The sequence below is a fragment of the Thermodesulfatator autotrophicus genome (genome assembly GCF_001642325.1).
GTDB lineage: Bacteria > Desulfobacterota > Thermodesulfobacteria > Thermodesulfobacteriales > Thermodesulfatatoraceae > Thermodesulfatator > Thermodesulfatator autotrophicus.
This window is the reverse complement of the sequence record NZ_LSFI01000019.1, coordinates 1-45,342: the sequence shown is the minus strand read 5'-3', so window position 1 is coordinate 45,342 and position 45,342 is coordinate 1. Positions and strand designations below refer to the sequence as shown.

43 protein-coding genes and 2 tRNA genes are annotated in these 45,342 nt (G+C 43.8%); 22 read left to right on the top strand and 23 right to left on the bottom strand.

Annotated elements, in window-relative coordinates:
- Positions 1 to 454 precede the first annotated feature (454 nt).
- Together TH606_RS05095 and TH606_RS05090 are read right to left on the bottom strand one after the other, a co-directional pair.
- Positions 455 to 1,078 (bottom strand): RNA methyltransferase, encoded by a 624-nt coding sequence (locus TH606_RS05095; protein ID WP_082863528.1) that lies wholly within the window; start codon positions 1,076 to 1,078, stop codon positions 455 to 457.
- A gap of 14 nt (positions 1,079 to 1,092) precedes the next feature.
- Positions 1,093 to 2,013 (bottom strand): ThiF family adenylyltransferase, encoded by a 921-nt coding sequence (locus TH606_RS05090; protein WP_068541842.1) that lies wholly within the window; start codon positions 2,011 to 2,013, stop codon positions 1,093 to 1,095.
- 67 nt (positions 2,014 to 2,080) lie between these two features.
- Here TH606_RS05090 and TH606_RS05085 point away from each other — a divergent pair, with 67 nt between their 5' ends.
- Complete coding sequence (locus TH606_RS05085) at positions 2,081 to 2,782, top strand: DUF429 domain-containing protein (RefSeq protein WP_082863527.1); 702 nt, start codon at positions 2,081 to 2,083, stop codon at positions 2,780 to 2,782.
- Here the strand turns inward: TH606_RS05085 and TH606_RS05080 are convergent.
- The 6 genes from TH606_RS05080 to plsY form a co-directional block, all read right to left on the bottom strand.
- Positions 2,779 to 3,657, bottom strand: a complete 879-nt coding sequence (locus TH606_RS05080) for a dicarboxylate/amino acid:cation symporter (protein ID WP_269451045.1) — start codon at positions 3,655 to 3,657, stop codon at positions 2,779 to 2,781. The two genes, TH606_RS05085 and TH606_RS05080, sit on opposite strands and share 4 nt — an antisense overlap.
- 10 nt (positions 3,658 to 3,667) lie before the next feature.
- Positions 3,668 to 3,973, bottom strand: a complete 306-nt coding sequence (locus TH606_RS11990) for a cation:dicarboxylate symporter family transporter (RefSeq protein ID WP_197460511.1) — start codon at positions 3,971 to 3,973, stop codon at positions 3,668 to 3,670.
- 60 nt (positions 3,974 to 4,033) lie between these two features.
- Positions 4,034 to 5,143 (bottom strand): hypothetical protein, encoded by a 1,110-nt coding sequence (locus TH606_RS05075; RefSeq protein WP_068541840.1) that lies wholly within the window; start codon positions 5,141 to 5,143, stop codon positions 4,034 to 4,036.
- Positions 5,144 to 5,259: 116 nt separating this feature from the next.
- On the bottom strand, positions 5,260 to 5,919 hold the full coding sequence (locus TH606_RS05070; RefSeq protein WP_068541839.1) for a nitrite/sulfite reductase domain-containing protein: 660 nt from the start codon (positions 5,917 to 5,919) through the stop codon (positions 5,260 to 5,262).
- Complete coding sequence (locus TH606_RS05065; protein WP_068541838.1) at positions 5,912 to 6,346, bottom strand: RrF2 family transcriptional regulator; 435 nt, start codon at positions 6,344 to 6,346, stop codon at positions 5,912 to 5,914. Before TH606_RS05065 ends, TH606_RS05070 begins: the two co-directional genes overlap by 8 nt.
- Positions 6,347 to 6,734: 388 nt before the next feature.
- The gene (gene plsY, locus TH606_RS05060; protein ID WP_068541837.1) at positions 6,735 to 7,340 is read right to left on the bottom strand and encodes a glycerol-3-phosphate 1-O-acyltransferase PlsY; all 606 of its coding nucleotides are present in this window, start codon (positions 7,338 to 7,340) and stop codon (positions 6,735 to 6,737) included.
- Between the two features lie 59 nt (positions 7,341 to 7,399).
- Here plsY and fusA point away from each other — a divergent pair, with 59 nt between their 5' ends.
- Positions 7,400 to 9,457, top strand: coding sequence for an elongation factor G (gene fusA / locus TH606_RS05055; RefSeq protein WP_068541847.1), 2,058 nt, complete (start codon positions 7,400 to 7,402; stop codon positions 9,455 to 9,457).
- A 70-nt stretch (positions 9,458 to 9,527) separates the two neighbouring features.
- Here fusA and TH606_RS05050 read toward each other — a convergent pair whose 3' ends face one another.
- The 4 genes from TH606_RS05050 to TH606_RS05035 form a co-directional block, all read right to left on the bottom strand.
- Complete coding sequence (locus TH606_RS05050) at positions 9,528 to 11,084, bottom strand: ASKHA domain-containing protein (protein WP_068541836.1); 1,557 nt, start codon at positions 11,082 to 11,084, stop codon at positions 9,528 to 9,530.
- Between the two features lie 71 nt (positions 11,085 to 11,155).
- Positions 11,156 to 11,575 carry an archease gene (locus TH606_RS05045; protein ID WP_068541835.1) on the bottom strand — a complete coding sequence of 140 codons (420 nt, stop codon included), beginning with the start codon at positions 11,573 to 11,575 and terminating at the stop codon, positions 11,156 to 11,158.
- The gene (locus TH606_RS05040; RefSeq protein WP_068541834.1) at positions 11,572 to 13,635 is read right to left on the bottom strand and encodes a DNA internalization-related competence protein ComEC/Rec2; all 2,064 of its coding nucleotides are present in this window, start codon (positions 13,633 to 13,635) and stop codon (positions 11,572 to 11,574) included. Before TH606_RS05040 ends, TH606_RS05045 begins: the two co-directional genes overlap by 4 nt.
- A gap of 152 nt (positions 13,636 to 13,787) precedes the next feature.
- Positions 13,788 to 14,090 (bottom strand): chaperone modulator CbpM, encoded by a 303-nt coding sequence (locus tag TH606_RS05035; RefSeq protein WP_068541833.1) that lies wholly within the window; start codon positions 14,088 to 14,090, stop codon positions 13,788 to 13,790.
- Positions 14,091 to 14,239: 149 nt separating this feature from the next.
- Between TH606_RS05035 and TH606_RS05030 the strand changes: the two genes are divergently transcribed.
- Positions 14,240 to 15,826 (top strand): hypothetical protein, encoded by a 1,587-nt coding sequence (locus TH606_RS05030; protein ID WP_068541832.1) that lies wholly within the window; start codon positions 14,240 to 14,242, stop codon positions 15,824 to 15,826.
- A gap of 169 nt (positions 15,827 to 15,995) precedes the next feature.
- On the opposite strand, the gene TH606_RS05025 is transcribed toward TH606_RS05030, so the two are convergent.
- Positions 15,996 to 16,442: a hypothetical protein gene (locus tag TH606_RS05025; RefSeq protein WP_068541831.1), complete on the bottom strand. Its 447-nt coding sequence runs from the start codon at positions 16,440 to 16,442 to the stop codon at positions 15,996 to 15,998.
- Between the two features lie 76 nt (positions 16,443 to 16,518).
- Between TH606_RS05025 and TH606_RS05020 the strand changes: the two genes are divergently transcribed.
- From TH606_RS05020 to TH606_RS04980, 9 genes are all read left to right on the top strand, one after another.
- Positions 16,519 to 17,658, top strand: a complete 1,140-nt coding sequence (locus tag TH606_RS05020) for an ABC transporter substrate-binding protein (protein ID WP_068541830.1) — start codon at positions 16,519 to 16,521, stop codon at positions 17,656 to 17,658.
- Positions 17,659 to 17,756: 98 nt separating this feature from the next.
- Complete coding sequence (locus TH606_RS05015) at positions 17,757 to 18,629, top strand: branched-chain amino acid ABC transporter permease (RefSeq protein WP_068541829.1); 873 nt, start codon at positions 17,757 to 17,759, stop codon at positions 18,627 to 18,629.
- A complete protein-coding gene (locus tag TH606_RS05010; RefSeq protein WP_068541828.1) occupies positions 18,626 to 19,573 on the top strand; it encodes a branched-chain amino acid ABC transporter permease in 948 nt (315 codons plus the stop codon). Before TH606_RS05015 ends, TH606_RS05010 begins: the two co-directional genes overlap by 4 nt.
- A gap of 39 nt (positions 19,574 to 19,612) precedes the next feature.
- Positions 19,613 to 20,116, top strand: a complete 504-nt coding sequence (def, locus tag TH606_RS05005; protein ID WP_068541827.1) for a peptide deformylase — start codon at positions 19,613 to 19,615, stop codon at positions 20,114 to 20,116.
- Positions 20,117 to 20,668: 552 nt separating this feature from the next.
- Complete coding sequence (locus TH606_RS05000; RefSeq protein ID WP_068541826.1) at positions 20,669 to 21,205, top strand: YceD family protein; 537 nt, start codon at positions 20,669 to 20,671, stop codon at positions 21,203 to 21,205.
- Positions 21,206 to 21,232: 27 nt separating this feature from the next.
- Positions 21,233 to 21,421: a 50S ribosomal protein L32 gene (gene rpmF / locus TH606_RS04995; RefSeq protein WP_068541825.1), complete on the top strand. Its 189-nt coding sequence runs from the start codon at positions 21,233 to 21,235 to the stop codon at positions 21,419 to 21,421.
- Positions 21,422 to 21,430: 9 nt separating this feature from the next.
- Positions 21,431 to 22,450: a phosphate acyltransferase PlsX gene (gene plsX / locus TH606_RS04990; protein ID WP_068541846.1), complete on the top strand. Its 1,020-nt coding sequence runs from the start codon at positions 21,431 to 21,433 to the stop codon at positions 22,448 to 22,450.
- Positions 22,451 to 22,461: 11 nt separating this feature from the next.
- Positions 22,462 to 23,430, top strand: coding sequence for a beta-ketoacyl-ACP synthase III (locus TH606_RS04985; RefSeq protein ID WP_269451044.1), 969 nt, complete (start codon positions 22,462 to 22,464; stop codon positions 23,428 to 23,430).
- Between the two features lie 2 nt (positions 23,431 to 23,432).
- Positions 23,433 to 24,197 (top strand): RNA methyltransferase, encoded by a 765-nt coding sequence (locus tag TH606_RS04980; protein ID WP_231887739.1) that lies wholly within the window; start codon positions 23,433 to 23,435, stop codon positions 24,195 to 24,197.
- On the opposite strand, the gene TH606_RS04975 is transcribed toward TH606_RS04980, so the two are convergent.
- Positions 24,194 to 24,883: a flagellar brake protein gene (locus tag TH606_RS04975; protein WP_068541823.1), complete on the bottom strand. Its 690-nt coding sequence runs from the start codon at positions 24,881 to 24,883 to the stop codon at positions 24,194 to 24,196. The two genes, TH606_RS04980 and TH606_RS04975, sit on opposite strands and share 4 nt — an antisense overlap.
- Positions 24,880 to 27,591, bottom strand: a complete 2,712-nt coding sequence (polA, locus tag TH606_RS04970) for a DNA polymerase I (protein WP_068541822.1) — start codon at positions 27,589 to 27,591, stop codon at positions 24,880 to 24,882. Before polA ends, TH606_RS04975 begins: the two co-directional genes overlap by 4 nt.
- Before the next feature lie 50 nt (positions 27,592 to 27,641).
- Between polA and TH606_RS04965 the strand changes: the two genes are divergently transcribed.
- The 5 genes from TH606_RS04965 to TH606_RS04945 all read left to right on the top strand — a co-directional run bounded on the left by TH606_RS04965 (position 27,642) and on the right by TH606_RS04945 (position 33,982).
- Positions 27,642 to 28,295 carry an HD domain-containing protein gene (locus TH606_RS04965; protein ID WP_068541821.1) on the top strand — a complete coding sequence of 218 codons (654 nt, stop codon included), beginning with the start codon at positions 27,642 to 27,644 and terminating at the stop codon, positions 28,293 to 28,295.
- A complete protein-coding gene (locus tag TH606_RS04960; protein ID WP_068541820.1) occupies positions 28,296 to 29,828 on the top strand; it encodes a hydantoinase B/oxoprolinase family protein in 1,533 nt (510 codons plus the stop codon).
- Positions 29,819 to 30,958, top strand: coding sequence for a radical SAM family heme chaperone HemW (hemW, locus tag TH606_RS04955; RefSeq protein ID WP_068541819.1), 1,140 nt, complete (start codon positions 29,819 to 29,821; stop codon positions 30,956 to 30,958). Before TH606_RS04960 ends, hemW begins: the two co-directional genes overlap by 10 nt.
- A 205-nt stretch (positions 30,959 to 31,163) precedes the next feature.
- Entirely contained in the window at positions 31,164 to 31,646 is a 483-nt protein-coding gene (locus tag TH606_RS04950; RefSeq protein ID WP_068541818.1) for a hypothetical protein, read from the top strand.
- Between the two features lie 14 nt (positions 31,647 to 31,660).
- Positions 31,661 to 33,982: an excinuclease ABC subunit UvrA gene (locus tag TH606_RS04945; RefSeq protein WP_068541817.1), complete on the top strand. Its 2,322-nt coding sequence runs from the start codon at positions 31,661 to 31,663 to the stop codon at positions 33,980 to 33,982.
- On the opposite strand, the gene TH606_RS04940 is transcribed toward TH606_RS04945, so the two are convergent.
- From TH606_RS04940 to TH606_RS04915, 6 genes are all read right to left on the bottom strand, one after another.
- On the bottom strand, positions 33,959 to 37,090 hold the full coding sequence (locus TH606_RS04940) for an efflux RND transporter permease subunit (RefSeq protein WP_068541816.1): 3,132 nt from the start codon (positions 37,088 to 37,090) through the stop codon (positions 33,959 to 33,961). The genes TH606_RS04945 and TH606_RS04940 overlap by 24 nt on opposite strands.
- On the bottom strand, positions 37,087 to 38,235 hold the full coding sequence (locus TH606_RS04935; protein ID WP_068541815.1) for an efflux RND transporter periplasmic adaptor subunit: 1,149 nt from the start codon (positions 38,233 to 38,235) through the stop codon (positions 37,087 to 37,089). The genes TH606_RS04940 and TH606_RS04935 overlap by 4 nt, the downstream gene beginning before the upstream one ends.
- 3 nt (positions 38,236 to 38,238) lie before the next feature.
- A complete protein-coding gene (locus tag TH606_RS04930) occupies positions 38,239 to 39,639 on the bottom strand; it encodes an efflux transporter outer membrane subunit (protein WP_082863524.1) in 1,401 nt (466 codons plus the stop codon).
- Positions 39,640 to 39,741: 102 nt separating this feature from the next.
- Positions 39,742 to 40,218 carry a cytochrome c3 family protein gene (locus TH606_RS04925; protein ID WP_068541813.1) on the bottom strand — a complete coding sequence of 159 codons (477 nt, stop codon included), beginning with the start codon at positions 40,216 to 40,218 and terminating at the stop codon, positions 39,742 to 39,744.
- Between the two features lie 297 nt (positions 40,219 to 40,515).
- Positions 40,516 to 40,608, bottom strand: a tRNA-Ser gene (locus tag TH606_RS04920).
- 81 nt (positions 40,609 to 40,689) lie between these two features.
- Positions 40,690 to 40,780, bottom strand: a tRNA-Ser gene (locus tag TH606_RS04915).
- A 60-nt stretch (positions 40,781 to 40,840) separates the two neighbouring features.
- Here TH606_RS04915 and TH606_RS04910 point away from each other — a divergent pair.
- Genes TH606_RS04910 through TH606_RS04890 form a run of 5 tightly spaced genes read left to right on the top strand, consistent with a single transcriptional unit; the run spans position 40,841 to position 43,945 of the window.
- Complete coding sequence (locus tag TH606_RS04910) at positions 40,841 to 41,284, top strand: tetratricopeptide repeat protein (RefSeq protein WP_068541812.1); 444 nt, start codon at positions 40,841 to 40,843, stop codon at positions 41,282 to 41,284.
- Positions 41,285 to 41,286: 2 nt separating this feature from the next.
- Positions 41,287 to 41,649, top strand: a complete 363-nt coding sequence (locus TH606_RS04905) for a DUF5658 family protein (RefSeq protein WP_068541811.1) — start codon at positions 41,287 to 41,289, stop codon at positions 41,647 to 41,649.
- A 32-nt stretch (positions 41,650 to 41,681) separates the two neighbouring features.
- On the top strand, positions 41,682 to 42,074 hold the full coding sequence (locus tag TH606_RS04900; protein WP_082863523.1) for a molybdenum cofactor biosynthesis protein MoaE: 393 nt from the start codon (positions 41,682 to 41,684) through the stop codon (positions 42,072 to 42,074).
- Complete coding sequence (locus TH606_RS04895; RefSeq protein ID WP_068541810.1) at positions 42,067 to 43,722, top strand: Rne/Rng family ribonuclease; 1,656 nt, start codon at positions 42,067 to 42,069, stop codon at positions 43,720 to 43,722. Before TH606_RS04900 ends, TH606_RS04895 begins: the two co-directional genes overlap by 8 nt.
- Positions 43,691 to 43,945, top strand: a complete 255-nt coding sequence (locus tag TH606_RS04890) for an EscU/YscU/HrcU family type III secretion system export apparatus switch protein (RefSeq protein ID WP_068541809.1) — start codon at positions 43,691 to 43,693, stop codon at positions 43,943 to 43,945. The genes TH606_RS04895 and TH606_RS04890 overlap by 32 nt, the downstream gene beginning before the upstream one ends.
- On the opposite strand, the gene TH606_RS04885 is transcribed toward TH606_RS04890, so the two are convergent.
- Both TH606_RS04885 and TH606_RS04880 read right to left on the bottom strand, forming a co-directional pair.
- On the bottom strand, positions 43,929 to 44,786 hold the full coding sequence (locus tag TH606_RS04885; RefSeq protein ID WP_082863522.1) for an HDOD domain-containing protein: 858 nt from the start codon (positions 44,784 to 44,786) through the stop codon (positions 43,929 to 43,931). The genes TH606_RS04890 and TH606_RS04885 overlap by 17 nt on opposite strands.
- Complete coding sequence (locus TH606_RS04880) at positions 44,780 to 45,256, bottom strand: chemotaxis protein CheD (RefSeq protein ID WP_068541808.1); 477 nt, start codon at positions 45,254 to 45,256, stop codon at positions 44,780 to 44,782. The genes TH606_RS04885 and TH606_RS04880 overlap by 7 nt, the downstream gene beginning before the upstream one ends.
- Positions 45,257 to 45,342 lie beyond the last annotated feature (86 nt).

The following is a 45,342-nucleotide window of genomic DNA, read 5'->3' as shown; positions in this document are numbered from 1 at the left end:
CTGCGGACACAGTTGACGAAACACTATGGTTTGAAATCAAGAAGCTAGGGAAACATCTGTAAAAATATCACCAGCAAAAATCTAGGTTTCAGGAATTTACACTTTAATAAAGAATTATAAAAGGCCTGGGCTACAGCAGTTAAGACATTGCCATTTGGGTATCTAAAAATACAGCATAAAAGCGGCTATTAATGGCTACTTGATGCATAATAACCTCCCTGACATATCCCCGAAATACTTATGAACAGAGCTAAAAACATAAAACATGGCTTTTTTGATCTTGGGTTCAGAGACGCTTTGCTGGGTGCATTGGTATAACAACCATAGGCTAATGGAGTCCACTGGTTATATACCGCCGTCAGAATACGAAGAAGGATGTTATAAGTATAGTAAATATGGGTCGTTTAAGTTATCGGGACTCACACATTAAAGTCTCTGGCAAATCCAGGGCGGTTCACTTTAGATTCCTGGCAGAAAGCCAGAGAGCTATCACTCCAAAAGCCACGCTTACATTAAGCGAACATTTGCCTCCCCTCATGGGAAGCCGTAGTACCAGGTTACACTCTTTAAGTAGCTCCGGGTCCACCCCGCAAAGTTCATTGCCCACCACCAGGGCTACCGGGCCTTTTGGTAACGACATATCAGGGTGCCAAAGGATGCTCCCTTCAGTTTCAAGGGCCAGGATAAAATAACCTGTATCTTTTAGCTCACGAATTACCTCCAGGGTGTTGGGGTTATAACTCCAGGAGACTTTCTTTTCTGCACCAAGGGCAGTTTTAGCCACTCCTTTGTGCTCAGGGGTGGGGGTAATACCGCCAAGGTAAAAATGAGAAAACCCCGCGGCTTCACCAGTGCGCAAAATAGAACCTACATTCCAGGCACTACGCACATTTTCAAGAACAGCCACGCACGGAGGCTCTATCCTTTTATAAGGAGAATCAAAATCGTCGGTTTCCAGGAGACGAATAGCTTTCAATGCCAGCTGACCACCACAGGCCGGGCAATATTTTAATTCCTCAAGTGACGGAAAACGCAACTGGCAAAGGTGGCACTGGTAAAAAAGGCCCTTGCTTCTCATTTGAATCCGCTTGATTAAAGACCTAATCTTCGTTTTAAGAAGAAGAACTTAAGCCTTTGAGTTGGACTGTTATTGCCTTTTTTGAGATAACCTTCGTGTAACTTGCGAAGATAAAGATCAACCTGAAGATAATAAGGCACTGGCTTTAAACCCGGCCTCCCCAGAATAATTCTTACCGCTTCCATAGCTGCCAGAGCACTACATAAATAACAGGCAATAACTGAAGCTGGCCCCTGACCAGCTTTCAGGTTTATACTTTTAAGGTCAAGATACCTGAGGAAAAAAGGCCTGGGAGCCAGGCCCAGCGCAAAAAGTAAGGCCTTCTCTGTAGGAGACATCTCTTGCTTTATGGCAAAATACTCATCAAAAGAAGGGCTTTTTTCCGGATCAAAAATCAATAAAGAGGCACTGAAACCAAGAGGTGCAGCGGTAATAAGAGGTATTTTTTTAGCCCTGGCGGTATCATATAATAGCTTACGGGCCTCTATGGCAAAAAACTCTACTCCATCTAAAATCACATCTACTCCGTCTAAAAAAGCATCTATATTTTCGGGGGTAATGCCTTCTTTGTAATATTCAATTTGAAGAAACGGGTTTATCCGAAAGGCCTCCTCAAGCATGACTTCGCCTTTTGGGCGCCCCAGGGTGTCTGCCCGGGCCCCATATTGACGACTAATATTCCTGGGTTCAAAGACATCAAATTCAGCCAGCTTGAACCGGCCTACCCCTGTGCGAACAAGAGATACAAGATGAGTGCCACCTACTCCTCCTAAACCTGGTATAGCCACGGTGGCCCTTTTCAACTTTTCCTGCTCCTTTTCTGAAATCAAACCACGTTGAGGCCTGAATACTTCTTCAAAAAAAGAATCCTCACTCCTTATGTTGTATCGCTCTAACTTGCGCCCCAAAAGACTTTTCTGTATCAAATGCCACATATTGCTAATCTCCTTTTAGCAAGCCATATTTTTTGATATTTTATCGGCCAAAATAAGCGAGGTATAAATCACGGAAAACAAAGTTATTCTGGCAGGTATTGATGGTTGCCGCAACGGCTGGTTGGTAATCAGGGGTGTTTTTCTTCCTGATTCTAAAGTTTTTATCAAAGAAGATGTTCTTATCCTGACCAACGTAAAAGAGGTATTTCCCCTTTCAGCTGATATTTACGCTTTTGATATGCCCATTGGCCTTCTAGAAAACTATGTCCCAGGAGGGCGAACCTGTGACAGAATGGCCCGTAAACTTTTAGGTCCAAGGAGAGCCAGTATTTTTAGTCCACCTCCCCGGAAGGCCTTCTTGGCTAACTCCTATCAAGAACTTAAAAAACTCGGGCTTAAACTCTCGCTTCAAAGTTTCAATTTGCTCCCCAAAATAAAAGAACTTGATGAATATTTGAGACTTTATAAACCCCTAAATGTTTATGAAACACATCCTGAACTGGTTTTCTGGAGCGAGGCTCAAAAGACTATTCCTTCCAAACACTCAACCGAAGGATTTGCTAAACGCAAAATGCTTCTGGAAAAGAGCCATTTATTCAGGAGCTTAAGTTTTAACCTATCCCAAATAAGAGCCAGCTTGCGTAAAGATTTACTTGACGCTTACGCCTGCCTTCTTGCCGCCAAAAAAATTTACCTGAAAGAAGCCAGAGTTATTCCTGAAGAGGCAGAAAAAGATACTTTCGGGTTAAAAATGCAAATCTGGTTTTAATTTTTATTTAACAGGTGAGAGATTATTTTACAGCCCACTAAGTCTCCCCACACGTTGACTGAAGTGCGCAGCATATCAAGAAACCTATCTACCGCCAGAATTAAGCCAATTCCTTCTAAAGGAAGCCCTACGGCCTGTAAAACCAAGGTCATAGTAACCAAGCCGGCACTGGGAATAGCCGCCGCTCCAATAGAAGCCAAAGTAGCCGTCAAGAAGATGATGATTTGGTCTGCCAAACTCAGGGAAACTTGATAGATGTTGGCTATAAACATGGCTGCCACCGCTTCATAAAGGGCAGTGCCGTCCATATTTACCGTGGCCCCTAGGGGCAGGACAAAACCTGTCACTTTTCGGGGAATTTTGGCCTTTTCCTCGGCAACTTCTAAAGATACCGGCAATGTAGCCGAACTGGAAGCTGTTGAAAAAGCTAGAAGGGGTGCCTCTCTTACCTTTAGAAAATACCTCCAGGGCTTTTCCCTGGTAAAAACGAATAACAGCAGACTCAAGGTGCATATGGCGTGAAAGGCAAGTGCAGAAACAACGGTTATCACGTAAGAAGAAAGCTCAAATATAGGCTCAAGTCCCTTTTTAGCCACTATATTGCTAACAATGGCAAAGACCCCCAAAGGAGTTATCCTGATAATCCAGCGTATTAAAGTGATTAAGGCCTCGTTTAAAGCTTCAAAAAAGGAAAAAAGCCTCTGCTGATAAGCCTCTTTCAAAGAAAGAGTAGCCATGCCCAATAAAAGGGCGAAAAAGATAATAGCCAACACCTCATTATTAGCCAAACTTTTTACTGGATTTTCCGGAATGATGCTTTTTACCAGGCTTTCAATGGAAAAACTTTTAACAACAGGTTCTCCCTCTGCCCCTATAAAATTAGCGTTATGCCCAGGATTTATAATATTTACAAAAAAAAATGCCCGTGATAACCGCTAGCGAGGTGGTAGTAAAGTAATAAATTAGAGTTTTAAAACCGATATCTTTAATCTTGGCCAGGCTTCCAAGGCCAGAAAGGCTAATAAAGACAGAAGCAAATATTAAAGGGGCAATAACCATCTTTAACAATCTAAGAAAAATATCGCCTACAATAGCTATCTTGGGAGGGAAAAAGGGTAGATAAAGCCCTATAAAAATCCCCAGAATTATAGCTAAAAGAGTCTGGTTTTCAATGCTTTTTAAAAAACGCATGAATTGCGTTTACCATGAAGAAGGGAAAATGAAAAGAAGGGCCTTACCGGCCCTTCTTTTTTATTTAGTGAGGGTTTTTTCAAATATTCTTTCTGTTTTTACGGCCTGTTTTCGGGCCTCTTTAGCCGCCTCCTGGGCTTCCGCTGCAGCGGTTCTTGCTTCCTGAGCCGCAGCTTTAGCCTCTTCAACTATGGGAGAAATTTCTTCCCTGGTAGGAGCAATTAATTTTCCCTGGGCCAGGGCCTGAGAAAAGTCGGCTACTAGAAAGTAAACCGCCTCTTCAACGGCCTTTTTGAATAAATCATCAGAGGTTTTATTCGCAAATACACTTTGAGGGGTTACCTCTACTTCGGTACGCCCTGTCCAGACTACTTCGCCAGTAGATGTATCCTGTATATAAATTCGCAGTTGTACTTTTGCCTGATTGGTTTTTCCGCTTTTCACCGTGGCAAGCCCTGCGGCTGCCCCTATTCCAGCTCCTTCCCACGAAGCATCTATTAAGCCTCCGGCTATCCCGCCAGTAGCAGCAAAGTTAAGAGCCTCATAAGTTTCTGAATCTGCCACCCCAAAAACTGTACGCGAACCAAGATTTACTACAAAAGGTAGAAGGCCACTTTTAAATGGATTAAGGGAACGAAAATGCCTGGCCTCAAAGTCAATAATTCTTCCCCTCACCACATAGCGAGCACCGAAAGTTTTGCCAAGGTCCATGATCATTTTCGTATCAAGGGGGCGAGTTTTTTCCTCTTTTATTTTTTGAGATTTTTGATTGCGCTCAATGGCCTGCCAGATTTCGGCTTTCATTTCAGGAGACCAGTCTCCTTCAAGTATGGCTAAAAGAGAAGAATCGGCCTCAGGATAATAAGTTTTTACAGGCTTAATAACTCCCTGGTTCAAGAGGTATTGGTTAACCTGCTCCACTGGCACCGTAGCCAAACCCGCTTTAAGGAGTTCATCTTCAAGGGCTTCTACAATAAAGACATTCTTGCGCCACGTTTCCCAAACAGACGAAGAGCCGTAATCAGCAAAAGGTAGTATCACTACTTTGGGTAAATGGGTTGTCCCCTGGGGGGGATGAGCTGGAGCCAAAGTCTGTTTTACATTATAACCCCCACAGCTGACACATAAAAACATTAAACCTATCAAGAAAATAAAAAGTTTGTATCGCATGAGTCACCCCTCAAGTATTGATTGAACTTTTATCTTATAATCGAATAAAAGGCGAGAAAAGTTTAAAATTTATTTTAAAAAAAGAGGCCCAAACGGGCCTCTTTTAAGGAGGGGGGTTATGAAAGAATTTCTTTCTTAAACTCTTCAAAACCTATACGGCCAATCAAACGGCCTAATCTATCAGTCTTTTTGGCATTGGCTTCGTAAAACTTAATTATTTTATCGGCTATAGCCAGAGCTTCTTCAGTGGATACGTTTTCCGTTAAAACCTGGGCAAGCCCGGGTTTTGCTCCGCCACAGCCTCCAACTCTTACTGTCCAGCCTTTGGGTTTTCCTATAAAACCCAAGTCTTTGATACAGGTTTCAGAGCAATCATTAATGCAGCCTGCTACCCCGATTTTAAATTTGGCTGGAAGCTGATATCCGTGATAGCGTTTATCAAGTTCAGCTCCTAAGCCTAAAGAATCCTGCTGGCCCAAGCGGCAAAAAGTAGTACCTGGACAGACTTTTATACTGCGCACGCAAGCCCCAACTGCCGCTCCAGGGTCAACACCCAGCTCTTCCCAAACTTTGTCAATGTCTTCTTCTTTAAGACCCACCAGGGCAATTCTATCAGCACTGGTGAGCTTCATAGCTTTAACGCCATACTTTTCCGCAATTTCTGCTATTTTTTTCAGAAATTCCGGGGTAACTACTCCCAAAGGCACATGGGGAACAATAGCATATGTCTCCTTGTCACGCTGAAGCACTGCTCCCTTTTCACCGTCTTTAAGCATCATTGGCCTCCTTGAACTTGATTTTTTGGGTATCTTTAAGAGTGGTTTTAGAAAAGTGTTCGCGAACTAAATGGTTTACCGAACGTAATAAATCCCCCAGTATGCAATTTTTTCCATCACATAAAGGTTTCTTAAAAAGACAGCGCTGGTCTTCCAGCGGGCCACTTATCACTTCATAAATATCAATAAGAGAAATCTCTTCGGGCTTTTTATTCAACATATAACCACCTTTAGGACCCCTGGTGGCTTTAAGTAATCCAGCCCGCGCCAGGGCTTGCAAAACTTTAGACAAATGGGCTTCAGAAGCATTAAGTTTGACGGCAATTTCTTTTACCCTTTTGGCCTTTTTAGGTTCCAAAGATAAGTAAGCCATTGCATGGAGCCCCAAAGCCAAAGCATCAGAAATTCTTAAAATTGGCCCAGCCATATTTAACTCCTTTAAATAGTTTAAATATTTAAATATCTAATTTATTACTTGTTGTCAAGGGCTGGGAATAAACAAAATAAAAAATTTTTCTGTTTGTTCTAAATTTTAGGTTGAGATTACTGCCGACGGTGTCGCCTCGGAGAGGGATTGCTTCGCCACTTCGTGGTTCGCAATGACGAGAAGGGGAACGTGGTTCGCAATGACAACCTTCTTTGTCACTGCGAGGAGCGCGCAAGCGCGACGAAGCAGTCTCGGAGATTCTTCGCTTCGCTCAGGACAAGCGAAGCTGTCTCAGCGATTGCTTAGGCCTTACGAGGCCCCGCAATGACTGGCTCAGTTGTCACTGCGAGTAGATACTTTTGCTCATGACAAACGAGGCGGTTGGAGCTCAGTTCTGGTTTTTTTCCCAGCTTTTTTCTTCACCTCGTATAAGACGGCGAATGTTATCCCGATGTTTGAACCAGATTAAAGCCGCCATAATCAGGGCGGTATAAAAATCAATCCTATTAGGGCAGATAAAGGGTATGAGGCAGGGGACCAGAGCTGAGGCCAAAAGAGAACCAACGGATACAAAGCCTGTTATTTTTACTGCCAGGATAAAAACTACTAAAGCTATAGCTAAGGCCACAGGACAAAGCATTAAAAAGACACCGGCCGCTGTGGCAACACCTTTTCCGCCGCGAAATTTCAAATAAATTGGGAAAAGATGTCCTAAGAAGGCAAAAAAACCTACTCCAGCCACTAAAAAATCTTTTTGAGGGTGATTTTTGAAAAAATACAGGGCCAACAACATTGGTATTATCCCTTTACCCATGTCTCCCAGCAGGGTTAAAAGCCCCCATTTTTTCCCTAAAAGTCTGGCTACGTTAGTGGCTCCCAGGTTTTTACTGCCGTGTTTTCGCGGATCAATACCAAAAGGCTTGGCCACTAAAAGAGCCGTGGGTATTGACCCTAAAAGATAGGCCAAGATAAATATTAAATAAGCCTTTTCCATGTTATCCCTCAGTCAAAAATTCTTGGCAAATAGATTCTGAAAAAGGTAATATGCCAAAGATGGCCGGAGAAGCAAGGATTAAAAAAATTAGAAACATAGGCATTATTGCCCACATAGACGCCGGGAAGACCACCCTTACCGAACGGATCCTTTATTACACAGGCCGTATTTATAAGATAGGCGAGGTCCACGAAGGCCAGGCCACCATGGATTATCTCCCTGAAGAACAAGAACGCGGTATCACTATCACCGCGGCCTGCACTACCTGTTACTGGCGAAATCACGAAATCCATTTGATAGACACTCCAGGCCACGTTGATTTCACCATCGAGGTGGAAAGAAGCTTACGAGTACTAGATGGTGCCGTAGGGGTTTTCTGTGCCGTAGGAGGGGTTGAGCCCCAGTCAGAGACAGTCTGGCACCAGGCCGAGCGCTTTAAAGTGCCAAAGATTGCCTTTATAAACAAGATGGACCGCATAGGGGCTAACTTTTTTGGGGTTGTCAAACAAATAGAAGAAAAATTCGGAGTTAAGCCGGTAATCCTTACCCTCCCCTACGGCGAAGGCGAAGACTTTAAAGGCGTCATAGATATACTCTCTCAAAAACTTATTCTCTGGGACGAAGAAAGCCTGGGTGAAAAATACGATTTTTATCCGGTACCTGAAGAAATACAGGAAGAAGTAAATCGTTTTAGAAAAGAACTTATTGAAACCGTGGTGGAATTTGACGAAAGGCTTATGGAAAAGTACCTGACCGATGAGCCACTTTCTTTATCTGAGATAAAAGGGCTTATTCGCCAGGGAGTGCTTGCCCGAAAAATCACTCCCATTTTAGCTGGCTCAGCCTTAAAAAACAAGGGTGTTCAGCCTTTGCTTGATGCCATCGTTGATTATCTACCTTCTCCGCTTGATATTCCACCAATTAAGGGCACTGACCCTTTTACCGGGAAAGAAGAAACGAGGCCCCCTGATGAAGCGGCTCCTTTTTCAACCCTGGCCTTTAAGGTACAAATGTTTGAAGGGCGTAAGATGGTCTATTTGCGCCTTTATTCAGGTGTTATTGAGGTAGGAAAAAGCGTTCTTAACGCTACTCAAAACAAGAAGGAAAAGATAGCCCGGTTATTTTTGATGCATGCCGCTAAAAGAACACGCCTGGAAAAGGCCGGTGCCGGGGATATAGTGGCAGCCATGGGACTTAAGCATACCGTCACAGGAGACACATTATGTGACCCGGCCCACCCCATTGTGTTTGAGCCTATCGGGGCCTATGAGCCTGTTATCTCCATAGCGGTGGAACCTAAAACCCGGGCCGAAGAAGAAAAAGTAGAAGAAGCTCTTGCCAAAATTGCCCAGGAAGACCCAACTTTTCGCGTCAAAATAGATAAAGATACCGGCCAGCGGATCATTTCCGGCATGGGTGAACTGCATTTAGAGATAATACTTGAGCGTCTAAAACGTGATTTTGGCCTGGAGTTACGGATAGGCAAGCCCCAGGTAATCTATCGTGAAACCATCACCCAGGAAGCAGAAGTTATAGAATTTTTTGACGAACAGATAGGCGATGAACGTCTAAGCGCCGAAGTAAATCTTTTGGTCAGGCCACGAAAACGCGGAGAAGGTAACCTTATAGGCTCTTTGATCCCTGAAGGAAAAGTTAGTGAAGACCAGCTTAAACTGCTGCTTAAAACCATTGAAGACACCCTTGGAGCCAGTGGCCCTCAGGGTTATCCAGTAACAGATGTAGAGGTGTTATTGTTAGACATAAATTTTCCAGGTGGAAGTTTTAACGAAATGGCTGCCAGAGCAGCGATAGTTAAGGCCCTGGTGAGGGCTTTAAAAGAAGCCCAGCCTGTTCTTCTTGAACCCATTATGGAATTAGAGGTGACGGTGCCTTCGGAATATCTCGGAGAAGTGATAAGTGACTTGAATCAGCGGAAAGGGCATGTAATCAACATAGAAGCCAAAGGCCCGATACAAATTGTTAGAGCTGAAGTACCCCTTGCTGAACTTTTTGGCTATTCTACGGCTTTGCGTTCAGCCACTCAGGGAAGGGCTAGCTTTAACATGAAATTTGTGAGGTTTGACCAAAAAGAAGCACTTAAAGTCCAGGCAAAATAAATCTTAGCCCTGTAAAAAATTGATTTACTTCGCTTGCAAGGTTCGTTTTGTTTGGGACAGGCGAAGCGGCTTAAATAAGGCCTTTTTCTTTGAGTTTTTTACTCACATTGGGAAATAGATTTTCATTGGTGTGAGGGATAAAGAGGGCCCCGGTTAAAAGTTGCATAAATTCTGGCTGGACGTTCATCTCAAAGTAGGTCAAGTTTTTTAGTATTTCTTTTAGTTCTCCAAAAGATTCTTTATTTTTCAGGAAAGAAATAGTCCCAGCGCCAGCAGCATTGCCTATGGCTTTAAAACGTTCAATAGGCACATCAGGGATCATACCAATAAGCCCTGCCATTTCGGGGTCAATGTAGTTGCCAAAGCTTCCGGCTATGTAGAAATTTGCAATATCTTCAAAGGTTAAGCCTACACTTTGGCAGAGAACCGTAAGGATGGTGTACATGGCTCCTTTGGAGCGAATGATACTTTTTATTTCACCCTGGGTTACGTAAATTTCTTTACCCGTGGCGCTTTCTTCTGCTGGCACCAAAACAAAGGCAAGTTCTCCGTCTATTTCTTTGAATCGTTCTTTCCACCTTTCGGGAAGGAACTTGCCGCGCTGGTCAATAAGGCCGACCAAAAACATTTGGGCAAGGAGGTCTATCACCGCTGAACCGCAGATGCCTTTAGGTTTTTCTCCGTCTATGGTTTCAATTTCAATAGAATAAGGCCCTTTTTTGATTCGCACCCGCGAGATGGCTCCAGGAGCAGCCTGCATGCCGCAGGCAAGAATTCCACCTTCTAAAGCTGGGCCTGCTGCGCCAGCGGTGGCTAGTAAAAAATCCTTGTTACCGAGAACTACCTCAGCGTTGGTGCCTACGTCTATGAGAATGCTTACCTCTTCGTGACGATGGAGCCCTGTGGCCAGGATTCCTGCCAGGAGGTCCCCGCCAAAATAGCTTCCCCGATTAGGAAAAACAAAAAGAAGGCCTTCTTCATGGCCATGAAGGCCAAGTTCTTTTATTTTCAGCGTATCTATCCAGCTGGCCGCAGGGATATAAGGCTCACGATAAAGATTTCTGGTCTCAAGATTTAAGAGAAAGTGGCTCATGGTGGTATTACCACAGATGGCCATGTAATAAATTGACTCTAACGGAAGATTGACGAGAAGCTTTTTAGTTTCCGCGCGCAGGGCTTCAATGGTTACCTGGTGAATTTTTTGGCGTCTTTCAGGTTTATCAGCAAAATGCAGGCGGTTAAGAATGTCTTCTCCAAAAGGAATTTGAGGATTTTTGAAGTGATGTTCTTTAATTACTTTTAAGCTCTTAAAATCAAAAAGATATATGACAATGCCTGTGCTCCCTAGGTCAATACCTAGGCCCAAAAAGGGTTTCTGCGTACTAAAGGGAAGTATTTCAGCAAGATGCCAGAGGTGGCCATCAAAAAGAAGACGGGCTTTAACACGAAAGTCATTGTCCCTTAATGTTTGTGGCAGCTTTCTTAAAACAGAAAGTGGAATCCTGGGCTCTTCCCCTAAAATTTCGGCAAGTTTCTGTCTCACCCGGGCTTCATCAGCCCGCTGGTCAGCCAAAGAAGGCTTATCAAAGTTGAGTTCTATTTCCCGGGCTACAGGTATCTCAGGCATAAAATGTCTTCTGCAATGATGAAATTTCAGGCCTTAAGCAATCCTAAAAATTAGAAGTTAACAGAGAAATTTTATACGTCTACCACGCACTGGGCCAGCCACAGGCCGTTAATTTTTTCCACCTTAAGCATAGTGTAAGTGGCCCCTTTTACTTCTACGCCTAATTCGTGACGGTTTTCGTTTATGGGTTCTCCTTTGGCCTGTCCCTTTAACTTAAGGTCTTTTATCTCGCAGTGAAATTCACAGAAAACCAGGTTTTCCATACCAGCTTCAGTAAGGAGCCGATTAAGCCATTCAATGAAAAGGTCTTCAAGGGTCTCTGCGGAAAGTTCAAAGGAGACTTCTTTTTTAGGCTTTACTTCTTCTAGATTAATTACCACCAAGCTGAACAGGGCCTTGGCCGCATTTATAAAGGCTTCTTCCAGAGTCCTGCCAATGCCGCGTACTCCGATGTCAGCCCCGTGTTCAAAGGTTTCGTATCCCGGCTTCATAGTCTCACCTCCGTGCAACCAGTTTTAAAATAAGGCCATAATGCCCGCCTTAAAAGAGGGGCCTTACGTCTTTTAACTTCTTCGCAAAGAAATAGATGCCCTTTTTCTACGATAATAGTTAAGGCTCCAGAAGTCTTGGTGCTAAAGTGAGGGATGTCCAGACTGGCCAGCCTATTTAAGACCTCTTTTGAAGGATGTTTTTGCCAGCGAGATGAAGAAAGAGCTACTATTGGTTCCACTCTTTTAAGAAAAGGGTAACTTGAAGAGGTGTTGGAACCGTGGTGAGGCAGGATCAGGACATCGGCTTTTAAGTCTTTTCCAGTGAGAAGAAGTTCTCTTTTTCGGGTTATGTCTCCTGGAAATAGAAAGATTGTTCCACTCAGGTTAAGTTTTGCCACAAGGCTTGAGTCATTCCCCCCAAAAGAACTACTAGCGGGATAAAGGCTAAGGTGATTTAAGGTTAAGGGAATTTTTTCAGAGCTAAAAACCTGGGCTTGAGGATAGGCCTTAAGAATGCTTTTTAGCCCACCGGCGTGGTCTGCCTGAAGGTGAGAGATAACTACCGCCTGAACTTGTGAAAGGCCCATTTTGCGGAGAAGGGGGATGGTCACAAAGGTGGCGCTGTCGTAAGGACCACGGGCTGGGCCAGCGTCAAACAAAATAGCATTCTTCTCTCCAGTCTTAGCCACCGCGCAGCTTCCCTGGCCTACGTCTAAAATCATTACATATCTTAATTCTTGGTTTGCCTGATAGAAGAAAAATCCCAGGGCAAAAGAAAAAAGGCCAAGGCCGGCGGCCAGTAGGCGGTTAAGGCGGATAAGAAATAGGGCTAAAGCTAACAAGGTGAAAGTGAGTAAAAAAGCACCCACAGGATAGGGCAAAGTTATCTGGGGAAGAGGCGGAGTCGGCCAGGAAATTGCCTTGGCGGCAAGCTCAGCAGGAATATTAGCCCAGGGAAGTTCTGAAAGGGCCAGGCAAGCAGCTAAAAACTCAAGGGGTAGCACCCAAAAGCCCCAAAAGGGAATGGCAATTAGATTTGTTATTGGTGCCCAGGGCGAAATTGAGCCTTTGAGCCAGAAAATAAAAGGGGCGGTAAAAAGGCTGGCGGCAAAGGAATAACCCAGGCCATTTACCACGTATTTGACTATGGGATTCAAATCTTCAGGCAATTTTTTGAGCAGGCCATGAGCGAAAAGTAGCCCGGCCACAGCACTTACCGAGAGCCTGAAGGAAAGTGATCCCACGGCCTCTGGCTGAAATAAGAGGATTATAATTACCGCTAAAGCCAATAAGTCAAACCCGCAAATCTTGCGCCAGCACCAGAGGGCCAGGCCGTAGAGGACAAACATAACAAAGGCCCTTAAGGCCGAAGTGCTCGGCCCAGAAACCAGAACGTAGGCCATAACAAAGGGGAAGGCCCATAAATAGCACCATTGTTTGGCTGTAAATTTATGGAGAAGCTTTGTGGTGACGCTTGGCGGGAATACCAATAAGCTTTTACGAAAAACAAAGGTGATTAGCCCAAACAAAATGGCGATATGTAGCCCTGAAACTGCCAGAAGATGAAAAAGCCCGGTTTTTTCAAACTTTTCCCTGACAGATAGGGGAATATTTCTTTTTTCGCCAAGGATTAAGCACTCAAAGAGGCCTCTGGCTTGTGGCGAAAGATTGGCGGCAAAGGCAAAAAGCCTGGCCCTAATAGTAGCTACGGGCCTCTTTTCTGTTTGCTCGTATATTTCTATTTTGCGCACATAGCCGGTGAACTTGAATCCCTGAGCCACTTTTTCACGAGCAAGGCTTCCAGAAAAGGGATTTAGATGCCCTCGCGGTGGCCTTAACGTAGTAAAAGCCGTGAATTTTTCTCCTGGAGTTAGGTTGAGGTAAGTTGGAAAATAAAGTATGGCCTTGTGGTTTGAAGGCAGAAGTTTCACTTCGCCGCGCTTGGCCCATTCACCGGGAATAAGCGGGCTTTCAAGTACGAAGGCAAAATTACCTTTATAGCTTTTAAGGCCAGGTTCTTGAGGCGGAGGGAATGTTTTCAAACCCAAAAAGAAGGCCAAAAGACCTGCCAGGAGAAAAGGCCATAATTTTGGCCAGCTAGGCCGGCTGAAGAATAAGATGAGTGTTAAAAATAAGGGAGCAAGGAAAAAAGCCCTTTCCCAGGCCAGAAAAAGGCCTCCGGCCCAGCAAAGGGCAAATTTCTGTAAAGGACTTAGCTCATAAGCCTTGGAGGACAACCTTCTCCCAGAGCATCTTTAAGACGCTCAACCTCTTTTTCGAGTTCCTGTATTCTATCAAGTAGCTGTAAAATAATGTCAATGCCTGCGAGATTTACCCCTAAATCATCTCTTAATCGTCTGATTAGAAGGAGACGCTTTAAGTCCTCTTCGTCAAAGATATAACGTCTGCCTTCCTGACGGGGAGAAATGAGCCCTTCTTCTATCCACACGCGCAGGGTTTTAGGGGTAAGGCCTATTTTTTCACAAATAATTTTCATTTCATAATATATCGCCATCTTTGTGCCTCCGACTTAAATTTCCTCTATAGAAATTAATCCTTCTCAGGTGAAAGGCAATTAAAGCTTTTTATTTCCGGTTCAAAAAGTTTTTGCCTAACTATAAATTTTGGCCTAAAGTTTAGGCAATTAAACTCGGGAGGCTTTTTATGAAAAAATTTTTCATATTATTGATAGGTATCTTAGCCTTTGCCAGATTCTCTTTGGCTGCCCCGCCTATTGACCAACTTTTTAAAGATTTTCCTCCTCTTTCAGGGAAAATTATTGTTCAGCAAGGCCAATTTTATTTGAATCTCGGTGCCAACCAGGGCTTAAAAATAGGGGAGTGGTGGCTGGTTTATCAACCAGGTAAACCAATAATTGACCCTGATACCGGAAAAGTTTTGGGGTATCAGGAAAAGCCAGTTGCTCGGGCCCAGGTGGTTCAGGTTTTCCCGGCGTATGCCGTTTTAAAGGTCTTTTGTTTTTCACCAGGTTGTGCGGTTTCAACCGGGGCTCGGGCTGAACGCCTGGCAGGGGTTCCGGCTTTCTTTTTTGATTTAACGGGCAAGGCCTTCCCTGTTTATGAAAGATTAAGGGCAACCTATCCCAAATTAAACTGGCAACCTTATCAGCAAATAACCTCCCGTGAGATGATACCAGCAGGGAAGGAAAGAGTACTTTTTGTTGCAGAAAATGGGCTTCTTTATTTTTATAGTAATGACCATATCCTGGGGGTTTATAGTCTATCTGAGCAAAGGGTCTTTCAAAGGCCGGGATTTGGCCCTCAGGCCAGGCCTTATAAACTTGTAGGGCGCTTGCGAGAGATTGTTTATCACCTTGATGTAGCCCCCATGGGGCAGGCCTTATTTCTTGCCTCTCTTACCAAAAAGAAGATTTATTTCCAGCGTCTAAAAGGTCGGGAACACTTTGTTTACGAATATAAAGGCTTTGGTGACTTGGTGAATTTTTCTATAGGGCCAAATGGCCTCATTGCCATAAATATTTTTGACGGCAAACGTGTCAAGTCCCGCCTTATCAAGTTTACCGGGGCAAGTTTTTTAAAAGTTACCAAGGATTCGCCTTATATTCTTCGCTTTTTTGACTTTAATTTAGACGGCGTAAAAGAAACCCTCATTGGCCAGAGTTTTGATGACGAAGAATTTTATGGCCCTGGTGTTTATGTTTTTACCATTGAAGGCGAAAGCCTTAAACGAAAAAATAGGTTAGACGTTCCTTCTGGTTTTAGAATATTTGGGGCCTTTTGGGCAGACCTTAACTTAGACAGACAATTAGAAACAGGGTTTTTCAATGTGGGGCGTAAGCTGGTGATTTATCAGGGCAAGAAAAAAGTTTGGAGTTCTAACATTAAATTCGGCGCAGGGGTTCAATATGTCTTTATGGACAACCCTGAGCCAGAAATTAAAACCCCTAAAAAGGTCCTTATCTGGCCTAATCCATGGGTAACCCTGTGGCAGGGCTGGCCGAGGGTGTTTATTCCTTATAACGAATACGGGCTCCTCGGAGGGATTCTTTCAGGAGCCAAACGTTCTACCGTGGCGGTGTTATTTTACACCCGTGAAGGTTACCAGTTCTTTTTGTGGAAAGAGAGCTTTCAGGGGACAACCCAGGCAGTATTCAGTTATAAAGACAGCGTTTATATAGCGGTGGTTGAAGGGGACTTCTTTAAAGGGGAAGGGGAGACCAAAATTTTTAAAGTTCCTTTGCCCCAATTAATGAGAGACCTTAGCTACTAATAAGTCATTTGGTTTAAAGGAAGAGGTTGCTTCGCCACTTCGTGGCTCGCAATGACCCGGGAAAGGGCTCGCAATGACAACCCAACTGTCACTGCGAGGAGATCCCTGGCTTCGCTCGGGACAAGTAAAGCGGTCTCGGGGAGATATTTTGCAAAGGTCTCTTAGATAATTAGGCTAGCATTTTAAGGGCTTTTAAAAGCCTTTCTTTAACCAGGAGATTGGGGCTGGTGTGGCGGTGGGCAAATTTTTGGTAGGCCTTTCCCTGCTCTTTTAAAAACACACAAAAGGCTTCGGCCATACCCGCAGAACGACTTATACCGGCATCGCAGGAAAATATAAAATTTTCACACTGGGCCTTTAAGGCGGCAATTAAAGTTTCAGCTGTAAGTTCGGCCATAACTTCGTCAAAGGGTGTTAAGCCAAAAATAAGGGCTTCTTTTTCGCTTGTGATATCGTCAAAGTTCAAAAACAAGAAAAAATTGGGTTTAACCAGTTGAGACACTTCAGGTAGTTTTTCTTTGTAAGCGGCAATCCAGCAAATGGTTTCTTCTCTGCCTCTGAAATTTCCGAGTTCACCAATGGCTATACGGTTAGGATAAATAAAAACTTTTATCATTTTGTCAAATCCTTTTTGAAAAAGTATAAATTTTTAGCTATTATGTCCAAAAATTAATTACAAGGGGAGGAGTTGTATGAAGAAATTTTTACTATCTTTTATTTTAGTATCTTTTCTGCTGGTAAGCACCAGTGTATGGGCAGGAAAACCTTATAAAATAGGTGCGCTTTTTTCTATCACCGGGCCAACCTCTTTTATTGGTGAACCAGAGCGTAACACCCTGGTTATGCTGGTTGACGAAGTAAACAAGGCCGGAGGCATAAATGGCCATCCTGTAGAACTGGTGGTTTATGACACCGAAGGTGAAGAAACTAATGCCGTTAAAAAGGTTACTAAGCTCATTGTGCAGGACAGAGTTCTTGCCATAATTGGCCCAAGCCGCACTGGTACTACTTTGGCGGTAGTTCCCTTTGTAGAGAGATACAAAGTCCCGCTTATTTCCTGTGCTGCTGGTATTAAAATAGTAGAACCAGTAAAACCCTGGGTTTTTAAAACTGCCCAAAGCGACCGCCTGGCTGTTAAAAAAATTTATGAGTACTGTCAGGCTAATGGTATTAAAAAAGTAGCCATTATTACTGTTTCAAACGGTTTTGGTCAGAGCGGAAGAGAAGAGCTCAAATCCCTGGCTAAAGAATATGGCATTGAAATTGTAGCTGATGAACTTTTTGGCCCTAAAGACACTGATATGACCCCTCAGCTTACCCGTATAAGGAGCAAAAACCCCGATGCTGTTATTTGCTGGGGAACAAACCCCGGGCCAGCTATTGTGGCTAAGAATATGAAACAGCTTGGTATGAAACAGCAGCTTTTTATGAGCCACGGCGTAGCCTCTAAGAAATTTATAGAACTTGCCGGCGATGCCGCTGAAGGCATAATTCTTCCAGCTGGCAAAATTTTAGTGGCAGACCAGCTTCCAGACGATGACCCCCAAAAGAAACTCTTACTTGACTATATTGCCAGGTATAAAGCCCGTTTTGGCAAAGAACCTTCAGCCTTCGGAGGGCATGCTTACGATGCCTTCTTGCTTTTAAAGGCAGCCCTTGAAAAAGCCGGGGCTGACCGGGCTAAAATCCGTGAGGCCCTTGAAAACTTAAGAGGTATCGTGGGCATCCACGGCATATTTAACATGTCTCCTACTGACCATAATGGTCTTGATGAGAAAACAGCTTTTGTTCTAATCCGCATCCAAAATGGCGACTGGCAATTAATAAAATAGCATGACAAGGGGGGCTTTAAGCTCCCCTTTCTTTTTTAAAGGGTTGCCAATTTAAAATCCTGTAATAAAGTCACTTCCGCTTTTTGACGGAAGAACAAATGAGTGAATTAATACAGTTTATTTTTTCCGGTCTGACAAACGGGGCTATTTATGCCCTCATCGCCCTTGGTTTCACCATAGTTTACAATGCCACCGAGGTCATAAACTTTGCCCAAGGTGAATTTGTAATGCTTGGGGCCATGTTTATGGCTACTTTTTGTGCCCTGGGCCTGCCTATTCCTCTGGCCTTTTTTCTTTCGGTGGGTATTGTTGCCCTGATTGGTATAATCATGGAAAGGCTGGCTATTTATCCTGCTCGCCACGCCAGCCATATAACTCTTATTATTATCACCATTGGCCTTTCTATATTAATAAAAGGCGTGGCTATGTTTGCCTGGGGGAAAGACCCCCTTTCTGTCCCCAGCTTTTTGGGTGATACGCCCATCCATCTTTTGGGGGCAACTATCGTTCCTCAAAAAATTTTGGTACTTATCGCTACTTTAATTTGCGTACTTTTAATGGAGCTTTTTTTCCGAAAAACCATGGTGGGAAAGGCCATGAGGGCCTCGGCGGTCAATCGCCTGGCCGCGCGGCTGGTGGGTATCAAAGTGGAACCTCTGGTCTTGCTGGCCTTTGCCTTGAGTGCCGCTACCTCGGCGGTAGCAGGGGTGGTGATATCTCCTATTACCTTTGCCACTTACGATATGGGAACCCTTTTGGGGCTTAAAGGTTTCAGTGCCGCGGTTCTGGGAGGCCTTACCTCAGGGCTTGGAGCCGTTGTAGGTGGCTTTGTTTTGGGCCTTTTAGAGGCCTTTGCTGCAGGTTTTATTTCTTCGGCTTACAAGGACGCCGCTGCCTTTGTAATCCTTATACTGGTTTTATTATTGAAACCTGAAGGTCTTTTCGGAAAAGGGGCGACAAAAAAACTATGAAGAACCAATATCTAGCCCTTACTTTTCTGGCCGTAGTTATTTTGACCATAGGTTTTTTGAACCATAATGATTACTACTTCAATATTTTGAATATCCTCTTTTTAAAAGGCCTAATTGTTATAGGCCTTTCTTTGCTCATGGGATATGCCGGCCAGGTTTCACTGGGGCATGCTGCTTTTTACGGGCTAGGGGCTTATACCTCAGGGATATTAACGGCCAAATTTGGTTGGGGATGCTTGCCAGCCCTGGGAGTAGCCCAGCTAGTGACTTTTATAGCGGCGCTAATGATAGGCCTTCCTGCCTTAAGGTTAAAGGGCCATTATCTAGCAATGGCTACCCTGGGTTTTGGCGTCATTGTCTATATCTTTTTCAAAGAGCTTATCTCTTTAACTGGTGGCCCCTCTGGATTAGTTGGAATACCTCCGCTAGAAATTCTGGGTAAGGTTTTTATGGAAAGTCGTGAGTATTATTTCCTTTTTGGCGGCATTTTATTCCTGGCGCTGCTTGGGGCCTTACATTTGGCTCATTCTCCTTTTGGCAGAGGTCTTCTTGCCATTCACGACAGCGAAGCTGCTACAGTCTCTTTGGGCTACGACACTAATCGTTTGAAGCTAATTGTTTTTCTACTTTCGGCCGCACTGGCCGGCCTGGCGGGAAGCTTATACGCCCACTTTGCCATGTTTATTGCTCCTACCAGTTTTACCTTTCTTCATTCGGTGAAGCTGGTAACTATGGTTGTTATCGGAGGAGTTGCCAGTCTCTGGGGGGCGCTTTTAGGAGCAGCCGTACTTACTATTCTTCCTGAAGTACTTACGGTCTTCGAAGATTATGATGTCCTGGTTTTTGGAGCCATTTTGGTATTAATTATGATATTTTTACCAGAGGGATTGTTTAAAGGTTTAGGTAAGTGGATAGGTCAATTTAGACACAAAATAGCTACTTAGACTTTAAATTTTCTAACTTTTTAGTATGGTTTAAACATTATGGCCAAAAGAAAGATACGTATTTTAGGGGATCCAATATTAAGGGAGACGGCTAAGCCGGTTTCAGAAATAAACGGAGAATTGCAGGCCCTGATAGATGACATGGCTGAAACTATGTATGAAGCCAAGGGCCTTGGGCTAGCAGCCAATCAGGTAGGTGAATTAAAACGGCTTTTTATTATAGACTTAAAACAGCGGGAAGGCTCCCCTGAGCTTTTAGTTTTTATCAATCCTGAAATAGTAGAAGCCGAAGGCGAAACAATAGAAGAAGAGGGTTGTCTGAGTATTCCTGGATATAGCGCCAAAGTAAAACGTAAGACCAAAGTTTTAGTAAAAGCCCTTGACCGGGACGGGAATCCGTTTGAAATGGAACTTGAAGGCCTTGGTGCCAAGGCTGTCCAGCATGAGCTAGACCACCTGAATGGAAGGCTTTACATAGATTATCTATCCCCACTTAAGAAAAACCTTTTTAAACGCTGGTGGAAAAAACACCGCCCTAAATAAAAAAACCAGCGGGCCGCCTAAATCTCTGCGGGAGGGGCGGGCGAGATTTTTTTGGAAGGTCGGCCCGCTGGACAAACAAAACCAGACACCATCCCCCATCATTTTCCTTTTATCAAAAAACAAAAAAGCCCCTGGGATAAATCCCAAGGGCTTCCATGGCCCAAAGACCATATATAATGCTATCTAACTTTTTTAAGGTGTCAAGAAATTTTTTATCCTAATATTTTTTTCGGAAAAGATATTCCTTAACTTTAGAAAAATTTTAGCAAACATTCCTGTAAAAACATCAACCAATAATCACCAGCTTCATTTAAAGAGATTCCTGTGCGTGGTCAAAGCCTACAATTTGTTGTGCCTGCTGGCGGTCGGTCAGGTTAATATCACGCTCTTTTCCTTAAGCGGGAATTTAGGTAAAGAGAGGCTCTCATTAATAGCCCTGGTGGTGACAAAAAAGTTACAGGGGTTTATTTAAGACAAATTTGCAGTAAAATTAGTTTGTTCCTTTAAATTCTTGCAAGAAATTCATTTTGTTCTGTGACAAAAGGTAAAGCCATGAATAGAGAAGAATTGAAGATTAAATTTGAAGACATTCCCCCTGAAGGCCTGGACATAGGCTTTGAAGACAAGCGCGGAGAGCTTATAAGAGATTGCTATTCTATTTTGAAGCCTATAAGGGCCAGTGTCCATCTCCAGCGCTGGGGGATTGACGTAAAAATCACCGGCCAGGTGGAGACAGAAGTAGCCCTCCCCTGTGACCGCTGCCTCAAAGAATTCCCCTTCCCTATAAAGGGAAGAATAGACGTGCTACTTGAACCGCGGGCTGTACTTTCCCGCCTGAAAGAAGAGCTAAGGCTTACCAAAGATGACCTTGACGTCATCTTTTTTGACGGTCACACCATAGAGGTTGACGAAGTAGTCCGTGAAGAAATACTTTTGGCTATTCCCATGCGCAAGCTTTGTCATGAAAAGTGTAAAGGATTATGCCCTATTTGTGGCAAGGATTTGAACGAAGGGGCTTGCCAATGTAAAAGAGACGTGCGAGAATCCCCCTTTGCGGTTCTGAAAAAGCTCATGGCCTCATCGGGCTAGTTTAGGAAGAAAGGAGGTTTGATAAAAATGGCTGTACCCAAGAGAAAATCTTCTCGTTCTCGTCGTGGCATGCGTCGCGCTCACAAAAGCCTAAAAGCTCCAGCGGTAAGTGTATGCCCCAAATGTAAGTCACCCAAACTTCCTCACCGTATTTGCCCATCCTGCGGCACTTATAGAGGAAAAGTATTCCTAACCATGGAGGAAGAGGAGTTTTAGAAAGTGGCTATTTGGGTAGCCCTGGACGCTATGGGGGGTGACTTTGCCCCCCAGGCCACCATAGAAGGAGCGCTTTGGGCTGTTAAAGAATTTCCCGAATTAGGGGTTTATCTGGTAGGTAAACCAGAAATTTTAAGTCCCCTGCTCAAAAAAAAATCTCATAAACGTCTAAAAATTATTCCTGCCAGCCAGATAGTTGGTATGGATGAGTCTCCTATAGAGGCTCTTCGCAATAAGCCTGATTCTTCTATCAGAAAGGCCTTTGAGCTGGTAAAAGCCAGAGAGGCTAAGGCTATAGTGAGTGCTGGAAACTCTGGAGCTGTATTGGTCACGGCCCTTTTTGTGCTGGGTAGATTAAAAGGCGTCTCAAGGCCAGCTATTGCCACCGTTCTCCCTACCCTTAAAGGTTATGCCGTTCTTATTGACTCTGGCGCCAATGTAGATTGTAAACCCAGGCACCTTTTGCAGTTTGCTTACATGGGAAATGTCTTTGCCGAAAGAATTCTCGGCTACAAATCTCCAAGAATTGGTCTTCTCTCTATTGGAGAAGAAAGCGGTAAAGGCAACACTTTAGTCAAACAAACGCATGACCTTTTGAAACAAAGTAAACTCAACTACGCAGGCAACATTGAAGGCCGTGATTTTTATCAGGGTGATGTGGAAGTTATTGTGTGTGATGGATTTGTAGGAAATGTTTGTTTAAAGCTCTCTGAAGGGCTGGCCGAAGCTCTTATGGCCATGATGACCAAAGAAATAAAAAAGCACAAATTAGCCGTGCTGGGATTCACTCTAGCCAGGCCTGCTCTCAAAAAATTTAAGAGGTTTATTGACTGGCGCGAAAGAGGGGGAGCCCCTCTTCTGGGGGTAAACGGAGAGGTTATCATCACCCATGGCCGTTCAGATGCCAAAGCCATTAAAAATGCCCTGCGCACCGCCCTGGGTTTTGCTAAACAAAATATCACCGCTAAGATTAAAGAAGCTCTGGAAATAGAAACCCAATCCCAGAAAGCACAGGATAGTGAAAGATGAAAACAGGGGCCATGTTTAAAGGTTTGGGAATTGCCTTACCTTCGCGCGTATTAACTAACCAGGACCTTGAAAAAATAGTTGACACCAGCGATGAGTGGATAACTCAGCGAACCGGAATAAAAGAAAGACGCATCGTAGGGCCTGGAGAATCAAACAGTAAATTAGCGGTAGAGGCCGCTAAAAAGGCTTTAAAAAAAGCCCAAATTGCTCCCGAGGAACTAGATTTAATCATCGTAGCTACTTTTACCCCCGATTATCTCATGCCTTCGGTGGCGGTGCTGGTGCAGGACCAGCTTGGCGCTAAAAACGCTGGCGCATTTGATGTGGCTGCCACCTGTTCTGGCTTTATCTACGCCCTTTCTCTGGCTGACCAATTCATAAGGGTAGATCCAGGCAAAAAAATTCTGGTTATAGGCAGTGAAGTACTTTCTCACAAAGTCAACTGGGAAGACCGCACCACCTGTGTACTCTTTGGTGATGGGGCCGGAGCAGCGGTTTTAACTGGCCCTGAAAAAGACCGAGGTGTTTTATCTACTCATCTTCACGCTGACGGAAGCCTCTGGCATCTTTTAACGGTAAAGGGCTGTGGCTCTCTTTATCCACCCTGTAGTGAAGATTTACCCCGTGAAGAATACTTCATTCGCATGCAGGGGAGAGAGGTCTTCAAACACGCGGTAAGGGCCATGGAAGAAGTAGCCCTTGAGGCCCTTGAAAAGAATAAATGTTCTCCTGAAGACTTAACGCTGGTTGTACCACACCAGGCCAATATCAGAATAATTGAGGCCCTACGCGAAAGGCTTGGCCTTCCCCCCGAAAAGGTTTACGTAAACCTGCACAAATACGGTAACACTTCAGCGGCAAGTATTCCCCTAGCCCTAACCGAGGCTGAGGAAGAAGACCGCCTAAAACCAGGAGACCTGGTACTTATGGTGGCCTTTGGTGGGGGGTTCACCTGGGCCAGTGCCCTTGTCCGCTGGTAGCTATGCAGATTCGTCCCCAGGCCCAAAAAACTGCCGCTAAAATGGAAAATATAGCGGTGGTTTTAGTGGAAACCCTTTATCCCGAAAATATTGGCTCAGCTGCCAGGGCCTGTGCCAATTTTGGCGTAAGAGATCTTATCCTTGTTCGGCCTAAAAACCTTGATCAGGAAAAAATGCGAGCCATGGCCACTAAAAGTGGGCTCCCTGTCCTTGAAAACATGAAAATTTTTGAAAATCTGGAAGAGGCCCTGGCTCCTTTCAACTATATAGTAGGAACTACCGGGCGTCTTGGCCGCCAGCGCAAAGTATTTGAAACCATAAAAGAAGCAACCCCTGAACTGGTGAAGCTATCCCTTGAAAATAAGATAGCTGTCCTTTTCGGTAATGAACGCTGGGGGCTTACTAACGAAGACCTTTATTTCTGCCACAAGGTAGTCACCATCCCTACTACTCAAGCCGCTTCTCTGAATGTGGCCCAGGCCGTAGTAATTATCCTTTACGAGCTTTTCAATTATGAAATAGAAGTATCATTAAAAAAGCCAAAGCTTGCTACTTCAGCTGAACTTGAACCCATGTATCGTATTTTAAAAGAAACCCTTGAAACCATTGACTATGTGCCCCATGATAATGTAACCCTCTGGATGACCACTATCAGGCGATTTCTTTCGCGCCTTGAACTTACCTCGCAGGAAGTGCGCATTATCCAGGGCTTTTGCCGCAACCTGCTCTGGCATTTACAAAAGAAAGACAAAACTTCTAACAATTAGGGCTTTCTCAATTCTATTTCACGGCGGATGGTATAACGCAAAAAGGGCTCTCTTTCCCTTTCATTATCAAAAAGAAATTCTATGCCGTAAAGTTTTTTAGGCCCGCGATGCATCTCCCTAGCCACTCTAGCTTTAGCCACCCGTAGTTCCTGGTCATAAGGTTTATTGGCAGAAAGATTTAGTTTTAAAACCAGATTTTCTATCAAATCTCCTACCGGGATAGTATCTTTCCTAGGAAGAATAATGGCCATACCACAGGCACTTATATCAACTACATCTCCAGTATATTCATTTCCCTTATATTCAAAGATGGCCTTAGAACCATCAGGGGTGCTTACCCGGTAAAAGCGCCGTCTTTCCAGGCGGAAGTATTCTTTTGGGATATCAGTGATAACCAGATTTTCTTCGTAATCCGTCCCCAATATTCTAACTTTAAATGAATGATGGATCTTATCTCCGTCCTGATAGATAACTCTGGCAATTTTTAAGTCGTCACGCCAAGGGCGGGGTAAATCAAAAAAAAGCCTGTTCTTATTGACTTTAACCAGAATAGTTGGGCCAGAACGAAACCCTGCCGTGGCAAACTGCACCCAGTAAGCGTTTTCTTTTAAGTCTTTTAGCAAAATTTCTATAATTCTTTTATCAGTGGTGCGTTCGTAACCCTGGTCAAAATACTGCCAGCTCATGCCTTTGCCTCTGCCCAATTTCTCCCTATAGCTAGATTTACTTTCAAAGGAACCTTTAACTCAACTACCCCTTCCATGATTTGTCGGACAATTTTCTTAATTTCTTCAATCTCTTTTTCCGGTACTTCAAAAAGAAGTTCGTCGTGCACTTGCAAAAGCATCCTGGTGCCAACGCCTTTTTCCCTAAAAACCTGGTGAATCTTTATCATAGCAAGTTTGATGATATCTGCGGCGGTCCCCTGAATAGGGGTATTTATAGCGGTGCGTTCGGCAAATTCACGCGCAGTGCGATTGGGGCTATTGATGTCAGGAAGAGGCCTTTTACGGCCAAAAAGAGTCTCCACATAGCCCTTTTCTCTGGCTTCAGCCACGATTTGTTCCATGTAGCGCTTAACCCCGGGGTAACGTTCAAAATAACGCTCAATAAAGGCCTTGGCCTCGCGACGGCCAATCTTTAATTCTTTGGCCAGGCCGTACGGGCTCATGCCGTAAACAATACCGAAGTTTATGGTCTTGGCCATGCGACGCATCTCAGGGGTCACTTCATCAGGAGAAATCCCAAAAATTTCAGCCGCAGTGCGCCGATGAATGTCTTCCCCTTGCCAGAAGGCCTTTATTAAAGTTTCGTCCTCTGAATAGTGGGCTAAAACACGCAGGTCAATCTGGGAATAATCAGCTGAAAGAAAAAGAAAACCTTTTTCTGGTACAAAGGCCTGGCGAATCTTAAGCCCTTCTTCGCCGCGTACCGGTATGTTTTGGAGATTAGGGTCACTGCTTGAAAGCCTCCCGGTGGCTGTAACCGTCTGATTGAATGAAGTGTGAAGACGGCCAGTCTCAGGATTAACCATCTTGGGTAGGGCGTCAACATAGGTAGATTTGAGCTTGGCTAGGGTCCGGTATTCCAGAACCAGACGCGGAAGCTCGTGATGTAAAGAAAGTTCTTCAAGGACTTCGTTGTCTGTAGAAAAAGCCGTCTTTTTAGGAGTCTTTTTGACTTTGGGAAGTTTCAATTTCTCAAAGAGAATGTAGCCAAGCTGTTTACTAGAATTAATGTTAAATCTCTCACCGGCTACCGCATAAATTTTTTCTTCAAGCTTTTTCAATTTCTCAGCTATTTCCCGGGAAAATTCTTTGAGATAAGCAGTGTCTATTTTAATGCCAGCCATTTCCATATAGGCCAGCACTTCAATTAAAGGCCTATCAATTTCCGTAAAGACTTTCCAGAGCGTTTCTTCTTTAAGCCTGGGCCAGAAGTACTCGTAAAGAAGATAAGTCACATGAGCATCTTCACAGGCATAAACTTTCGCCTTTTCCAGGGGAACCCTGGCAAAACTTTCCTCCTTGGCAAGTTCTTTAGTGACTTCTTTATAAGAAATCATGGTGTGTCCCAGGAGTTCTTCAGATAGCTCGTCAAGGCCATGGGTGCGACGGGTGGGGTCAAAGAGGTACGAAGCCAGCATGGTATCCCCTTCAAGGCCTTTCAAAGTTACACCGTAGCGAGCAAGAAGAATTAGGTCATACTTGATATTATGCCCGACTTTTTTGACTGAAGAATCTTCAATAAGGCTTGCCAGATTACTAAAAGCCTCCCAAGGAAGTTGTTTCTGGGCCTCAAGGCCTTCGTGTCTAAAAGGGAAATAATATGCCTTAGGAGGCTCAAAACACAAAGAAACACCCACTATTTTTCCTCGCATAGGATCTTTGGTATCACTCTCAAGATCAAGGGCTAAAACTTTAGCTTTTCTGGCTTTTTCTACAATTTCTTTAACTTTTTCAAAATCAAGAACCAGTTTATACTGCTCATAAGAAATGGTTTTGGTAGCAGGAAGCTCTTTTAAAAGTTTTTTAAAGTCAAGCTCAAGGAACAGTTCTCTAAGTTTTAAAGTATTTACCGGGCGTTTGCGGTAAAAATCAATCTCAAGAGGGATAGGGGCTTTGTCGTTAAGTTCCACGAGTTTTTTAGAAATAAGGGCATCACCAGCGTGTTTGATAAGATTTTCTCGCAGGCGCTTCTGTTTTATCTCTTCAGCATGGTTTAAAACTTCTTCTAAAGAGCCGTATTCTTTTATCAGTCTTAAAGCAGTTTTTTCACCAATACCAGGGACTCCAGGAACATTGTCAATACTGTCTCCTGCAAGAGCCCTTACATCAATAAGCTTTTGAGGCTCAACCCCGTAACGTTCTTTTATCTTTTTTTTGTCAATCAATTCGTCTTTCATAGGATCCCAGATAACCACCCTTTCTGAAATGAGAGGAAATAAATCTTTATCTCCGCCAACAATTACAATTGGACGATCCATACGACTAGCAATAGCCGCTATTAAGTCATCAGCTTCATAGCCTTCTATCTCAAGGATTGGTACCCCAAAGGCCCTGGTTATCTCTTTGATGTAAGGAATCTGGACAGAAAGGTCATCTGGCATGGGAGGGCGGTTGGCCTTGTAATCCTTAAACATATCGTGGCGAAAAGTTAGCCCTTTAGCGTCAAAACACACCACCACATATTCAGGGTTCATTTCACGTAAAAGCTTAAGAAGCATCTGGGTAAAGCCAAAGACGGCTTTAGTGGGAAGACCTTTGCGATTTGAGAGATGCCCCCTTATAGCGTAATAAGCCCGGTAAACAAAGGAACTTCCGTCAATAACAAAAATAGGCGCCCGGTCATCTCTGAAAGGTAGTTTTTTGGGAAATAGATTTTTTTGAGCCATAACCCCCTACCAGTTTGCAATTTTATTCTCTCTTGTTACTAATCTTTTTGATGGGAATCGTAAACGAGGAACTCTGGAAAAAATTACTAAAAGAGGCAGAATTTCTTTACGAGGCCAACGGCGGAAGCCACCGTTTTGACCACGTGAAACGAGTTTTGCGCCTGGCTGAACATCTGGCCCGGGCTGAAGGTGCAGACCTTGATGTTGTAAGAGTAGCGGCCCTTTTTCACGACATAGGCCGGGCCGAAGAAAAAAGAACCAAAGGCAAAGTTTGCCACGCAGCTTACGGGGCAGAACAGGTAAAGAAAATACTTGCCCGTTATGGATTGCCGGCTGATTTTATTGAAAGAGTAGCTGAAGCCATTGCCTCACATCGTTTTCGGAGCAAAAAACGCCTGAAAACCCTTGAAGCCAGAGTCCTTTTTGACGCTGATAAACTTGACGCCCTGGGGGCAGTAGGCATTGGCCGAGCCTTTCTCTTTGCTGGCGAAGTCGGGGCAAGGCTTCATAATCCCGAAGTTGACCTTTCCCAAACAGAGCCTTATTCCCGGGAAGATACAGCCTGGCGCGAGTTCAAACTTAAACTCTCCAAAATTAAAGACCACATGCTTACTGAAGAAGGACGCCGTCTGGCCCAAGAACGCTATCGTTTTATGGAAGAATTTTTTGAACGCCTTCACAAGGAAGTAGCGGGAGAACTTTAAATGCGTGAAGAAGTAGAGATTACCATATTTAACTCTTTGCTTTCAGCAATTGCTGAAGAAATGGGTATAGTACTTCAGAAGTCTTCTTTTTCAGCCAATATCAAAGAGCGGCGGGATTTTTCCTGCGCTATTTTTGACGGCAAAGGCCGCCTTATTGCCCAGGCGGCCCACATTCCGGTACACCTAGGGGCCATGCCCCATACTCTGGCCGCTGTAAGGAAAACACTTACTTTAAATTCTGGAGACGTAGCTATTACCAACGACCCTTACGCCGGAGGCACCCATCTACCAGACATAACCCTTATAAAGCCAGTCTATCACCGGAATGAGATAGCCTTTTACCTTACGGTAAGGGCCCATCATGCTGACGTGGGAGGAAAGGCCCCAGGTTCCATGCCTCTGGCAACCCACATTGAAGATGAAGGGGTTTTGATTAAACCTCAAAAACTAATTAAAGCTGGAGAATTAAACGAGGTCTTTTTTCGTAACTTTTTGGAAAAAGTAAGAAACCCTGCCGAGCGAGAAGGAGATTTAAGGGCCCAGATAGCTGCCCTTCACCGGGGAGAGGTACGCTTAAAAGAACTGATTTCCAGATATGGACTTTCTTTCCTTAAAGAACGATTGACCATGCTTCTTAATCACAGTGAAATTTACATGCGAAGCCTTATTAAAGAAATCCCTGATGGCTCTTATTATTTTGAAGACTTTCTAGACGATGACGGCCTCAATAAAGACCCTATTTCCATTAAAGTGCACCTAAAAATTAAAAAAGACCGGGCTACTATTGATTTTAGAGGTAGCGCCCGCCAGGTAACCACTGGTTTAAACGCCGTTTATGCCGTTACCTGTGCGGCGGTTTATTATGTATTTTTTGCTCTGGCGCGTGGAAATATCCCTCAAAACCAGGGCGCCTTTGAGCCTTTAGAGATTATAACTGAACCTGAAACAGTAGTTGACGCCCGTTATCCTGCTCCGGTAGCCGCGGGAAATGTAGAAACTTCACAGCGTATTGTAGATGCTATTTTGGGCGCTCTTGCCCAGGCCCTTCCCGAACAAATCCCGGCCGCTTCTTGCGGCAGCATGAACAACCTTGCCTTTGGCACTGAAGACTTTTCCTACTACGAAACCATCGGGGGTGGCATGGGAGCAAGGCCCGGAAAACCCGGGCTTTCCGGGGTACACACTCACATGACCAACACCCTTAACACTCCTGTTGAAGCCCTTGAAAGGGAATTTCCTGTGCTGGTTGAAAGATACAGCCTGCGCCCTCGCTCTGGAGGGACAGGTAAATTTCGGGGAGGCGATGGCCTGATAAGACGTTTTCGCTTTCTTAAGCCTTTAACCGTTACCATTCTTTCGGAAAGAAGGCGGCTGGCCCCTTACGGCCTTTACGGAGGAAAGCCTGGACGTCGCGGCCAAAACATCCTTGAAAAAGAAGGCCGCAAACGAAAACTACCCGGAAAAATAACCCTTCAGGTTAAACCTGGTGACGTAATAGAAATTCGTACTCCTGGGGGAGGCGGTTGGGGATAAAGGCTGCCCTTTATGTCCACCTCCCCTTTTGCCGTGCCAAATGCCCTTATTGCGATTTTTATTCCCTGCCTTTTTCTGATTTAGAAAAAATCCCGGTAAAAGAATTTCTTGAGGCCTTAAAAAAAGAAATTACTCTCTGGCAGCCGCGGCTTAAAAATCACAAGTTCGTGACCTTTTACGCCGGAGGAGGGACCCCTTCCCTTTTGCCTCCTTCTTTTTTTGAGGAACTTTTTTCTTTTTTAAAGGCCAATTTATACTTCATACCAGAAGAAGCCACGATAGAGGTAAATCCTGAAGGCTTAACTTTTGAAAACCTTTTGGGATATAGAAGGGTTTTTAACCGAATAAGCATTGGTGCTCAAAGTTTTACGAAGAAAGGCTTAAAAGCCCTTGGTCGAAGACACCTGGTAAGCGATATAGAAAAAGCCGTAACCCTTGCCAGAAAGGCAGGTTTTTCCAATCTTTCTTTGGATATGATTTATGCCTGGCCAGGAGAAAATTTAGAAGACCTTGAAGAAGAGCTAAAGCTCTTGGTTTCGTTTGAGCCACAACACGTATCTTGCTATGAATTGACCCCAGAACCAGAGACACCTCTTTGGGAGCTAATACAAAAAAATAAAATTAAGCTTTTACCTGAAGAAAAAATAATAAAGTTTTTCTGGTTTATCCACGAATTTTTAGAAGGAAAAGGCTTTAAACATTATGAAATATCAAACTATGCCAGACCGGGCTATCAATGCAAACATAATCTTTTTTATTGGGAGGCAAAGCCTTATTTGGGCCTGGGGCCAGGAGCAGCCTCTTTTTTAGAAGGCAAACGTTTCAAAAATGAGGAAAACCTCAAGAAGTACTTGGAAGCCCTGGGTCAGGGGCAGTTTCCTCCTCGTGAAATTGAAACTTTAGACGCCGAGGCCAGGTTCCGTGAGGCAGTAATCCTTGGTTTGAGAGTGTTGAAAGGTATCAGCCTGCCAGAGTTTAAAAAACATTTTGGTTTTGACGTCCTCACCTACTACGGAAAAACCCTTAAAAGCTTGCTTGCCGAAGGGTTTTTGATTTTAGAAAACGATAGGCTTCGCCTCAGCCGAAAGGGAATTTTGCTGTCAAACTTTGTTTTTCGGGAATTAGTTTAGTCTTTTCAAAATACCTTTTTAAGGCGATAATTATATTGCAGGACATAAAACAGACGGCAATTTTGCTTGTCATTGCGAGCAGAGCGAAGCAATCCCTGTCCTGAATGTTAGTGAAAGGCCTAGATCGCTTCGGCAACTACGTTGCCTCGCGATGACAATTTATATGTAAAAAATGCTTAATTAATAAAAACACCGGGAGAGATCCATGGATATTAAAGAAGCTGTAAGAAGTGTTTTCAAAGAGTTTATGCTTCCTGAATTAGAAAGCATTAAACAGGAACAGAGAGAAATAAAAATAGCCGTTGAACTTATCAGCAAACGCCTAGACGACGTCAATCTTCACTTAGCTGACCAAAGCCGCCGCATTGACGAAGTGCGTTCTGAACTCTCTGCTCGTATTGACGAAACCAACAAACGTATTGATGAAGTGCGCACCGAGCTAACTGCCCGCATTGATGAAACCAATAAACGTATTGACGAAGTACGTTCTGAGCTTTCATCCAAAATAGATGAAGTTAAATCTGATCTTACTTCCCGGATAGACCAAACTAATCACCGTATAGACCAGCTCACTTTCCAGGTAGGGAAAGTAGCGCAAGAATTAGAACGCCTTAAAAGAGAAGAAAAGGTTATGGCCGATGTATTAGACCGTCTTCGTTACCTGGAAAAACGCGTTATAGGTGAATAAAGCAGCGAAATTAAGTGATACGAATATCTGGCGCCAAAATCCATAACCTCAAAAATATTTCTCTTGAACTCCCTAAGGGGGTTCTAATTTGTATCACTGGACCTTCAGGTTCTGGTAAATCAAGCCTTGCCTTTGATACTATTTGTCAGGAAGGAAGAAGGCGCTATCTGGCCGTCCTTGACCTTGGAAAAACAGGAAGAATAACAGGTGAGTCTCCTTTTCTTGAAGCGGCTCAAGGGCTCCCACCTAGTATTGGCCTTGAACAGAAAGTTCCCCAAACTTCTCCGCGCTCAACTGTTGGTACACTAACCGGCCTTCTTGACTATTTTCGCGTCCTCTTCGCTGAACTTGGAAGCATTGAATGTAAAACTTGCCAAAACCTTATTACTTCTTTCACTCTTAGCGAAATACTTGAAAAAATCAAAACTAGTTTACCTCTTAAAAGCAAATTTTATGTACTGGCCCCTTTATGGCAGATAAATACAGAAGGTTTGCGCTTCCTTCAATCCGAAGGTTTTCAGCGTTTTTTAATTGATGACCAGGTAATTGACTTAACTGAAGAAAGCCCTCCCCAAAAGTTTTCAAGTTGTGCGGTTTTGGTTGATCGCCTGATAATGAAAGAAGGAGCTGAAAGCCGCCTAGAAGAAGCCTTGCGACTGGCCTTTTCTTTAACTCAAGGAGTGGTGTGGATAAAACCTCTTCAGGAAAATCTAAAAGAGCTTCGTTTTACACGAGGGAATTTTTGCCCTTTCTGTGGAACACCCTTGCCAGAATTAAGACCTGAGATCTTTTCCTTTAATCATCCGCTCGGGGCCTGTCCTCATTGTCAGGGCTTGGGAGAAACAGAAAAAGGCCTTTGCCCTGCGTGTAAAGGAAAGAGATTGAAACCCGAATCTTTAAAGGTTTTTCTGGGGCCTTTTAACTTTGCTGACCTGGCTCAAAACCCTATCAAAGAAGCACTTAAAAAACTTTCCTCTTTAAAGTTTGAAGGCCTTAAAGCTCGTATATTTGAAAGCCTCCTGACCGAAATAAAAGTTCGCTCCAGAGCCATGTTAGACCTAAATCTTGGTCATTTAAATCTTTTCCGCCCCTGTCACAAACTTTCTTTAGGAGAGCTTCAGCGGTTAAGACTTTCGGCCTTCTTTGGCGAAAGCCTATCTGGCTGTCTTTACGTTTTTGACGAACCTGGTGTTGGGCTTTCGCCTGCCGAAAAAGAGCACCTTCTTTTCCTTTTAGAAAGTCTTATTGCCCAGGGTAATACCGTTATCGTGGTGGAACACGACCCACTTTTTATTACCGCCTCACAGGTAGTAGTAGAAATGGGGCCAGGGGCTGGCCGGCACGGTGGGGAAATCCTATTTGTAGGGTCATCAGAAGAGCTCATTTCTCGAAAAGAGACCCCTACTGGAGCTTTTCTTTCTGGTCAAAAACATCTTTCACGTCGCCCAAGAAGGCCCAAAGGAATCTTGAAAATTGGCCGGTTCAAGGTGCCGAAACAGGCCTTATTATGTTTGGCCGGGCCTTCAGGAGCAGGGAAAAGTTCACTGCTTAAAGAGTTGGCCCAACATGGAGAGACTCAACTCATCGCACCAGCTGAACCCAGAGGGCGAGAAAGCATTGTCATAAGCTATATTGAAGGCTTTAAAATTTTGCGTGAACTTCTGGCTTCTACCAAAGAAGCCCGGGCTATGGGTCTCAAACCGGCTCACTTTAGTTTTTTTACCAAAGAAGGCCGCTGCCCGGTTTGTAAAGGCCTTGGTCGCTATGAAGTAAAAATTCCACATATTCCCTCTCTCTGGGCTGTGTGTGAAGAATGCCTGGGGACAAAGTTTAGACGCGACGTGTTAGCCGTTAAATATCGCGGGCTAAACATACATGAGTTGTTGAAGCTTACGGTAGAAGAAGCCCTTTCTCTTTTAGCTCGGGTTCCCAGGCTTTCAGAAAAACTTGCCCTTTTAACCGAAGTCGGCCTTGGCTATTTGCCCCTGGGGCAAGAAATAAGCTCTCTTTCTGGCGGAGAGCGTCAGAGATTAAGACTTTCCCGCCTGCTTCTTAAAGGAGAAAAAGCCCGGGTATTGCTTTTTGATGTGCCAAGTATTGGTCTTCACTTTGAAGACGTAAATAAACTCCTGGCCCTTTTTGACAGGTTAATTGAACAGGGCTATACCCTGATAGTGGCTGATAATCATCCGGCTTTTGTCCTGCTGGCTGATGAACTTTGGGAAATTCAACAGGGAAAAGTAATTTTTTCTGGAACACCTGAAGCCTGGTTAAAACAAAAAGGCCAATTCGCCAGATTATTTGAAAAATACCTATCTCTGGTTAAGGCCGACTAAACTCTTGCCCCTTGGTAGTTTTTTTATATCATCAAGCACCAGATAAGCGCAGGGAACAATAATTAGGGTAATAAAGGTGGCAAAAAGAACACCAAAACCAAGGCTTATGGCCATGGGGATAAGCACTCGTGCCTGAAGGCTCTTTTCCAGTATCATGGGGGTAAGCCCGGCAAAGGTGGTTACGGTAGTGAGCAAAATAGGCCGAAAGCGTCGGCAGGCCCCTTCAATCACCGCTTCCATGGGGCTTCTAGTTTTTGTTTTTAGCCGGTTAATCATGTCTGTGAGAATAAGCGAATCGTTTACCACTACTCCTGAAAGCCCTACAATGCCAAAAAAACTTAAAATATTAAGATGGTACCCCATAAGTTTATGACCAAGAAAAGCGCCTATTATACCAAATGGTACCGCGAACATGATAATAAGGGGCTGAGCATAAGAACGTAGAGGAATAGCAAGAAGGGCATAAATAACCAGCTGGGCAAAAAGAAAGGCCTTTATCACGTCTCTCATGGACTCCTGTTGGCGTCTGCCTTCTCCTTCAAAAGAATAGACCAGGTCCGGATACCTGGCCTTTAACTCAGGAAGGAATTGGGTGGCCAAAAATTCTCTTATCTCTGAGGCACTGGCTACTTTTTCGTCAACTTCAGCCAGCACGTGAATCACTCGTCTTCCATCCAGGCGATCAAGGGAAACATAACCGTAACCTCGCTTTAAATCAGCCACTTCTAGCAGGGGAATTTCGCGGCCATCAGGTAGATGGAGCCTCATTTTTTCAAGAGAGGCTACCATGCTCCGCTCTTTGGCCGTATAACGAACAAGCACCTGAACTTCGTCTTCTCCCCGCTGGACCCTTAAAGCCTCAGCCCCGTAAAAGGCCTGTCTTACCTGCCTGGCTACTTCTTCCAGGGTCAAACCTAAGGCTTCAGCCCCTGGCTTTAAAACGATTTTGATTTCATCCTTCCCTGGCAGAAAGCTATCTTCAATGTCGTGCACCCCGGGAATATTTCGCAACTCTTTCTTTATAATCTCAACCACTTCTAAAAGAGATTCCTCGTCTTTAAGCGACACAGCGATATCTATAGGTTTCCCCAGGCCAAACAATTCACTTTGAAAAAGAATACCCTCAGCCCCAGGAATCTCCCCTACCCTTTTTCGCCATTCTCTGACAATTTCGGCGCTGCTAATACCAGGACGCTCCTCGCCAGGGATTAACTCTAAAGTTACCTGAGCCAGATGAGACCCTACGGAAGGAGTCCCAGCCCTAGGACCATGGCGTATCTGGTGCACCCCTACCATTATCATGGAGTATTCTAAAAGAGACTTACCGTATTTTTTTTCGTATTCTTTAATAACTGCCAGACCTTTTTTTTCTATCTCCCTGGCTACTGCCAGGCTTACCTGAGCGGGGGTGCCAGCAGGCATGGTGATATAGCAGTTTACATCATCACCTTCCACCCGGGGGAAAAAGGTAAATTTAATACGGCCGCCAAGCCAGAGAGAAATAACTACTACCAACAGCGCAATGCTAAGGGAAAGCGTTAAATAGCGCCAGCGCAAAGCAAAAGCCAGGCTCCGACGATAAGGGCCGTTTACTAAACGTTCAAGGCCTCTAGCTAGAAAACTCACCCCCTCAGGAGAAATATTACCTTTAGTGGCAGCTAAATGGGCCGGGAGCACAAAAAACGATTCAATCAATGAACCTAAAAGCACTAGAATTACCACTACCGGGATAACAAAAATAAATTTTCCCATAACCCCAGAGCCATAAAGTAAGGGCCAAAAAGCCGCCATGGTGGTTAATACTGAAAAAAGCACCGGAGTACTTACCTCAATAGTGCCTTTAATGGCAGCTTCCAAAGGAGGAAGGCCTTTCTGGCGCAGATGAAATACGTTTTCTCCCACTACAATGGCATCGTCAACCACGATACCTAATACCAGAATAAAAGCAAAAAGAGAGACCATATTGATAGACACGCCAAAATATGGAAGGAGCCATAAAGCGGTGGCGAATGAAATAGGGATACCGAGCATTATCCAGAAGGCCAGCCGGGGATGAAGAAAGAAACCAAGAACCAAAAGAACTAAAACCATACCCAGACTCAAGTTTTTAAGTAGCAAGAACAAACGGGCCTTAAGAACCTGAGAGGTATCTTCAAAAAGTTCTACCTTTATGCCTTCAGGGATTCTCTCGCGCAGGGCTTCAAAATACTGATTTACCGCCTTGGAAATCTCAAGGACGTTTTGATCCCCAAGACGAAAGACCTGAACCACTACCGCCCTTTTATCTTTAAAGTAAGCAAAAAAGTCCACTAAGTCGCGGAAAGAATCCTTAACCTGGGAAATCTGGCCAAGAGTGATACTGGTGCCCTGAAAATCAGTCACCACTGGTATGTTTAAAAATTCTTCCCCATAGTAACGTTTGCCCTTTGCTCGCAAAAGAATTTCGTCATCTTTTTCAGATATACGGCCGGCAGGCAAATCAACGCTTTCTTCTCTAATGCGCTGGGCAATCTCCCCCAAGCTCAACTTATATTTCTGGAGCACCTCAGGAGAGACTTCCACGTGGATTTCTTCTGGACGTATAGCAAAGTAAGATACTTCTGTTACCTCGGGTAAGGTGAGCAGTTCTTCTTTTATCTGTTCAGCCCATCTTTTTAACGTCTTTTCGGAAACATCTCCGTAAACAGCAATACTGATTACGGGAAAAAGCCTGGAAACCCGCCTCACTATAGGGCGTTCAGCCTCTTCAGGGAGAGTGGTAAGCCCGTCAACCTCTACTTTTATATCATCGTAAAGTTTATTAATATCCCAGCCCTTAGTGGCTTCTACGGTAATTTGAGCCCGCCCTTCAATGGCTTGAGAATAAATGCGTTCAACGCCTGGAAGCCCCATAATCCTTTCTTCAATGGGACGAATAATCCCTTCTTCTACTTCTTCCGGGGCGGCCCCGCGGTATTCAACACTGATTTGAACGGCATCAAGGGTTATATCAGGAAAGACTTCTACTTTTATGTTAAAAGCGCTATAAAGACCTGCGGCCAAAAGAAACAACATTAAAAGATTGGCTGCTACGTGATTTTCCGCAAACCAGGCGATAAGCTTTTTCATGGCTTAATACGCACCTTCATGCCTGGAACAGGTCTGGTAAGCTTGGTAATTACAAGGTTTTCTCCTGCCTTTAAGACTCCATGGCGTATCACCGCCTTATCTTCGTTAAATAAAATTATCTCTATTTCTCTTCTTTTCAGATGACCTTCTTCAACCAGCCACACGTACCATTTTCCCTCTTCAAAGTAGAGGGCCTTTCTAGGGATAACTATGACATTTTTTAAAATCTTTCCTTCAAATTCTGCTTTTACAAAAAAACCAGGAAGAAGACGAATTTTTTGGGAAAAGGGTTTATTGATTCTGACATAAATGTCTATCAAGCGGGTCTTCTCGTCTGCCCTGGCCGAAGCCCGAATGACCTCTCCAGTCCAGAAAAAATTACTAAAGTTATGAAGAAAGATTTTGGCTTTTGAAGCACGTTTGCTATTAAAGCCTGGAATTTCCAAAAATTTTATCTCTTCTAAGGATAAAGGAATAGCTACTTCTAAAGATTTTATGTCATACACTTTGGCCAACAAAGCCCCTTTAGAAACATATTGGCCGAGTTCTACTTGAGCCTCAGTAACCAGTCCGTCAAAAGGGGCCCTGATGGTTGTTCGCTTAAGGTCTAAACGTGCTTTTTCATATTTGGCCTGAGCGGCTTTTATTCTCGCTTCCGCTGCGGCCAGCTGGGGCTTCTTTACCACCAAAGGCGGAGGAGTTTCCTTGTGGCCCAGTACTTTATACCATTCTTCTTTAGCAGCCAGGGCCTGAGCTTTTATTTCTTCATAAGTCCGCCTGGTCTCTTCAAGTTCTGCTTGGGCCAGAGCAAGAGTTGCCTCATAATCACTGGGGTCAATACGAGCCAGGATTTCACCCTTTTTAAACCTCCCACCAGGAACAAGTTTGGGAGACACATATATAAGTCGCCCTGAGACCTCTGGTACAATATGGCCTGCCCTCAAAGCCCGAACAGTACCAAAGCCTTCAATGGTGACCTGAAAATCTTGTTGTTTCAAAGATAAAACCTCAACTAAAGGAAGAAAGGGTTTAGGCTTTCGTTTAGGAACTTTGGGCTTAGTAGAAATAAAATGATGAGCTAGCAGAAAACCAGCTACTAAGACGAAAACAACCAAAAGACATTGTAAAATTTTATGTTTCTTCATAAGCTACTCGCTTTCAAATTCAAACCCGCCACCAAGTGCCCTGTAAAGGGAAATTCTAGCTAATAGCAGCTGTTTTCTGGTGAATAAAACTTTTCTCTGGCTTTCTAAATACAAATTTTGGGCCTTAAGATAATCAATGATAGAGGTTATTCCCAACTGCGCTCGCAGAGACCTTATCTGCGCTTCATTACAGGCCGCCTGTTCTCTTCTCAGAGCCAGCTCAAGACGCCTTCGCCAGTTGGCCTCTAGCATAAGGGCATTTTCCACTTCAAAAAAGGCCTGAAGTATGGTTTGAGCATATACAGCCCTGGCTTCCTCAAGACGGGCCTTAGCTTTTTTTATTCTGGCCTTTCGCGCACCGGCGTCAAAAATAGGCTGGGCTAAAGAGAAAGCAAGTTCCCAGAACCTATTTTCACTGTTAAGCAAATTAACAAGGGCATTTGAGACGCGACCTTCCTGAGCGGTAAGAGTTATTTTAGGAAACAAAGTTGCCTTTTCGCTGGCTATTTGTTCTCCAGCTGAAAGGAGTTTGGCTTCTGCCGCCAGGATATCTGGCCTGCGCTTTAAAAGCGCTGAAGGTAAACCCGGAGGCGGAGGAGAAAGTTCTAATGAACAAATATTATTAGAAATCGGCCAGGGCTTAGGATACCTCCCCAAAAGAAGAGATATTTTTTGTCTAGCAGAAGTAATTTCCCCTTCAAGTCTCTCTTTTTCCTCTTCAAGATTAACCAGTAGCCGTTCTTCTTGTTCCAGAAGAGATGGGTCTATGAGTCCCAACCGGTAGCGTTGGCGCAGGGCTTTAAGATAACGTTTTTCTATCTCCAGCTGTTTTTCTAACAAAGCCTTCTCACACGAGAGATAAACCCCTGAAACGTATTCACTAACTAGCTGGGCCACTAGGCTCTGAGCAAGCGCTCGACGATTTTCTTTGCTGGCTATGAGTTGATAATAGGAAGCTTTACTGGCATGACTAAGTTTTCCCCAAATATCTACTTCGTATGAAGCCAGAAGACTTCCTGAAAAACTACCTGAAACAGAAGATTTAACGGGAATAAAAGAAATAACCTGTCGGCCGCGACTGGCGGAAAAAGAAAAATCTAACCTGGGGAACCGAAGGGCTTTAGCTTCTCTAAAAAGGGCTTCGGCTATCTTTATTTGGGCCTGAGCTTCCCTTAAACGCCAATTTGAAGAAAGAAGCTCCTGTACAAGACGATTTAATTCTTTATCTTTTAAACTTTTCCACCAGTGATCTATATCTACCTTGTTCTGAGGGGTATCTTGAGCCAGAAAAAATTTTTCAGGAATTTCAACTTGGGGTGTAAGGCCAGAAGGATTAGAAGAACAGCCTGCAATTAAAAGAAAAAAGCACCAGATGAGTCTCAATTTGTCCATGGCGATTTTCATTATATTGTTTTTTGGCAGGAAAAAAAGCTTTGTTATTGAAAAAGGGAGAGGTCTGTTTGTGAGGAGGGAGGGGGATTTAGACCTCTCCCAAAAACCTGTTAATTAGCAGCCTTCTAACATGGTCTTACGCTTTTTCTTAGGCTTCACATGACATTCTTTACATTTAGTAGGCACTGCTTTCCCTTCTCTTTTAAGAGCTTTGTGGCAGCTTAAACAATTTTTATGAAACAGTTTTTTGTACTGTTTGCGATTAAGGTCACCATGACAGCTTTTACATTGAAATGGATTTTTACCTTCGGCCATCATGGCTTTAGCTTTTTCTGTGGTTAAAGGAATAGCTTGCATTTTTCCATTTACCTTGACCTTTTTCTCGTGATGACAAGTCCCACAGGAATACCCTGCATCCATAAAATGCTTGGCGTGAGGGAACGAAGCCTTGCCCATTTTAACCTTGTATTCTTTTACCAAGGGAACAACTAGTTCTTTGGTTACATCAGAATTAGTTTCTTTTTCAGCTAAAGCATTCATTGAACCAGTAGCCAGAAGTAAACCTGCCAAAACAAGTACTATTTTCCTCATCTCTGACCTCCTTTATTTTTGAATGTTTTTGAATGTTTTGATTAGCAATATTAGTGCCAATACTTTAAAACTTCCAAAATTCAAAAAATCTTGATCAGAGATTGCTTCATTCGTCATGACTAGCCCAAGCTATCACTACGAGGGGGCGATCCTTATCTTTCGGTGAAAAGCACCGCCGTATTAGAGATAGATTAAGACTATAAACATGTTTTAAAGGTCACAAAAATCGTTTTTAGACCCTGAAACTACTTCGACAAAAATGTTGTGGGAGGAGACGTTTTTGTTTGCTGGAAAAACTGGCGGAGGGGGTGGGATTCGAACCCACGGTGCCCCTTTTGGGGGCACACTCGCTTAGCAGGCGAGCACCTTCGGCCTCTCGGTCACCCCTCCAAATGTTACTTATAAACTACCGAAATATTTTCCTTCCTGCAACAGCTATTTAACACTAGCCAAAACAATAAAAATTAATGTTGGCGGAGGGGGAGGGATTCGAACCCCCGGAGGGCACTAGACCCTCAGCGGCTTTCAAGGCCGCCCCCTTCGGCCGCTCGGGCACCCCTCCTTGTCTTTATCTAAAATAACTATTAAACAAAATTTGAGAAAAAACAAGAAGGAGGTTGTCATGACAGCTGAAGAACTTTACGAAGAAGGTGCCTTTTTACTTTTTAAACAACAGTTTGAAGAGGCTTTAGACTATTTAAATAAGGCTTTAGAGCTGGAACCAACTTTTGTAAAAGCCTTACACGCCAGAGCGGCTATTTTCTTGAAGTTTGACCGCTTAGATGAAGCAGAAAGAGATTTATTAAAGGCCCTGGAAGAAGAACCCAAAAATCCCAGGCTTCATTATCGTTTAGGTCAGGTGTATTATCGTAAAAAAGATTTAGAAAAAGCCCTTGATTGTTTTAATAACGCGATAAACCTTGAACCACTTTATGCCGCAGCCTTTATGGCCAGAAGCCAGGTTTATCGGGATATGGGTGAAGAAGAGCTGGCAGATTTGGATTTAGATAAAGCCGTTTCAGTCCAAAGAGCTACGGCCCAGGCCCAAAAAATTATTGATTTTTAATTATGCCTTTTAAAAAAGCATCAATTTTATGGCAAGAACTTAAACGCCCCATAGAACTTTCTTTTATTTTTGCTCTGGCGCTTTGTGCCTATGTCTTTCTCCTTATGCTCTCAAAGATTGATGCTTTTTTAACCCTCGAATGTCTTTACCAGGGCCAATGTATGGAACTAAATCCCTTCATGAATTGGAGTATTAGAATTTCTCCTGTATTTTTTTTGCTGCTTAAAAGTATGTTGGTTGGTTTTTTTGGTGGGATCCTTTTTCTTTTATGTGCTCTCAAGAGATCAAAAAGGGCCTTTTGGGGGCTTCTTTTGGTGACTATCCTCTATCTTGGAGTGGTTTTTTATCACTTTTTATATTTGTAATTATAAGTCAAAATACTTGAAGGAGAAAAAATATGTTTAAGGTGATAACAGACAAGGAAAAAATGCCTTCTCTTGATACCATAATACAGGAAATCATCAAAAAATCTGAAGGCAAAATCGGTATGATTCTTACTCATACCGGGGTGGTCAGGTCCTTCACACGCACTGGTGAAAAGGTAAAGGGGGTCAAGGTTAAGGTTGATCGCGAAAAGCTCTCGGAAATAATAGATACAGCCCAAACTCTACCAGGAATTTTTGAAGTGAGAGTCTATATCAGAGAAGGGGAACTTGAAGTAGGAGATATTCTTATGCTTCTAGTAGTAGCAGGAGATTTTCGTGATAACGTTGTCAATGCCCTTACCCATGTGCTCAACTTAATAAAGGCCTCGGTAACTTCTAAAGAAGAGATGCCCATAAATGCCTAGAAAACAAAAGACAGCCAATAAAACAATCCTGATAAATGCTGATCAACCAGAAGAAGTAAGAGTAGCCCTAGTTGAAAATGGCCGCCTTGAAGCCTTTGATATTGAAACCGTTGTCAGGGAGCATACCAAGGGCAACATCTACAAAGGCCGATTGGTAAATATTGAGCCCAGTCTTCAAGCGGCTTTTGTAGATATAGGCCTTTCGCGCAACGGATATCTACCTTTTAAAGAAATTCACCCTGAATATTACGGTTATGCCGAAGCAGTAGATTCTTCGGGAAAATCGCGTTTGCCAGAATTACTTGAAGAGGGACAAGAACTCCTGGTGCAGGTAGTCAAAGAGGAAACTCCTACCAAAGGCGCAAGCCTAACTACCTATTTAACTCTGCCAGGCCGCTATGTGGTTTTAATGCCAGGGAACCCCACTCAGGGTGTTTCTAAAAAAGTAGAAGACGAAAATAAACGAAAGAGGTTGAAAGACATCCTCCTTGGCCTCAAGCTTCCCGAAGGTGTGGGCGTTATAATGCGCACCGCCGCAGCTGAAGCGGCCAAGAAAAATATTCTAGCTGACCTCAGATATCTCTTACGCCTCTGGCAAGAAATTAAGAAACAGGCGGCCCAAAAAAAGGCCCCCACTTTGCTTTATCGTGACCAGGACGTCATAGTCAGATTCCTCCGTGAACATCTCTCTTCTGACGTAAAAGAAATTTTGGTAGATACCTCAGAGTCCCTTGAGAAGATAAAAAGTTTCCTGAAATTAGTAGCTCCACGCCAAGTGCGTCTGGCCAAGTTGTTTAAAGAAGAAAGGCCTATTTTTTCCCTTTTCAACCTTGAAGAGCAAATTGAAAACGTATTTAAACCGGTGGTTCCTTTACCTTCAGGGGGGACTCTTTATATTGAACCCACCGAAGCCCTGGTAGCTATAGACGTAAATTCAGGCAAATGTGTACGTGAAAAAGACCTTGAAGAAACTTCTTTTAAGACCAACCTTGAAGCCGCAGAAGAAATAGCCCGCCAGCTACGTCTACGAGATCTTGGCGGCCTGGTAGTCATTGACTTTATTACCATGAAGCAACCTAAACACCGCTACCAGGTAGAAAAACGCCTGAAAGAAGCCCTTAAAAAAGACAAGGCCAAAATCACTTTAACCAAATTTAGTAAGCTTGGGCTTATAGAATTAGCCCGCCAGAAACTCCAGGCCCCTATACAATGGGGGAGTTTTCGCCCCTGTCCGTGCTGCCGCGGAGCAGGCCAGATAAGAACCGTAGAAGTTTCAGCCACCGCCCTTTTAAGACGGATAAAAAGTAAACTTGCCACCAAGAATATAAAACAAATAAAAGTGAAAGCTGCCCCTGAACTTGCTTCTTATCTCTTGAATCAAAAAAGAAAAGACTTAGCTGTCCTGGAAGATTACTATAATGCCGCCGTAATTATAGAGCCTGATATTTCTTTGCCCCCTGAAGAGGCAGTTTTTGAAGAGATAAAACAATCTTCTTCAGATATTAAAGTCAATACAGAAAAAGAAACGATAAAAGAAGAAAAGTCTTTAAAAGAAAAAGGGCAAACTAAAGAAAATAAAAGAGCTCGTTCCAGTCGAACCCGCAAGAAGAAAAATAATGAAGAAAAAGGCAGTAGCTCTAAAGTATGACCACCATAAAGATAAAGCTCCCAGAGTAGTTGCCAAGGGAGAGGGGCTTCTTGCTGAAAGAATACTTTCTTTAGCCCGGGAACATGGAATCCCCATTAAAAAAGAAGATAAACTTATTGAAGCTCTATTGAAGCTTGAAATTGAACAAGAAATTCCGCCAGAGCTTTATGAAGCTGTAGCTATAGTGCTTGCCTGGGCTTGGCGGCTCAACGAGCAGAGTTAGCCAGAAGGTTATTTTTAAGGTTTTGAAACCTCTGATAACCCTCAGCGATAAGGGAAAATAGCTCGCGGTCTTTTATGCCAGCTACTTTGAGTAACTTGGGAGGCACTCTATAAGAAAGCCCATCTGAACCCATTCCAATACCCAAGAGATTAGTAAGCATGTTGGAAAGAGCTACAATAGCAGCCGTCTGGTTCTGAACCATCCAGTCTTCGTCATGATGAGCCCGTACGGCAAAGATAGTCTCTTTAGGGAAACCCCAGCGCCTTAAAAGCTCAGCCCCCACCACAGCGTGGTCAGTGCCAAGGACCATTATCTCTGCTTCCATAAAAGTTAATCCTTCATCTTTTACCAGGTCTTTTATTACCTCAAGCTCACCACCGACAAATAAATCTAAGACCAGCTTGCCAATATCGTGTAAAAGAGCCGCGGTGAAAATATAATCAGGATGTTTGGCCTTGACTTTTTCTGCTATTAATTCTGCAAAAACTCCACTTCCCAAAGAATGTAGCCAGACTTCGTAAGGAGATAAATTGTAACCATGCAAAGTACGTTTTAAATATTGCCCGGCACAGGCTGCCACCAAGAAAAAACGAATCTGGTTGATACCAAGAAGGGCAAAGGCCTGAGTCAAAGATTCTACCTTGCGCCTTAAGCCAATATAGGCTGAATTTACCAGTTTTAAAAAATTAGCCGTGATGGTGGCATCGTATCTGATAACCTTGGCCAGGTCTTCAAAATTGATATTTTCGTCTTCAAGCATTTTGAGGGCCCTTAAGGCCGTGTCAGGGAAGTTAGGAACCGTATTTAACTCTTCAAAAATATGTTCCAGTATCTTTACCACTTTTCTTCCTCTTCTCCCGAAATTTTAAAGATTATTTCGTCCCCTTTGGGATTTATCTTTACGCGACATGGAAAAGGAAGACCACAGCGCTCCCCTTTGAGAGATAAATTCCGGTCTCTAAGTAACTTGCGAATCATAGAAGTATTTACTCCACCAAGGTCAAAAATAGTTGGTGCTTCAAGGAATCTTGCTCCCCCGGCCACAAAAAATTCAAGCCTTTCGCGCGAAACCCCTGCTTCTTCAAGGCTATTTAAAAACTCGTCTATGCCTTCACTGGCAAAAAACATAGAAGTAGTGCCTGGCACTCGCTTTGTAAGGATCCGTTCTGCCGGCAAAACAAATATCCAGAGACCATAAATCCCGGCCTCTCTATCTCTGGCAACCAAGGCCACACAGGAGCCCAAAGCCTCTGTTTCAAGTATTTCGCCTTTGCTATTGGTTATTTGGAATTGTCCTTTTTCTACAATCACCTTTATCCCTCTACTAAGGGTTGCTTTTGTTTATATCGGAAGGCCCACAAAAAACATAAACATAGTGTTTCGTCAACTGTGTCCGC

What these genes read in the sequence shown, in the direction of transcription:
- TH606_RS05095 (WP_082863528.1), bottom strand. Translation starts at nt 1,078, where the DNA reads ATGAGAAGCAAGGGCCTTTTTTACCAGTGCCACCTTTGCCAGTTGCGT.
- TH606_RS05090 (WP_068541842.1), bottom strand. Translation starts at nt 2,013, where the DNA reads ATGTGGCATTTGATACAGAAAAGTCTTTTGGGGCGCAAGTTAGAGCGA.
- TH606_RS11990 (WP_197460511.1), bottom strand. Translation starts at nt 3,973, where the DNA reads ATGCGTTTTTTAAAAAGCATTGAAAACCAGACTCTTTTAGCTATAATT.
- TH606_RS05075 (WP_068541840.1), bottom strand. Translation starts at nt 5,143, where the DNA reads ATGCGATACAAACTTTTTATTTTCTTGATAGGTTTAATGTTTTTATGT.
- TH606_RS05070 (WP_068541839.1), bottom strand. Translation starts at nt 5,919, where the DNA reads ATGCTTAAAGACGGTGAAAAGGGAGCAGTGCTTCAGCGTGACAAGGAG.
- TH606_RS05065 (WP_068541838.1), bottom strand. Translation starts at nt 6,346, where the DNA reads ATGGCTGGGCCAATTTTAAGAATTTCTGATGCTTTGGCTTTGGGGCTC.
- plsY (WP_068541837.1), bottom strand. Translation starts at nt 7,340, where the DNA reads ATGGAAAAGGCTTATTTAATATTTATCTTGGCCTATCTTTTAGGGTCA.
- fusA (WP_068541847.1), top strand. Translation starts at nt 7,400, where the DNA reads ATGGCCGGAGAAGCAAGGATTAAAAAAATTAGAAACATAGGCATTATT.
- TH606_RS05050 (WP_068541836.1), bottom strand. Translation starts at nt 11,084, where the DNA reads ATGCCTGAGATACCTGTAGCCCGGGAAATAGAACTCAACTTTGATAAG.
- TH606_RS05045 (WP_068541835.1), bottom strand. Translation starts at nt 11,575, where the DNA reads ATGAAGCCGGGATACGAAACCTTTGAACACGGGGCTGACATCGGAGTA.
- TH606_RS05035 (WP_068541833.1), bottom strand. Translation starts at nt 14,090, where the DNA reads ATGGCGATATATTATGAAATGAAAATTATTTGTGAAAAAATAGGCCTT.
- TH606_RS05030 (WP_068541832.1), top strand. Translation starts at nt 14,240, where the DNA reads ATGAAAAAATTTTTCATATTATTGATAGGTATCTTAGCCTTTGCCAGA.
- TH606_RS05025 (WP_068541831.1), bottom strand. Translation starts at nt 16,442, where the DNA reads ATGATAAAAGTTTTTATTTATCCTAACCGTATAGCCATTGGTGAACTC.
- TH606_RS05020 (WP_068541830.1), top strand. Translation starts at nt 16,519, where the DNA reads ATGAAGAAATTTTTACTATCTTTTATTTTAGTATCTTTTCTGCTGGTA.
- TH606_RS05015 (WP_068541829.1), top strand. Translation starts at nt 17,757, where the DNA reads ATGAGTGAATTAATACAGTTTATTTTTTCCGGTCTGACAAACGGGGCT.
- TH606_RS05010 (WP_068541828.1), top strand. Translation starts at nt 18,626, where the DNA reads ATGAAGAACCAATATCTAGCCCTTACTTTTCTGGCCGTAGTTATTTTG.
- def (WP_068541827.1), top strand. Translation starts at nt 19,613, where the DNA reads ATGGCCAAAAGAAAGATACGTATTTTAGGGGATCCAATATTAAGGGAG.
- TH606_RS05000 (WP_068541826.1), top strand. Translation starts at nt 20,669, where the DNA reads ATGAATAGAGAAGAATTGAAGATTAAATTTGAAGACATTCCCCCTGAA.
- rpmF (WP_068541825.1), top strand. Translation starts at nt 21,233, where the DNA reads ATGGCTGTACCCAAGAGAAAATCTTCTCGTTCTCGTCGTGGCATGCGT.
- TH606_RS04985 (WP_269451044.1), top strand. Translation starts at nt 22,462, where the DNA reads ATGTTTAAAGGTTTGGGAATTGCCTTACCTTCGCGCGTATTAACTAAC.
- TH606_RS04980 (WP_231887739.1), top strand. Translation starts at nt 23,433, where the DNA reads ATGCAGATTCGTCCCCAGGCCCAAAAAACTGCCGCTAAAATGGAAAAT.
- TH606_RS04975 (WP_068541823.1), bottom strand. Translation starts at nt 24,883, where the DNA reads ATGAGCTGGCAGTATTTTGACCAGGGTTACGAACGCACCACTGATAAA.
- polA (WP_068541822.1), bottom strand. Translation starts at nt 27,591, where the DNA reads ATGGCTCAAAAAAATCTATTTCCCAAAAAACTACCTTTCAGAGATGAC.
- TH606_RS04965 (WP_068541821.1), top strand. Translation starts at nt 27,642, where the DNA reads ATGGGAATCGTAAACGAGGAACTCTGGAAAAAATTACTAAAAGAGGCA.
- TH606_RS04960 (WP_068541820.1), top strand. Translation starts at nt 28,296, where the DNA reads ATGCGTGAAGAAGTAGAGATTACCATATTTAACTCTTTGCTTTCAGCA.
- TH606_RS04950 (WP_068541818.1), top strand. Translation starts at nt 31,164, where the DNA reads ATGGATATTAAAGAAGCTGTAAGAAGTGTTTTCAAAGAGTTTATGCTT.
- TH606_RS04940 (WP_068541816.1), bottom strand. Translation starts at nt 37,090, where the DNA reads ATGAAAAAGCTTATCGCCTGGTTTGCGGAAAATCACGTAGCAGCCAAT.
- TH606_RS04935 (WP_068541815.1), bottom strand. Translation starts at nt 38,235, where the DNA reads ATGAAGAAACATAAAATTTTACAATGTCTTTTGGTTGTTTTCGTCTTA.
- TH606_RS04930 (WP_082863524.1), bottom strand. Translation starts at nt 39,639, where the DNA reads ATGAAAATCGCCATGGACAAATTGAGACTCATCTGGTGCTTTTTTCTT.
- TH606_RS04925 (WP_068541813.1), bottom strand. Translation starts at nt 40,218, where the DNA reads ATGAGGAAAATAGTACTTGTTTTGGCAGGTTTACTTCTGGCTACTGGT.
- TH606_RS04910 (WP_068541812.1), top strand. Translation starts at nt 40,841, where the DNA reads ATGACAGCTGAAGAACTTTACGAAGAAGGTGCCTTTTTACTTTTTAAA.
- TH606_RS04905 (WP_068541811.1), top strand. Translation starts at nt 41,287, where the DNA reads ATGCCTTTTAAAAAAGCATCAATTTTATGGCAAGAACTTAAACGCCCC.
- TH606_RS04900 (WP_082863523.1), top strand. Translation starts at nt 41,682, where the DNA reads ATGTTTAAGGTGATAACAGACAAGGAAAAAATGCCTTCTCTTGATACC.
- TH606_RS04895 (WP_068541810.1), top strand. Translation starts at nt 42,067, where the DNA reads ATGCCTAGAAAACAAAAGACAGCCAATAAAACAATCCTGATAAATGCT.
- TH606_RS04890 (WP_068541809.1), top strand. Translation starts at nt 43,691, where the DNA reads ATGAAGAAAAAGGCAGTAGCTCTAAAGTATGACCACCATAAAGATAAA.